General features: G+C 44.2%; 47 protein-coding genes and 1 other RNA gene (1 of these 48 running past the window's edge). 24 read left to right on the top strand and 24 right to left on the bottom strand.

From position 1 onward, the window contains the following. Positions 1–815, bottom strand: partial view of an NCS2 family permease gene (locus tag R7Q11_RS20015; RefSeq protein WP_225466671.1) — the 5' portion only. It extends 475 nt beyond the left edge of the window; 815 of the gene's 1,290 nt are visible here — the first part of the coding sequence; its start codon is at positions 813–815; the stop codon falls past the left edge of the window. A 1,023-nt stretch (positions 816–1,838) separates the two neighbouring features. On the opposite strand from R7Q11_RS20015, the gene R7Q11_RS20010 reads away from it, so the two are divergent. Continuing rightward, entirely contained in the window at positions 1,839–3,311 is a 1,473-nt protein-coding gene (locus R7Q11_RS20010) for an aminoacyl-histidine dipeptidase (RefSeq protein ID WP_033905832.1), read from the top strand. Between the two features lie 65 nt (positions 3,312–3,376). Here the strand turns inward: R7Q11_RS20010 and R7Q11_RS20005 are convergent, their stop codons facing one another. After that, positions 3,377–3,916 carry a DUF3332 domain-containing protein gene (locus R7Q11_RS20005; protein ID WP_225466670.1) on the bottom strand — a complete coding sequence of 180 codons (540 nt, stop codon included), beginning with the start codon at positions 3,914–3,916 and terminating at the stop codon, positions 3,377–3,379. Positions 3,917–4,246: 330 nt separating this feature from the next. On the opposite strand from R7Q11_RS20005, the gene R7Q11_RS20000 reads away from it, so the two are divergent. The 3 genes from R7Q11_RS20000 (at position 4,247) to R7Q11_RS19990 (ending at position 8,323) form a co-directional block, all read left to right on the top strand. After that, entirely contained in the window at positions 4,247–5,314 is a 1,068-nt protein-coding gene (locus R7Q11_RS20000) for a succinylglutamate desuccinylase/aspartoacylase family protein (protein ID WP_017820600.1), read from the top strand. Positions 5,315–5,577: 263 nt separating this feature from the next. Further along, positions 5,578–7,764: a TonB-dependent receptor domain-containing protein gene (locus tag R7Q11_RS19995; protein WP_213961966.1), complete on the top strand. Its 2,187-nt coding sequence runs from the start codon at positions 5,578–5,580 to the stop codon at positions 7,762–7,764. Between the two features lie 118 nt (positions 7,765–7,882). Then, positions 7,883–8,323: a hypothetical protein gene (locus R7Q11_RS19990; protein WP_005381599.1), complete on the top strand. Its 441-nt coding sequence runs from the start codon at positions 7,883–7,885 to the stop codon at positions 8,321–8,323. A 90-nt stretch (positions 8,324–8,413) separates the two neighbouring features. On the opposite strand, the gene R7Q11_RS19985 is transcribed toward R7Q11_RS19990, so the two are convergent. Together R7Q11_RS19985 and purL are read right to left on the bottom strand one after the other, a co-directional pair. After that, complete coding sequence (locus R7Q11_RS19985) at positions 8,414–8,722, bottom strand: DUF3622 domain-containing protein (protein WP_025998700.1); 309 nt, start codon at positions 8,720–8,722, stop codon at positions 8,414–8,416. A gap of 295 nt (positions 8,723–9,017) precedes the next feature. Then, the gene (purL, locus tag R7Q11_RS19980; protein WP_017820595.1) at positions 9,018–12,911 is read right to left on the bottom strand and encodes a phosphoribosylformylglycinamidine synthase; all 3,894 of its coding nucleotides are present in this window, start codon (positions 12,909–12,911) and stop codon (positions 9,018–9,020) included. Positions 12,912–13,210: 299 nt separating this feature from the next. On the opposite strand from purL, the gene mltF reads away from it, so the two are divergent. Continuing rightward, positions 13,211–14,788, top strand: a complete 1,578-nt coding sequence (gene mltF / locus R7Q11_RS19975) for a membrane-bound lytic murein transglycosylase MltF (protein WP_025998701.1) — start codon at positions 13,211–13,213, stop codon at positions 14,786–14,788. 588 nt (positions 14,789–15,376) lie between these two features. Here the strand turns inward: mltF and tadA are convergent. From tadA to R7Q11_RS19945, 6 genes are all read right to left on the bottom strand, one after another. Then, the gene (tadA, locus tag R7Q11_RS19970) at positions 15,377–15,925 is read right to left on the bottom strand and encodes a tRNA adenosine(34) deaminase TadA (RefSeq protein ID WP_136976140.1); all 549 of its coding nucleotides are present in this window, start codon (positions 15,923–15,925) and stop codon (positions 15,377–15,379) included. Positions 15,926–16,137: 212 nt separating this feature from the next. Continuing rightward, positions 16,138–17,697, bottom strand: coding sequence for an AbgT family transporter (locus R7Q11_RS19965; protein ID WP_017635695.1), 1,560 nt, complete (start codon positions 17,695–17,697; stop codon positions 16,138–16,140). Between the two features lie 288 nt (positions 17,698–17,985). Continuing rightward, positions 17,986–18,396 carry a prepilin-type N-terminal cleavage/methylation domain-containing protein gene (locus R7Q11_RS19960; RefSeq protein ID WP_206970860.1) on the bottom strand — a complete coding sequence of 137 codons (411 nt, stop codon included), beginning with the start codon at positions 18,394–18,396 and terminating at the stop codon, positions 17,986–17,988. Continuing rightward, positions 18,386–19,696: a hypothetical protein gene (locus R7Q11_RS19955; RefSeq protein WP_225466669.1), complete on the bottom strand. Its 1,311-nt coding sequence runs from the start codon at positions 19,694–19,696 to the stop codon at positions 18,386–18,388. The genes R7Q11_RS19960 and R7Q11_RS19955 overlap by 11 nt, the downstream gene beginning before the upstream one ends. Then, the gene (locus R7Q11_RS19950) at positions 19,693–20,310 is read right to left on the bottom strand and encodes a PilW family protein (protein WP_005383755.1); all 618 of its coding nucleotides are present in this window, start codon (positions 20,308–20,310) and stop codon (positions 19,693–19,695) included. The genes R7Q11_RS19955 and R7Q11_RS19950 overlap by 4 nt, the downstream gene beginning before the upstream one ends. Next, positions 20,291–20,800, bottom strand: a complete 510-nt coding sequence (locus tag R7Q11_RS19945; RefSeq protein ID WP_031780847.1) for a GspH/FimT family pseudopilin — start codon at positions 20,798–20,800, stop codon at positions 20,291–20,293. Before R7Q11_RS19945 ends, R7Q11_RS19950 begins: the two co-directional genes overlap by 20 nt. 103 nt (positions 20,801–20,903) lie before the next feature. On the opposite strand from R7Q11_RS19945, the gene R7Q11_RS19940 reads away from it, so the two are divergent. Continuing rightward, entirely contained in the window at positions 20,904–21,335 is a 432-nt protein-coding gene (locus R7Q11_RS19940; RefSeq protein WP_054579037.1) for a type IV pilin protein, read from the top strand. A 69-nt stretch (positions 21,336–21,404) separates the two neighbouring features. On the opposite strand, the gene dnaJ is transcribed toward R7Q11_RS19940, so the two are convergent. From dnaJ to grpE, 4 genes are all read right to left on the bottom strand, one after another. Continuing rightward, positions 21,405–22,553 carry a molecular chaperone DnaJ gene (gene dnaJ / locus R7Q11_RS19935; RefSeq protein WP_005381620.1) on the bottom strand — a complete coding sequence of 383 codons (1,149 nt, stop codon included), beginning with the start codon at positions 22,551–22,553 and terminating at the stop codon, positions 21,405–21,407. A gap of 204 nt (positions 22,554–22,757) precedes the next feature. After that, a complete protein-coding gene (gene dnaK, locus R7Q11_RS19930; RefSeq protein ID WP_005381623.1) occupies positions 22,758–24,671 on the bottom strand; it encodes a molecular chaperone DnaK in 1,914 nt (637 codons plus the stop codon). Between the two features lie 347 nt (positions 24,672–25,018). After that, on the bottom strand, positions 25,019–26,293 hold the full coding sequence (locus R7Q11_RS19925; protein WP_005381625.1) for a dicarboxylate/amino acid:cation symporter: 1,275 nt from the start codon (positions 26,291–26,293) through the stop codon (positions 25,019–25,021). A 417-nt stretch (positions 26,294–26,710) separates the two neighbouring features. Next, positions 26,711–27,307, bottom strand: a complete 597-nt coding sequence (gene grpE, locus R7Q11_RS19920) for a nucleotide exchange factor GrpE (protein ID WP_021034134.1) — start codon at positions 27,305–27,307, stop codon at positions 26,711–26,713. 146 nt (positions 27,308–27,453) lie between these two features. Between grpE and nadK the strand changes: the two genes are divergently transcribed. The 5 genes from nadK (at position 27,454) to bamE (ending at position 32,731) form a co-directional block, all read left to right on the top strand. Then, a complete protein-coding gene (nadK, locus tag R7Q11_RS19915) occupies positions 27,454–28,338 on the top strand; it encodes an NAD(+) kinase (RefSeq protein WP_225466668.1) in 885 nt (294 codons plus the stop codon). A 265-nt stretch (positions 28,339–28,603) separates the two neighbouring features. Next, positions 28,604–29,794 carry a DUF3103 domain-containing protein gene (locus R7Q11_RS19910; protein WP_005383752.1) on the top strand — a complete coding sequence of 397 codons (1,191 nt, stop codon included), beginning with the start codon at positions 28,604–28,606 and terminating at the stop codon, positions 29,792–29,794. A 166-nt stretch (positions 29,795–29,960) separates the two neighbouring features. Further along, the gene (gene recN / locus R7Q11_RS19905; protein ID WP_005383750.1) at positions 29,961–31,625 is read left to right on the top strand and encodes a DNA repair protein RecN; all 1,665 of its coding nucleotides are present in this window, start codon (positions 29,961–29,963) and stop codon (positions 31,623–31,625) included. A 21-nt stretch (positions 31,626–31,646) separates the two neighbouring features. Continuing rightward, complete coding sequence (locus R7Q11_RS19900) at positions 31,647–32,129, top strand: GNAT family N-acetyltransferase (protein ID WP_086046555.1); 483 nt, start codon at positions 31,647–31,649, stop codon at positions 32,127–32,129. A 242-nt stretch (positions 32,130–32,371) separates the two neighbouring features. Further along, positions 32,372–32,731, top strand: coding sequence for an outer membrane protein assembly factor BamE (bamE, locus tag R7Q11_RS19895; RefSeq protein WP_017820585.1), 360 nt, complete (start codon positions 32,372–32,374; stop codon positions 32,729–32,731). A gap of 101 nt (positions 32,732–32,832) precedes the next feature. Here bamE and R7Q11_RS19890 read toward each other — a convergent pair whose 3' ends face one another. Beyond that, positions 32,833–33,192 (bottom strand): RnfH family protein, encoded by a 360-nt coding sequence (locus tag R7Q11_RS19890; protein ID WP_064376794.1) that lies wholly within the window; start codon positions 33,190–33,192, stop codon positions 32,833–32,835. After that, on the bottom strand, positions 33,182–33,625 hold the full coding sequence (locus R7Q11_RS19885) for an SRPBCC family protein (RefSeq protein ID WP_005381641.1): 444 nt from the start codon (positions 33,623–33,625) through the stop codon (positions 33,182–33,184). The genes R7Q11_RS19890 and R7Q11_RS19885 overlap by 11 nt, the downstream gene beginning before the upstream one ends. 119 nt (positions 33,626–33,744) lie before the next feature. Between R7Q11_RS19885 and smpB the strand changes: the two genes are divergently transcribed. The 4 genes from smpB (at position 33,745) to R7Q11_RS19865 (ending at position 37,205) form a co-directional block, all read left to right on the top strand. Next, positions 33,745–34,230: an SsrA-binding protein SmpB gene (gene smpB / locus R7Q11_RS19880; RefSeq protein WP_005381642.1), complete on the top strand. Its 486-nt coding sequence runs from the start codon at positions 33,745–33,747 to the stop codon at positions 34,228–34,230. Positions 34,231–34,296: 66 nt separating this feature from the next. Further along, positions 34,297–34,664: a transfer-messenger RNA gene (gene ssrA, locus R7Q11_RS19875) on the top strand. An 846-nt stretch (positions 34,665–35,510) separates the two neighbouring features. After that, positions 35,511–36,062, top strand: a complete 552-nt coding sequence (locus R7Q11_RS19870; protein ID WP_225466667.1) for a DUF6795 domain-containing protein — start codon at positions 35,511–35,513, stop codon at positions 36,060–36,062. Positions 36,063–36,065: 3 nt separating this feature from the next. Continuing rightward, the gene (locus tag R7Q11_RS19865) at positions 36,066–37,205 is read left to right on the top strand and encodes a lipase family protein (RefSeq protein ID WP_025768873.1); all 1,140 of its coding nucleotides are present in this window, start codon (positions 36,066–36,068) and stop codon (positions 37,203–37,205) included. 121 nt (positions 37,206–37,326) lie between these two features. Here R7Q11_RS19865 and R7Q11_RS19860 read toward each other — a convergent pair whose 3' ends face one another. After that, positions 37,327–37,890, bottom strand: a complete 564-nt coding sequence (locus R7Q11_RS19860; RefSeq protein WP_225466666.1) for a porin family protein — start codon at positions 37,888–37,890, stop codon at positions 37,327–37,329. A gap of 397 nt (positions 37,891–38,287) precedes the next feature. On the opposite strand from R7Q11_RS19860, the gene R7Q11_RS19855 reads away from it, so the two are divergent. The 4 genes from R7Q11_RS19855 to R7Q11_RS19840 all read left to right on the top strand — a co-directional run bounded on the left by R7Q11_RS19855 (position 38,288) and on the right by R7Q11_RS19840 (position 43,165). Further along, positions 38,288–39,169 (top strand): LysR family transcriptional regulator, encoded by an 882-nt coding sequence (locus R7Q11_RS19855; RefSeq protein WP_054575079.1) that lies wholly within the window; start codon positions 38,288–38,290, stop codon positions 39,167–39,169. Between the two features lie 120 nt (positions 39,170–39,289). Further along, complete coding sequence (locus R7Q11_RS19850; RefSeq protein WP_005381670.1) at positions 39,290–40,825, top strand: bifunctional GNAT family N-acetyltransferase/carbon-nitrogen hydrolase family protein; 1,536 nt, start codon at positions 39,290–39,292, stop codon at positions 40,823–40,825. A gap of 204 nt (positions 40,826–41,029) precedes the next feature. Continuing rightward, positions 41,030–41,617, top strand: a complete 588-nt coding sequence (locus R7Q11_RS19845; RefSeq protein ID WP_225466665.1) for a DedA family protein — start codon at positions 41,030–41,032, stop codon at positions 41,615–41,617. Positions 41,618–41,797: 180 nt separating this feature from the next. Beyond that, a complete protein-coding gene (locus R7Q11_RS19840) occupies positions 41,798–43,165 on the top strand; it encodes a Na+/H+ antiporter NhaC family protein (RefSeq protein WP_017635705.1) in 1,368 nt (455 codons plus the stop codon). Between the two features lie 74 nt (positions 43,166–43,239). Here R7Q11_RS19840 and R7Q11_RS19835 read toward each other — a convergent pair whose 3' ends face one another. From R7Q11_RS19835 to R7Q11_RS19820, 4 genes are all read right to left on the bottom strand, one after another. Further along, positions 43,240–44,079 carry a 3-keto-5-aminohexanoate cleavage protein gene (locus tag R7Q11_RS19835; RefSeq protein ID WP_225466664.1) on the bottom strand — a complete coding sequence of 280 codons (840 nt, stop codon included), beginning with the start codon at positions 44,077–44,079 and terminating at the stop codon, positions 43,240–43,242. After that, a complete protein-coding gene (locus R7Q11_RS19830) occupies positions 44,070–45,401 on the bottom strand; it encodes an aspartate aminotransferase family protein (protein WP_017635707.1) in 1,332 nt (443 codons plus the stop codon). The genes R7Q11_RS19835 and R7Q11_RS19830 overlap by 10 nt, the downstream gene beginning before the upstream one ends. A gap of 207 nt (positions 45,402–45,608) precedes the next feature. Then, on the bottom strand, positions 45,609–46,877 hold the full coding sequence (locus tag R7Q11_RS19825; protein WP_005381677.1) for an O-acetylhomoserine aminocarboxypropyltransferase/cysteine synthase family protein: 1,269 nt from the start codon (positions 46,875–46,877) through the stop codon (positions 45,609–45,611). Positions 46,878–46,996: 119 nt separating this feature from the next. Beyond that, entirely contained in the window at positions 46,997–47,908 is a 912-nt protein-coding gene (locus R7Q11_RS19820) for a LysR substrate-binding domain-containing protein (protein WP_017635708.1), read from the bottom strand. A 106-nt stretch (positions 47,909–48,014) separates the two neighbouring features. On the opposite strand from R7Q11_RS19820, the gene R7Q11_RS19815 reads away from it, so the two are divergent. Together R7Q11_RS19815 and R7Q11_RS19810 are read left to right on the top strand one after the other, a co-directional pair. Then, positions 48,015–49,271 (top strand): D-amino acid dehydrogenase, encoded by a 1,257-nt coding sequence (locus R7Q11_RS19815; protein ID WP_225466663.1) that lies wholly within the window; start codon positions 48,015–48,017, stop codon positions 49,269–49,271. A gap of 308 nt (positions 49,272–49,579) precedes the next feature. After that, the gene (locus tag R7Q11_RS19810) at positions 49,580–51,127 is read left to right on the top strand and encodes an alanine/glycine:cation symporter family protein (RefSeq protein WP_005381681.1); all 1,548 of its coding nucleotides are present in this window, start codon (positions 49,580–49,582) and stop codon (positions 51,125–51,127) included. 100 nt (positions 51,128–51,227) lie between these two features. Here the strand turns inward: R7Q11_RS19810 and R7Q11_RS19805 are convergent, their stop codons facing one another. The 3 genes from R7Q11_RS19805 to R7Q11_RS19795 all read right to left on the bottom strand — a co-directional run bounded on the left by R7Q11_RS19805 (position 51,228) and on the right by R7Q11_RS19795 (position 55,440). Further along, positions 51,228–51,818 carry an acetate uptake transporter gene (locus R7Q11_RS19805; RefSeq protein WP_005381682.1) on the bottom strand — a complete coding sequence of 197 codons (591 nt, stop codon included), beginning with the start codon at positions 51,816–51,818 and terminating at the stop codon, positions 51,228–51,230. Between the two features lie 182 nt (positions 51,819–52,000). Beyond that, on the bottom strand, positions 52,001–53,704 hold the full coding sequence (locus tag R7Q11_RS19800; protein WP_225466662.1) for a chitinase: 1,704 nt from the start codon (positions 53,702–53,704) through the stop codon (positions 52,001–52,003). A gap of 212 nt (positions 53,705–53,916) precedes the next feature. Then, positions 53,917–55,440, bottom strand: a complete 1,524-nt coding sequence (locus R7Q11_RS19795) for a Na+/H+ antiporter NhaC family protein (RefSeq protein WP_054730033.1) — start codon at positions 55,438–55,440, stop codon at positions 53,917–53,919. 472 nt (positions 55,441–55,912) lie between these two features. On the opposite strand from R7Q11_RS19795, the gene sul2 reads away from it, so the two are divergent. The 3 genes from sul2 to R7Q11_RS19780 all read left to right on the top strand — a co-directional run. Next, entirely contained in the window at positions 55,913–56,728 is an 816-nt protein-coding gene (gene sul2, locus R7Q11_RS19790) for a sulfonamide-resistant dihydropteroate synthase Sul2 (protein ID WP_001043260.1), read from the top strand. Between the two features lie 60 nt (positions 56,729–56,788). Then, positions 56,789–57,592 carry an aminoglycoside O-phosphotransferase APH(3'')-Ib gene (gene aph(3'')-Ib, locus R7Q11_RS19785; RefSeq protein WP_001082319.1) on the top strand — a complete coding sequence of 268 codons (804 nt, stop codon included), beginning with the start codon at positions 56,789–56,791 and terminating at the stop codon, positions 57,590–57,592. Further along, on the top strand, positions 57,592–57,671 hold an 80-nt coding region (locus R7Q11_RS19780), incomplete at its 3' end, for an aminoglycoside phosphotransferase family protein (RefSeq protein WP_219564665.1). The genes aph(3'')-Ib and R7Q11_RS19780, both read left to right, overlap by 1 nt.

The following is a 57,671-nucleotide window of genomic DNA, read 5'->3' as shown; positions in this document are numbered from 1 at the left end:
TTCTCATCCGTTAGACCTGCTTTTTGAGAAACGCCAACGAGCGTACCTGCGGTGTCAAATAAATCGACAAATAGGAAAGCAAATACGACGGAAATCATGCCTACTTCAAACAAACCAGAGAAATCCAGTTGCATGAAAGTTGGCGCAATGCTTGGTGGCGTTGACATAATACCGCCCCACTTCACATCACCAAATAGAAGACCGAGCGCTGTAACGCCAAGAATGGCGATCATCACCGCACCTTTCACACCACGATGAACCAATGCAATCGTAAGAAAGAAGCCAATCGCGGCCAATACAGATGGCAATGATGTGATCTCTCCCATAGAAACTAATGTCGCTGGGTTATCAACGACGATACCTGCATTTTTTAATGCGATAAACGCTAAGAAAAGACCAATACCAGCTGAAATACCTGTTCGTAGAGAATGCGGGATCGAGTTAATAATCCACTCACGGATCTTAAATACGCTTAAAAGAATGAACAGAAGGCCAGAAACAAATACAGCCGCTAACGCAACTTGCCACGTATAACCCATTCCCAATACAACAGAGTAAGTGAAAAATGCGTTCAGGCCCATTCCTGGTGCCTGTGCGATTGGGTAATTGGCAACAAATCCCATAATAAAACAGCCGATTGCGGCAGCAAGACAAGTCGCAACAAAAATGGCGCCACGGTCCATACCGGTATCCGACAGGATCGCTGGGTTTACAAAAATAATGTAAGCCATAGTTAGGAAGGTCGTAACACCTGCAATGATCTCAGTGCGCACATTTGTGCCATTTTCACTGAGTTTAAAAAGCCTCTCGAGCATGATCGAATCCTGTAAAGGTAAAAAGTAAACGGTTGCGTAATCGATTGGCGGGAATTATAAAGTTATCAAATAGCAAATTCTAGATAGAATCTTCACTCTAATGCGTTTTTTTTCTTTGGATATGAAACACATTCTCTAATCTATCAAAGCAAGCAAAGAAATATATTCTTATAAAACAATAGGTAACCCAGATAACACAGTTCTCTAAAAGAGAATAAAAACTGAGCAATGTACTAAACTTTCAGATGAAAAAGGCCCATTTTAAACATGGTATCTAACAGATTTGATGGAAAAGTCGATAAAACCGAAGAATGGGGAATAGAAGAAGGCTTTGATGGCAATAAGTGAGTCAGGAAGAGAAAATAGAGATAAAAAAACGCCACCCAATTTGGGTGGCGGTGAATCATGTCAGCACTATCACTGAAAAAAAATTCCAATTTATAGGGGTGAACAAACTGTTCGAGTCACATGCGTTGACTTCACTTAGTAGCCAAAGCTTGTTGGGTATACAAAGTTACCGGTGTAAACAGACTTGCTATTCCAGAACATTGTACTTGGTAAACCTTTCATAACTATCACCTTTTAAATCAATTAAACATTCGTTGATTTCTCGGTTCCTTGGAGGCGATAAAACGGACTCATCCTTTGAGCATTTCATTCTTCTCTCAGAAGCTGGTTACAAATATACCACCAAGAAATTTAATTACAAGCATTTTAGTGATTGAAATCACAAAAAATGCATAAATTGACCTTTATCAAAGTTTATGTGTAATTAAATTACAATTTTATGAATTAAAAAATAAAGCCACTTTCAGAATGTATGATAGAGAACACATAGTGCTTGTTATTGTATTCACAAACTGTGACAGTTCTGAGAGAAATCCTTGTGATCGCGACTACTCGTACTCCTTATCTGGTGGTATGCTAACGGCAATTTGAAGGCCAAATCGTCTAGCATTTAATGCTACCTTGACAATATTTTTACGGTATATATTTGGCAAAGCACATCAAAAGGAGTCCTCCGTGTCTGAGTTCCATTCTGAGATCAGTACCTTATCACCTGCTCCACTTTGGCAGTTTTTCGATAAGATTTGTTCAATCCCTCATCCATCGAAACATGAAGAAGCATTAGCACAGTACATTATCAACTGGGCAACAGAGCAAGGCTTTGACGTTCGCCGTGATCCAACCGGTAACGTGTTCATCAAAAAGCCCGCGACACCAGGAATGGAAAATAAGAAGGCTGTTGTACTTCAAGCACACATCGACATGGTGCCGCAGAAAAACGAAGACACTGAACACGACTTCACCAAAGATCCAATCCAACCTTACATCAATGGCGAATGGGTAACTGCGAAAGGCACGACGCTTGGTGCAGATAACGGTATTGGTATGGCTTCTTGCCTTGCTGTATTGGCATCTAAAGATATTAAGCACGGTCCACTCGAAGTTCTGCTGACGATTGATGAAGAAGCAGGCATGACTGGCGCATTTGGCCTTGAAGCTGGTTGGTTAGAGGGTGAGATTCTTCTAAATACAGACTCTGAACAAGAAGGCGAAGTCTACATGGGTTGTGCAGGTGGCGTTGATGGCACCATGACTTTCGATATTTCTCGAGAATCAACGCCTGCAGGTTTTGTAACACGCCAACTGACGCTGAAAGGCCTAAAAGGTGGTCACTCAGGTTGTGACATTCACACAGGTCGCGGTAATGCCAACAAATTACTTGGTCGTTTCCTTGCCGGTCATGCTCAAGAGCTTGATTTACGTTTAGTCGAATTCCGTGGTGGTAGCTTACGTAATGCAATCCCTCGCGAAGCGTTTGTTACTGTCGCGCTTCCTGTCGAAAACCAAGACAAGCTTGCTGAGCTGTTCAACCACTACACTGAGCTGCTTAAAACTGAATTGGGTAAAATCGAAACAGGTATCGTAACCTTTAATGAAGTGATCACGACTGACGCGCAAGTATTTTCAATCGCCGATCAGCAACGATTCATTGCGGCACTTAACGCTTGTCCAAACGGCGTAATCCGTATGAGTGATGAGGTGGAAGGCGTTGTTGAAACTTCTCTAAACGTTGGTGTGATCAGCACAGAAGAAAATAAAGTCACCGTGCTTTGCTTGATTCGTTCTCTCATTGACTCTGGCCGTAGCCAAGTGGAAAGCATGCTGCGCTCGATTACTGAGCTAGCAGGCGCGCAAATTCAGTTCTCAGGCGCTTACCCTGGCTGGAAGCCAGATGCAGATTCCGAGATCATGGCAATTTTCCGTGATATGTATGAAGGCATTTACGGTCATAAGCCGAACATCATGGTCATCCATGCTGGTCTTGAGTGTGGCCTATTTAAAGAACCATACCCACACATGGATATGGTTTCTTTCGGTCCAACAATAAAATTCCCTCACTCTCCAGATGAGAAAGTGAAGATTGATACTGTTCAGTTGTACTGGGATCAGATGGTCGCGCTTTTAGAAGCGATTCCAGAGAAAGCATAATTCAATCACGAAAAACGACAAAGGGTGCCATACGGCACCCTTTTTTTTGGTTTAGTTGAACCCAACTACACACGGTTTTGCGCGTAAGCGGCTAATTCATCCATTGAGGTTTGTGCAACAACTTCACCTTCAATGTAGTAAGTAACAAACTCACCATCGCGTACACCCATGAGTGTCGCCTTTTCACCGTTACTGTAAGTAATGTCCATTTGAACAGTGTTCTCATCGATTTGCTGCATTCGCCCCTGCTCAATGACACGGTTATCCGCTAATGGTGCGATTGGTGCCGTCGTTAACGACTTATCTAACTGGTGATTGACATCAATGTAAGTATCTACCTTTGTATCGAAGATATGTGGCTTACCATTTAACGGGTTCTTACCCGTCCAAAATTCTAGAGAGTTAAACACGATATAATCCGCTGCGATCGCGACACCATAAACAGGCGCTAAAAGCATATTTAGGCCACCTCGAGCGTAACGGTTGTCAACAGCTTTCAAGTTAAACCCCATGACATAACCTGTCACGGCATTACTACCTACGCAACCTGAAAGTGAAACTGCTACCGCAGTCAATGCACCAATTTTAGCAATTGCCTTTTTCATCAAAACCTCTAGTTAGAAAGTGTGAAACCTCAAATTCGACGCGGATATTATCGGATAAAAAGTAGGGTTAAAAGTCCGTTTTTTTGTCCTCCATGAACAGTATTATTTTTAATACTGTCACATTTTTTAAGGCTATTATTGCGCTCTCTTCTCTATGTCTTGTTATGTATTAAACTGATAGAAAAGATCATATTGAAAACAAAAACTTCACACATAACAAAATTTCACGCATGACGATTAAAGTAATTTGTCGTGTCCTTAATGAGAATGATTAGTGCGATTTTGCAGCAATTGTTACATTGCTGATGACGCATTTGACAGAGATGGTTTATGGCCAGAAGTAAAAAAAGCAAAGTGTTTGAGCTCTTAGGACATCAAATACAACCAGGACAACGATTAGAGATCGAATTTGAAGCAGCGAAGCTATATACACATTCGCCTTTATCTATTCCTGTGGAAATCATCCATGGGAAACAAGAAGGACCAGTGTTAATGGTGAATGCGGCTATCCATGGAGATGAGCTTAATGGCGTAGAAATCGTTCGTCAGATCATTAACCAACTGGATCCACAAAAACTGAAAGGCACTGTCATTGCAGTACCTATCGTTAACGTTTTTGGTTTCATCCATAAATCTCGTTACTTGCCCGACCGACGAGATCTCAACCGTTGCTTTCCTGGCAGTGAAAAAGGCGCACTTGCATCTCGTATGGCACACGGGTTCTTTAACAACATTGCCAAGCGTTGTGACTACATTTTGGATCTACACACAGGGGCCATTCATCGCACGAACTTGCCACAGATCCGCGCAAACTTAAGCAACCCAGAAACTCTACGTATTGCTCAAGCATTTGCGACGCCAGTGATTGTTGATTCAGCATTGCGTGATGGCTCTTTACGCAGTGAAGCAGAAAAATGTGATATCCCCGTGCTAACCTACGAAGCTGGCGAAGCATTGCGTTTTGATCCACTTTCGATCAGCGCTGGTGTACTCGGGGTTCGGCGCGTAATGCAAGCCATTGGTATGTTGCGTGCGAGCAGGAAAAAGCTGCCTGAGCCTATCATAGCGAAGTCCACCAGCTGGGTTCGCGCGTCAGGTAACGGCATTTTGCGTACTGTCGTTAATCTGGGAGACAAAGTAGAACAGGGGGAAACGCTCGCTTATATTAGCTCTCCTCTTGGTCATGATGAGATAGAACTAAAAGCCCCGAAGCGTGGTTTGGTTATCGGTCAACAAACATTACCATTGGTGAACGAAGGCGATGCAATTTTCCACCTTGCCTATTTTAACCAAGGTGATAATGCTTTAGAGCAAGCAGTCGAAAGCTATATTGAAGGCCTCACTGAATTCGATGCCGAGCCGCTGACAACCGGACAGATACCGTTAGAAACTCAGTAATTCCTACCAAGTAGGCGCCTGATTAGCTCAAAAGGAGCAACAGTGCTCGCACTATCTTGTTTAAAGCCAATAAGCTCAGCGTCCATGATGCTGGGCTTTTTGTTTTATGTAAGCTAACGATACTCATCGCAGTTTCCACGAATGGATAAAAAACTTTACAATCCGTCGCAAAAACACATTTGATAATTAATATCATTATCATTTATTAATCGTAATAATGTTCTTATAATCCGAGCTTCATAAAAACACTATAAATCATCAATATGAAACGATTAATAAGTCATCCATTCAAAGTAAATCTCATTTCACTGGCTTTGCTCTTCCCTCTTTATTCATATGCTGAGACAGCGCCAAATGAAGAGCTTGAAGTCATAGGCGTTCGTTATGCCAAACCTATTACCATTGCTGAGCCTGCGCAAACCACCATTAATTGGTCAGAGATTGAAGAGCAACAGTACTCTAATTTTGCCTCAATGATCGATGCCGTTCCCGGTGCATCAATAGATGGTGGCGGTCGTTCTGGTGGCGAACGTATTAACATTCGTGGTTTTGATGATCCAAGCGATATCGCCGTCTTTGTCGATGGCGCTCCAATTGGCTTTCAACAATACCGCTACGGTACCTTCTTTTTTGATCCGTTCTTAATTGGCGAAGCAGAAATTATCAAGGGCGCGCACGACTATCGAGCACTCAACGGGAAGTTTGGTGGCTCCATTCGCATTAAAACCAAAAGTGTCGATGATCTCCTGTACGGCGAAAGAAACTTTGGTGCCCGCATCTCAAGTGCATACAACACCAACGGCGATGAGAACGCCTACACGCTAACACTCTATGGTAAAAACGATACTGGTTTTTATTTTCTAGCGAATGGCTCGGTAAAAGATTCTGATGACATTAAAGTCGGAGGTGGTGAAACGCTGGATTACTCAGGTTATGAGCAAGAAAACATGCTCGTAAAGGTCGGCTATGAAAACAACGATCACGAGTTTGAAATTAGCCACACTCGCTACAAAGATGAAGGTCGTAAACCTTGGGCTAACCGCCGCGGAAAAATGCCTAACATCACCGAATACAATATCAAGAAATACGGCTCATTAGAAAAAGCCCAATACGCTTACACCGTCGATAACAAATACACGGACAACACCACGACCATCTCTTACCACTACATGCCGACTAACCCGTATATTGATTTCAATATCAAAATGGCACGTTCCGAAAACGATCGTCATTGGGTTCGCCCTGACGTAGCATTCGAGAAAATGTTCGTTTCTGTTGGCAGTTACGGTCATGAGTCATGGCTGAGTTACGAGCGTGATTACGTTGATGTGTTTAACCAAGCGCAATTCGGAGATCACACTCTAGTCACTGGGCTTCAATATCAAAAAACCGATAGAGACTCGTTAGTATTCAACGCATCATACGACAGTAATGAAGCGAAAAACTACGGTTGGTACACCCCTTACTACGAACCATCTGGCACGCAGTCAATTTATGCCGCTTACATTGCTGATCACTATCAAGCAACAGACCGCCTAACAATCACACCTTCTCTGCGTTACGAATACATCAAGAGTGAAGGAAAAGGGAACGCAGCGCCGGATTATAATGATCCAGCTGCCGGACATAACTACGGTGAAACGACGCATAAAGGCTTTAGCCCACGTTTGGATATCGACTTTGATGCGAGCAATAATACGCGTTTAAACGCCTCCTACGCCTACGCTTTAAAAGCACCAACCGTTGATAACATCTACTCAGTGCAATATGCGCGAGCTACCGCTACGGCTACTGCTTTGAATCTGGACGTGTCTCGTATCCATGCTTATCAAGCAAGCGTTATCAACTTAACGGAAGGGCTGGTGAACTCTCGCGATAACCTCGCAACAGAGTTAACTATGTTCTATAACGATGTTAGCGACACAGTTGATATACGAACGGGCGAAAACCTCGACAAAAATACTACTGAGTTACAAAGCTGGAATACAAACTTAGATGGCTTTAAAAACTATGGCTTTGAGCTAATTTCACAATACCGGATTGAAGATTTCTACAGTAATTTCTCAGCAAGTTACATTCGCGGCAAAAACAAAGGTAGCCTATCTGACTCTACAGGTTCAGATGATGATCATCCTGATGTACCGCCATTAAACATTAATCTGGGTTTAGGTTACGAATGGATTCCTGGTTTACGTACGGGCTGGGAAGTCCGTTGGTATGATGCGCAAACCAAAACCAAGGCAAGCGGTAACAATTTAAAAGTGAAATCGCCAAGTGAGCAATACACGCTACAAAACGCTTACGTGGTTTGGGAAATACAACAAGTCGAAGGCTTGAGCGTTGGCGCGGTTGTGAAAAACTTAACCGATCGTTACTACGAAGCATACCTATCTAATGGCGTGCCTTCGCCTGGTCGCGAAGTCAAACTGCACCTCACTTATCAATACTAACCATACCTAAAAGATGCAGGGCAGACATTAACTGCCCTGTTATATCGTATCCAATGGCCATAATTGCACGCCGTTTTATTTATCAGTATTATCATTTCCTTTTGCTTGCATACACATTATGAACAATCTAAAAACACGGCTTCTTCTGATTTGCTTCTTCCCTGTAGGTAGCCTAGCGCAAGCTTCTGAGAACATTGCAGACTACTTACAAGAACAAAGCAAGCACCAAGTTTCAGAAGATTTTTACGCACAGCCAACAGCAAATAACCTGAATCTAGATGCAAAAACTAACTCTTTAACTTGGCACGAAGATGGTAAGCCGGATCACTGTCGTTACGCCAAGCAGCCCAAAGACGTCGCAACACATTTCGACTACGGTGAAGCAAACGATCTATCTGACGGCTTACAACACTTTGATTTACCGGAAAGACATTCTGCAAAGGTCAAATCGACACATCGCACTTATGCTAATAACCCTCACCTTCTTCCTGGCAATAAACAATTTGCAGCCCCTGAAGACGGCACGTTTAGCCTGTCCGTATCATCGGATTGTTTTTAGCCGATATAAATAAAAAATGCCCTGAGACAAAACTCAGGGCATTTTCACTATTTGTTTGATGGGTAACGTCACCATCTCACCGATTTAAACTTATTCTTCGTCAGTGTCTACTTCGGTTTCACGTGCTTTGCGGGCTTCTTCTTTACGAACTTTTGCCGCTAGTTGTTCTGCTTCACGCTCTTGACGTTGCGCTGCTTTACGCTCGTTACGAACCACTTGGTTTTGGATAAATCCAGCCAGTTCTTGTTCAGCCCAAGCTTGTGCTTTCTCTTCGCTGTCAAAGCCTGTTTCACGCTTTGATACTACAGTCTTACGAGATGTCACTTGGCGAGTGATTTCTGCGCTCCAGCCGTTACGTTTTTCAGTGACGCGGATAGCAAATTTTGGATTCTTAGACATTTCTTTCATTTCCTAAGGGATTTAGGGATCAATCAGGGATTCGGTCAACTTGATAACTCCATCTAAGCTGAGCTGTTTAACACCATCCCTTGGTAAGCGCGGTATTAGAGCATAAAAGTAATCTAAACGCTGCAAGTTTTTTACGCTAGATAATAGATGACAAAGAAGAGGCAGAACAAAGCAACGTTTCGCCAAGTCACTAGAAAGAGCGACGAAGAAAAAAGAGTGATAAGAAAAAAGAAAGCGCTGGTCTCTCAACCAACGCTTTACTTAAGCTAGATTAACCTTTGGTTAATTAACCGATATTCTTACGGGCATTTTGGAACATACGCATCCAAGCGCCATTTTCACCCCAACCTTCCGGAGCCCAAGAATTTGCAACTGTGCGGAATACGCGCTCTGGGTGAGGCATCATGATAGTTACGCGACCGTCTGCTGTTGTTAAACCGGTAATCGCGTTTGGCGAACCATTCGGGTTGTTCGGGTATTGTTGTGTTGGGTTACCGAGGTTATCCACGTAACGAACCGCAACCGTACCTGATGCTTCAATCGCTGCTAGGTGCTCTGCATCACGTACTTCTACACGCCCTTCTCCGTGGGAAACCGCGATTGGCATACGCGAACCAGCCATGCCGTCGAAGAATACAGAATCAGATTTCTGAACTTCAACTAGACTAAAGCGCGCTTCAAAACGCTCAGATTCGTTGCGCACAAAACGTGGCCACAAGTCTGCACCTGGGATCAGCTCTTTCAGGTTTGATAGCATCTGACAACCGTTACATACACCTAAAGAGAACGTCTCTTCACGGTTGAAGAAGGCTTGGAACTGTTCACGAGCTTGTGCGTTAAACAGGATAGACTTAGCCCAACCTTCACCCGCACCTAGTACGTCGCCGTAAGAGAAGCCACCACAAGCTACTAGGCCATGGTATTCATCCAGTACCGCTTGGCCTGTTAGGATATCGCTCATATGGATGTCGGTTGCTTCAAAACCAGCTCGGTCAAACGCTGCTGCCATTTCGACGTGGGAGTTAACGCCCTGCTCACGTAGAATTGCCATCTTAGGTTTAGCACCTTTCGCAATGTACGGTGCTGCAACGTCTTCATTTACGTCGAAGCTGAGCTTAACGTTTAGACCCGGGTCAGAGTTGTCTTTCTTAGCTTCGTGCTCTTGGTCTGCACACGCTGGGTTATCACGTAGGCTTTGCATCTTATGCGTTGTTTCAGCCCAGATAACGCGTAGTTCGGTACGTGAACGTTCAAGCACAACTGCATCACCAGAAGTGATAACAAAGTCGTCTGAAGCTTCAACAGAACCAATCACATGTGAGCATGCCTCTAAGCCGTTTGCCGCCAGAGTAGATAGAACTGAATCTAGATCATCATTCTTAACTTGAACAACCGCACCTAGCTCTTCGTTAAATAGAACGGCTAGCGCATCATCACCCAGCTCTGCGATGTTCGCTTTTACGCCACAGTGGCCCGCGAATGCCATCTCAGCCAGTGTAACAAACAGACCGCCGTCGCCTTTATCGTGGTAAGCCACTAGCTTGTCATCACGTACTAACGCTTGCATTGCATCAAAGAAGCCTTTTAGCTGCTCTGCATTATCTACGTCAGCAGGTTTGTCACCCAGCTGTTTGTATACTTGTGCCAATGCTGTCGCACCTAAGCGGTTTTTGCCGTTACCCAAGTCAACAAGAACTAGAGAAGTATTTCCTTTGTCAGTGCGTAGTTGTGGAGTCACGGTCTTACGTACGTCTTCCACACGACCAAATGCCGTGATAACTAGCGACAGTGGAGATGTGACTTCTTTGCTCTCGCCGTTTTCTTCCCACTTGGTTTTCATCGACATGGAGTCTTTACCAACTGGGATAGTCAAACCTAACGCAGGACACAATTCTTCACCAACCGCTTTCACTGCTTCGTAAAGACCCGCATCTTCACCTGGGTGACCCGCTGGAGACATCCAGTTCGCAGACAGTTTAATGTGTTTAATATCACCGATGTCTGTTGCCGCAATGTTCGTTAGTGACTCACCAACGGCTAGGCGAGCCGATGCTCCAAAGTCTAGTAATGCCACTGGCGTGCGCTCACCCATCGACATTGCTTCGCCATGGTAAGTGTCGTAGCTTGCCGCTGTTACTGCGCAGTTTGCTACTGGTACCTGCCAAGGGCCAACCATTTGATCACGAGCAACCAGACCCGTTACTGTTCGGTCACCGATAGTAATTAGGAATGTTTTTTCTGCAACAGCAGGAAGACGAAGTACGCGATCCACCGCTTCATTAAGCTCAATACCATCACGAACAATGGCAGGGCTTTCCACTTTTAGTGTGGTTGCGTCACGGTGCATCTTCGGTGGCTTACCAAGCAGGATATCCATTGGCATATCGATTGGCGTATTGTCGAAGTGAGAATCTTCTAACGTTAGATGACGCTCTTCTGTCGCCACACCCACCACTGCATACGGTGCGCGTTCACGCTTACAGATGGCGTCGAATGCTTCCATGTTTTCTGGCGCTACCGCTAGAACGTAACGTTCCTGTGATTCGTTACACCAAATTTCCAGTGGGCTCATGCCCGGCTCATCGTTTGGTACATCGCGTAATTGGAACTTACCGCCACGCTCACCGTCGTCGACAAGTTCAGGCAATGCGTTAGAGATACCGCCTGCACCCACATCGTGGATAAATGCGATTGGGTTATCGTCGCCTAACTGCCAACAACGGTCGATCACTTCCTGACAGCGACGTTCCATCTCTGGGTTTTCACGCTGTACCGAAGCGAAGTCCAGATCTTCTGCTGACTGACCAGATGCCATGGAAGATGCCGCACCACCACCAAGACCGATGTTCATTGCCGGACCACCAAGTACGATTAGGCTCGCACCTACAGGGATCTCTTTCTTCTGTACGTGTTCATCGCGGATGTTACCCATACCACCAGCAATCATGATTGGTTTGTGGTAACCACGAATTTCTTCACCCGCATGAGAAGTGACTTTTTCTTCGTAAGTACGGAAGTAACCCAATAGATTTGGACGACCAAATTCGTTGTTGAATGCCGCGCCGCCAAGAGGGCCTTCAAGCATGATGTCTAACGCATTCACAATACGACCCGGCTTGCCGAAGTCGGTTTCCCATGGCTGTTCAAAACCAGGAATACGTAAGTTAGAGGTTGTAAAACCAACCAGACCCGCTTTTGGCTTACCGCCGATACCCGTCGCGCCTTCGTCACGAATTTCACCGCCTGAGCCAGTCGATGCGCCCGGCCACGGAGAGATTGCCGTTGGGTGGTTGTGCGTTTCTACCTTCATCAAGATGTGCGTATCTTCATGGTGGTACGTGTATTGACGAGATTTAGGGTCAGGGAAGAAACGCCCCGCTTTAGAACCTGTCATAACGGCTGCGTTGTCTTTGTATGCAGACAGCACATAGTCAGGTGTCGTTTCAAAAGTGTTTTTGATCATTTTGAACAAAGACTTAGGTTGATCTACCCCGTCGATAGTCCAATCTGCGTTAAAAATTTTGTGGCGACAATGCTCTGAGTTCGCCTGAGCAAACATCATCAATTCAATGTCGTTTGGGTTACGCCCAAGCTTAGTAAAGTTCTCTACCAAGTAATCAATTTCATCTTCTGCGAGTGCCAAGCCAAGGGAAACGTTTGCCTCTTCAAGCGCAAGACGACCGCCAGCTAAGATATCAACATGTGCGACAGGCTTAGGCTCTGCAACAGTAAATAATGCTGATGCGGCTTCAAATTCTGTGAATACTGTTTCCATCATGCGGTCGTGAATTAACGCTTTAACAGCGTCAGCTTGAGCTTCTGATAGAACAACTGAAGATTCGACATAATAAGCCGTACCACGCTCTAGACGTTTCACTTTATCCAGACCACAGTTAACAGCGATATCGGTAGATTTAGAAGACCAAGGCGAGATAGTGCCAGGACGAGGCGTGACAAGAAGTAGAAGACCTTCAGGCTCATGCTCTTCGATGGTTGGGCCGTAAGTTAGTAACTTTTCAAGTTTTTCTAACTCTTGGTCATCAAGGTCTGACTTTAGATCGGCAAAGTGCATAAACTCGGCATAAATGCCAGTTACAGGCAGATCTTGTTCACGACAAAGTTCCAGTAGTTTATTAACACGAAACTCAGAAAGAGCTGGGGAGCCACGCAAAATTCTCATGTGCTTAGGTCTCTTATGCAATTGATTAAGGTGATATTGGAATAAATTCAGACACTTAAAATAAGCCCTGTCGAACCTATGCCGATTCCACCTCGTCATTGCGAGCGCATTATATAGTAATTGTTTTTGTGATGTAACACCAAAAGCAACCGTTTGCGTCATTTTTTTTGTCAAATTTGAATTACAACTAAAATGTCGATAAAACACACAATGTCACGTTATAAGTGTGTGATTCACTTTGCCCCATGAGCTCGCTTTGATATAAAGGCAAATAGAAATTTTCCAAGATGTACCTATTAATGCAAATAAGTCACTTCAACCGGCTCAAGCGCAGTGCTCTAATTTTAGTTTCTGTTCTTTTACTCTCTGCTTGCCAGATTGAGTCGGAGCCCAAAAGTGAATTTGAAAAAATTCAAGAACGTGGTGTGCTTCGTGTTGGCACGCTAAACAATCAGCTTTCCTACTACATAGGTCCCGATGGTCCCGCAGGGTTGGATTACGAATTGGCGCGTCAGTTTGCGGAGCAGCTCGGCGTCAAACTCGAGATTAAACCAGCCTTTCGCCAAGCTGAGCTTTTTCCTGCTCTTAAGAAAGGAGATATCGATATCATCGCTACGGGTTTAAATCAAACGTCACAAGCAGTCAAACGATTTAGACCAGGCCCTGCCTATTATTATGTAAGCCAACAAGTGGTATATAAAAAAGGGCAACTTCGACCACGTGATATCGAACAACTCATTGAATACCAAGCCTCGAAAGACGACGAGTCCGACGAAGATACAAATGCAGGCGCTCAAACATTAAAGATCGTTGAACAATCGCAATATGTTCCGACCCTAACAGCGTTAAAGAAGCAGTATCCAGAACTTCAGTTTGAAATTGTTGGTGATGCTGACACGAGAGACTTACTCAAATACGTATCGAAGGGTGAGTTACGTTTTACTGTGACTGATTCGGTGGAACTTTCCCTAGCTCAACGCCTTTACCCCGATCTTGCGCTCGCGTTCGAACTTACAGAAGATCAACCTGTGTCTTGGTTTACTCGACGTTCTGAAGACGAAAGCTTGTATGCAATGCTGATAGAGTTTTTCGGTAACATCAAACAATCAGGAGAACTGTCCACCCTCGAAGAAAAGTACATTGGTCATATTGAAGCATTTGACTACGTTGATACTCGCGCATTCATTCGAGCTCTGGATGACAAATTGCCTAAATGGGCACCTTTATTCCAAAAATACAGCGAAGAGTTCGACTGGCGATTAATTGCAGCATTGGCTTATCAAGAGTCACATTGGAAACCAACAGCAAAATCGCCAACGGGTGTTAGGGGGATGATGATGCTTACTCTGCCAACAGCGAAAAGCGTCGGGGTAACAAACCGTTTAGACCCTGAGCAATCTGTTCGTGGTGGTGTCGAGTACTTACGTCGCATTGTAGGTCGCGTGCCTGATAGCATCAACGAGCATGAAAAAATATGGTTTGCGTTAGCTTCATACAATATTGGTTACGGCCACATGATGGACGCACGACGGCTCACCAAAGCACAAGGTGGCGATCCGAACGCTTGGGCCGATGTAAAAGATAGGCTGCCTTTACTGCGTCAGAAGCGCTATTACAGCCAAACTCGCTATGGGTACGCCAGAGGCGATGAAGCGCGTAATTACGTAGAAAATATTCGACGTTACTACCAATCCATCATTGGTCATGTCAGCCAACAGCCAGCGATTGATGAGAATAGCGATGACTTGCAAGTGATTCCGCCGCTCAACCCCGACATTTTGATATCGGGCGCAGTAGAGACCGTCGTAGAACAAGTCTCTGGCGCTTCTGACGTCACTGTTGAAGAAGACACCGAACAAGAAAGCATTGAAGAATAAACCCGCGGTAAACTAAAAAATGACGAGCCTATGAAGCTCGTCATTTTTGTTGAGTCCTAACGAAAACTTATCTAGACTCCAATATTCTGAGTGACACCAACCACATTCAACCATTCCTTTGGTTGGTCGCCTTTTCTTCATCGTTAGTAAAACTGATTGCTTTGTAACAGATTACTTTACAACCACATGGTTTAGCTCACTTGATGAAGCGGCACTTTCGGCTACACTCTGCCGAAATAACGTCACTCCTATTATTAAGCATCGTATTGAAATTGTTTGCTGGCTCTGTGCAATGCAGAAGTCAAATGAAGAACGTTTAAACCATACAATGTTTAGTGCGATTATCGAGCCTATTGCCAAGCATCGATGAGCCGCGCTTTACTGGTATAAGTCTTGTCTGCAGGAGGTTTTGAATATGAGAAGACGTAGAGTGCAGTCAAAGCGTTTAAATAACACAGTAGCTGCTATCCGACGTAAACGTAAACTTACATGTATGAAAAAGAAAGTAAGTTCACGTAATCGTGTTTTTGTACATTTAGTCAATCACTAGTGCGTCCAAGCAAACATCTACCACGTTGTAGGTGTTTGCTAGCCCTCACTACTCCCACTACCTTGCTCGCTCTCTCGATTTTCTAATGCTTTTTGTGCTTGCTTCTTCGCTTTAATTTCCTTTCGGCGACGCTTAAAAAACGCTTGTAGCTGAGTGCGGCACTCATCTTCTAGCAGCCCCTTTTCAACTAAGGCGTAATGGTAAGCGGCTTGGCTTTCAAACAAATTAAGCACTGTTCCTGCAGCTCCAGCTTTTAAATCTGGCGCTCCAAAAACAACCCGCTTAACGCGGCTATGCAATAAGGCTCCGGCACACATTGGGCATGGCTCAAGTGTTACATATAACGTCGTATCCAGAAGGCGGTAATTTTCTAGCTTTTGGCCTGCTTTACGCAGTGTTTGGATCTCAGCATGTGCGGTAGCGTCATGGGTGCCAATAGAGCGGTTCCAGCCCTCAGCGATAATTTCACCATCTTTGACAAGCACTGCGCCGACAGGTACTTCCCCCTCAGCTTCTGCTTGCTCAGCAAGCTCCATCGCTCTGCGCATAAACAATTCATCTTGAGGGGAAAACGGATGGTTAGACAAAGGAGGCTCCAAAGAAACAAAAAACGATTGAAGTCAGGAATTTTATCACCAACTTCGGTTTCACTACAGCAACACATCACGGGACAAAGTCTGCAACTCTAAAAAACTAGTTACAAGACCTATCGATGTTCGTTTTACGAGAACAAAAAAGCGCAGATCGAAGACCTGCGCTTTTTGGCTGCCAATTAGCGGCTTTCACACCCTACACGTTTTTACATTGTGTAAGTGTAAGGAGCTTGAATGCCTAGCGGGATACCTACCATCCAATAAGCAACTAGGAAGATAGACCAACCGATCAGCATTGCGATCGAGAATGGCATCATTAGTGACGCAAGCGTACCGATACCAGCCGACTTCACATAACGCTGACAGTAAACCACTACAAGAGGGAAAAATACCATTAGAGGCGAAATGATGTTCGATACAGAGTCCCCCACACGGTAAGCCGCCTGAGACAGCTCAGGCGAGATACCAACCGCCATTAGCATTGGCACTAGGATTGGACCAATTAAAGCCCATTTTGCAGATGCCGAACCAATAAGTAGGTTTACAGACGCGGTTAGAAGTATCATACCGATGATGGTCACTTCACCTGGTAGGTTCATCGCTTTTAAGCCTTCTGCGCCATACAACGCTAGCATCGTACCGATGTTTGACTGAGCAAATGCAGATAGGAACTGAGCACAGAAGAACGACATAACAATGTATGCGCCCATGGTTGACATAGTATCAGCCATCGCTTTGATAATGTCGTTGCTGGTCTTGAACGTTCCAGACACTTTACCGTAAACGTAACCAGGAATGATAAACAGAATAAAGATCAACGGCACGATAGACTTCATTATCGGTGCTGAGAAGGCAGTAATTTCACCTTCAGGCGAGCGAAGTGCTGATGTTTCTGGAATTAACGCTGCAACAAGTAAAGCAATACCCGCCATCATTGCCCAACCTGCATAACGGAATGCTTTTGATTCCAGTTCAGTAAATGAACCTAGGTTTGGCGCGGTTTCCGCATCATCATCAATTGGCATTTTTGATAAACGAGGCTCGATGATTTTCTCTGTCACGTACCAACCAATCCCCACAATAATGATAGAGGATAGGCCAGTGAAGAAGATGTTCGCTAATGGGTTAACCACATATTCAGGATCAAGAACCTGCGCCGCAGTTTGCGTAAAGCCAGCCAATAGCGGATCGATACCTGAAGGGATAAAGTTTGCAGAGAAGCCACCAGATACACCTGCAAATGCTGCCGCAATACCTGCTAAAGGGTGACGACCTGCCGCATGGAAGATAATACCGCCAAGAGGAATAACCAGAACATAGCCTGCATCTGCCGCAGTATGCGATACAATGGCAACCAAAATAAGCATTGGAGTAAGAAGCTTAGCTGGCGTGAAGTTCAGCATCTTCTTAAGACCCGTCGTAATAAAGCCCGAAGAATCTGCAACACCCACACCTAGCATTGCGACAAGTACGATACCCAGTGGCGCAAAGCCAGTAAACGTCGTCACCATGTTAGCAAGGAAACTTGCTAGCGCTTCGCCCGTAAGTAAGTTGGTGATAGTAAGAGCTTCGCCCGTTCGAGGGTTTGGAAGATCGAATGATACATTCGACAAAAGTGCTGACGCCGCCCAAGTAATGATCAATGCCCAGAAGAACAAAATCGCAGGATCAGGAATTTTGTTACCTGTCCTCTCGATAAAGTTTAAAAAGCGCTCCATCCCGCTCGGCTTCGATGATGGTGCCTTATTTACAGCTTGGTTACTCATGGTAACTCCATAGTGAATGATGTTGGTGCCAAGGCCTATTTGAATAATTATAACGACCTACTATCCAACGAGTATTCTAGTAAACACTAATGGAGAAAGCACAAGGTTCTAGATTTTTTTTCATAATTGGAGACATATTTTGCAAAAACACCACTTCAATTAAACATAATAAAAACAGTAGCACATCAACTCAATTAACAGTTCAAAAACCATTTATTAACCGTGACAAATCCGGTATCAAACAGGAATTACACCCGCATTTGTCTCAGCCCATGTATGCAATTGAACTTAGTTTTCGAATTCACTGTACTGTGAAGTCATAGTTTTCAGCTGAACGGATTGCGTCTGCCCCATTCTATCTTCCCAACTTGTTGTGATGATGATCGTCTTTAGTGAACCTGATACAGTAGCAGGTGGCACATCCCACTCCACCGTGTACGCTCCAGTGGCGGAAGATCCTGTCACGATAGAGGCAAAACTGGCAGTAGAAATCGTAGAAAGCGCATCCGAAGCACCACGCGTTCGGAACCATTCGAGTTGGTTTTCTGCTAGACGAAGTGCTTCAATACTTTTTATGGCATATTCAGATTCACGTTCTAGATACACGTTTAGCTTAGTTAAACCTAGAGCCCCAACACCGATAAGCAGAAAAGAAATTAGAACTTCAAGAAGGTTAAAACCTTTTTGTTTAGAGATCATTCCAGGAGCCTCGCTGCCACTTTAGTTTCTCAATGTACTTGCCGCTCTTTCCACCATTGTAGGCAGGTATCAAAGATCCATTTAATTTTATAGTTCTATCTTCTGCATCTAACCCTATCCCGCCATCAAGCTTCAATGAACCATCTAGCAAAAAAGCATATTTATTAAAGTCATTATTAATATCATGCTTGTGAAAAGAAGTAGGGGTTACACCTATATCATTTTTAGAATCAAAAAGATCAATCCATATTTCTTTAACATCCAACACAGTTGGCTTTGAAAGGTATTGGTAAAGAAGTCCATCAAAATAACTCATACTTTGACTGTAGAGAACACCATCATAAATAATAAGCTGAATAGCATTATCTACAGGCTGAGTAGTAGAACCAAAAATATTTCCTGATATTGCGCAACTGCCATCGACCCAAAACCTTCGTTTTCCAGCAGCGTAAGCATTAGCTAACTTAGTATGGCATGACTTAACCCAACCTTTAGGTGTCTTACCGCTAGCAATTACAACGCCAACAGGATCCGCTTTAATCTCGTTTTTGAGTTTTGCTACGTTAACTGCGTTGAAATCCATAGTGAATAAGTCTTTGAAAACCGAAATATTTGCAACATTTTCTTTGATATCTTCATTTTTATTCGAAGTGCTAGTAGTAGCTAGGTAGGTTGGACGTTTGGTTTCTTCAAATAAATTGGATTTGTGCGAATTCTTACAAGTAAAGCTAGGAGCCCCTAAAATCCCAGTAGCATGACTACTGACTGAACTGTCCACCGTCAGAAAGTGCTCATCAGAACCACTTACACTTGCTACATAACTCACGGTTCCACCAGCAATAATAGATGTACACTCACTGTCAGACGACAAACCTTTTGCTTTAGGGACAAAGTGCATTGAGCCAGTAAGCTCTACCGACGCACTCGTTTTTAGTACAGCACCAAGGCCGTTCCCTGTCGAAATTATCACTTTACTTAAATTTGTATTTCCCTCTTTAGATGTAACCAAATATTCATAATTGCTGAGTTTTTTTATCGTAGTAGATACTGTACAGCCTAGTAAAGTAATTGTTCCGGAAGGAGGAAGAACTAACATCTTCTCCTTTATTTGTGCAAAAGCACATTCCAGTCCTCCTTCAGCCTTCCAATGTTCTTGTCGAGCTTTTAGTTCATTCTGAGCCACTTTTAATTGAAAAAATACTCCCTTTGATGATGCGAGAGATGTAATCAAAGCAAACAATAATAGTATGGATGTTACTAACAACGTCGTGTACCCAGAACATCCAAATTTAGATCTCATTGCCAATTCCTTTGCTTAATTGAAAACTCTGCAACTTGATTAATTACGCCATCTACAGTTTGTAAAGCCAAAGTAACATCCGTTACAGCGCTAATATTTGTGCCATTCGTTACGACATCAGAATTTACTGTAAAACTCGTCACTTGAAAAATATCTTCATCAAATAAAGAACGACAAAAATCCACACCATCAAAAGACAGTATTTTGGCTTGGGATACTACGCCATTTTCACAGATTACAAGTTTGCTATCTCGCTTCTCATACTTAATATTTCTATAGTTTTTATTTAGCGGAGAGTCATCTCTAAAATAAACAAAACCAATAGAAGATGCACCACTGATTGTAATTGTTTCCAAGGCTCCGGATAATTTAAGAGACATACCATGACCACCATCATAACCAGCCCTTTGAATATCTTCTTTCATAACAGATAAAGTGATATTAAGACTTTGCAATAAATTTAGCTCTAAGCTTTTTTCTTTTGCTGTTTTTTGTAAACTCAAGAATATAGAGCCCACTACACTAAGAACAATTAACCCAATTAAAGAACTAATCATTAATTCAATTAAAGAGCTACCTATTTGATAGCGTTTGTTAGCACTGACGGTAATCATATAACTTCGCTCCAGAATTACTACAAATCTTAATCCTCCCAGGAGGGTTTGAGATCTTTGCTTGTAGTTTTATGTTTTGAGCATTGGTTGGGAAAAACTCTATATTTCCTCCTTGGGGCCGTCCACGGACCTCATCGAAGCTTATTTTTTGATTATCGTAACTGTGCTTCAAAGATAATTCAGAGTATGCGGAGCCGGAAAGGTTTAAGATTACTCCCCCTGAGCCGCTAGATGAGTCAGTTAACTGTAGAGACCATGCCCCTTGACTGACAACAACGTTTTTAGCCATGGAGAAATGTATATATAACTTTTGATTTCTCATTACCGCCTCGGACTTACTTTGGCTTAGAAAACCAGCTAATTCAGTTGCCAATCGCTGCATTTGCACAGTTTGTGAAACACGGCTAAAGCTTGGAGCTGCAAACGCCAATATAATACTCAGTACAGCAACAGTAATAAGAAGCTCCAACAACGTAAACCCGCGAGGCATTTCCCAAATTCCTATGTAAACGGCAAAAGGGCCGTAATTCATCTTGCACAGATGCTATCACCTGCCAAAAATAGGCGGAAAAGTGAAAAGGAAACTACTCGTGATGATTCGAATTTCTCGTTGTAACGGCTACAAAAAAGGATTGAGAGGGATGACATTGATCGAATTACTGGTAGCTGTAGTGATTGTCGGGATCATTGCTGCAGTCGCATACCCCTCTTACACTAATCATGTAATCAAGTCTCATAGGACGGTTGCCTTGAGCGATCTTAGTCGAATTCAGCTAGAGCTAGAGACATCTTATGATGGTGGGTACGACTGGAGTCATATTCTCTCTGGAGGCACATGCACTCTATGTGACTCAGACACAAATAGATTTTCTTTCGATATTGCGAGCTCTGCAAGTACGGCCTATACCATTACAGCAACAGCAAAATCGTCTCTGGGACAAGACGACGACGAGTGCTTGACTGGTTCTAAAACGATTACTTTAACGTCAACAAATGTCGAAGAACCAAGTGATTGCTGGAATTAGGAAGAACACCGAGATGCAAAAAGGCCTGCATTTTAGCAGGCCTTTGTATGTGTGCTTTTCGCTAACGTCTTAGCTGGTTAAATCATCAAAGAACTTTTTCACACCGTTGAAAAAGCCTTCTGATTTAGGCTTGTGCTTTGTCGCCGCTTCACCACCACAAGACTCTTCAAACTCTTTGAGCAGTTCTTTTTGGCGTGAGCTTAGATTTACTGGTGTTTCGACAACCAACTTCACAATAAGATCACCAACACCGCCACCACGAACGCCTTTCACACCTTTACCACGCATACGGAACATACGACCTGTTTGCGTTTCTGAAGGCACTTTTAGGCTTACGCGACCATCTAGGGTTGGTACTTCAACTTCACCACCTAGAGCTGCCATCGCAAAGCTTACTGGCACTTCACAGTATAGGTTGTTGCCATCACGCTCGAAGATATGGTGCTCTTTCACGTGCACTTGTACATACAAGTCGCCAGCAGGCGCCCCCATTTCTCCCGCTTCACCTTCGCCAGATAGGCGAATACGATCGCCAGTATCAACACCTGCCGGGATCTTAACGTTAAGTGTTTTTGTTTTCTGCTTACGACCTTGACCATGACACTCATTACAAGGGTCTTTAATGATTTTACCTTTGCCGTGACAGGTAGGACAGGTTTGTTGCACTGCGAAGAAGCCCTGGCGCATCTGTACTTGACCATGACCATGACAGGTACCACATGTTTCAGCAGATGAACCTTTCTTCGCGCCACTACCATCACAGGTATCACAGTGTACTAGTGTCGGTACTTCGATCTCCTTCGTTACACCACGAACCGCTTCTTCTAGCGTCAATTCCATGTTGTAACGTAGGTCAGCACCTCGCTGGGCACGGTGGCCACCACCGCCACGACGACCACCACCAAAGATGTCACCGAATACATCGCCAAAGATGTCGCCGAAATCAGCACCGCCGCCGCCAAAGCCGCCGCCACCGAAACCACCGCCGCCTTGTTCAAAAGCAGCATGACCGTATTGGTCGTACGCCGCTTTCTTTTGAGGGTCGGTCAGAACTTCGTACGCTTCTTTTACTTCTTTAAACTTGTCCGCCGCAGAATCATCACCCTGGTTTCGGTCTGGGTGGAATTTCATCGCTAGACGCTTATACGCCTTTTTGATATCGCGCTCTGAGGCATCACGGCTTACGCCTAATACTTCGTAAAAATCACGTTTTGACATGTTCTTCGTCACCAGTTAATTACTACAAACGGCATCGATTCACCGCTTGGTGTTTGTATCGTTCTAGGTAAGTGCACTTGTCTGCAACATACTTAACTAGAAAGACAGCGTTTACAAACAGACGGGCGTAAGAGTTGCCCCAAACGCCCGCACACGAAGTCTTATCGACCCCAGATGGCTATGCAACCATCTGGTTAAGAAATATTATTTCTTGTCGTCTTTAACTTCTTCGAACTCAGCATCTACAACGTCGTCTTCTTTAGACTGTGCACCTGCGTCAGCACCTTGTGCTTGCTGCGCTTGAGCTTGTTGTTGAGCGATTTCCATCAGCTTTTGAGAAGCAGTCATTAGTGCTTGAACTTTAGCATCGATAGCTTCTTTGTCTTCGCCTTTACGTGCTGTTTCTAGCTCAGAAATTGCTGCTTCAATCTTCTCTTTCTCTTCTGCAGGTAGCGCTTCACCAGCTTCTTCTACTTGCTTACGAGTACCGTGAATCATTTGGTCAGCTTGGTTACGTGCAGTCGCTAGCTCTTCGAACTTCTTGTCCGCTTCTTTGTTAGCTTCTGCTTCTTGAACCATTTTCTCGATGTCTTCATCGCTTAGACCGCCAGAAGCTTGGATAGTGATCTTCTGCTCTTTACCAGTCTGCTTGTCTTTCGCAGACACGTGTAGGATACCATCCGCATCAAGGTCAAAAGTAACCTCGATTTGTGGCATACCACGTGGTGCAGGCTGGATGCCTTCTAGGTTAAATTGGCCTAGAGACTTGTTGTACATCGCTTGCTTACGCTCACCTTGTAGAACGTGGATAGTTACCGCGCTCTGGTTGTCTTCCGCTGTAGAGAAAACTTGGTTCGCTTTAGTTGGGATAGTTGTGTTCTTCTCAACTAACTTAGTCATCACGCCACCCATTGTCTCGATACCTAGAGACAGTGGAGTTACGTCTAGTAGTAGTACGTCTTTAACGTCACCAGCAAGTACACCACCTTGAACTGCAGCACCCATTGCTACTGCTTCGTCAGGGTTTACGTCACGGCGCGCTTCTTTACCAAAGAACTCAGCAACTTTCGCTTGAACCATTGGCATACGAGTCTGACCACCAACTAGGATTACGTCAGTGATGTCGTTTACTGATAGGTCAGCGTCAGCTAGAGCTACTTTTAATGGCTCAAGAGAGCGTTGTACTAGGTCTTCAACTAGAGATTCTAGTTTTGCACGAGTCACTTTAATGTTCATGTGCTTAGGACCAGTTGCATCTGCAGTAACGTAAGGTAGGTTTACGTCTGTTTGAGAAGTAGAAGAAAGCTCGATTTTCGCTTTCTCTGCTGCTTCTTTAACACGCTGCATTGCTAGTGGGTCGTTTTTAAGGTTGATGCCTTGCTCTTTGTTGAACTCATCAACCAAGTAGTTGATTAGACGGTTATCAAAGTCTTCACCACCTAGGTGAGTATCACCGTTAGTTGCTAGAACTTCGAATGTTTTCTCGCCTTCAACTTCATCGATTTCGATGATTGAAATATCGAATGTACCACCACCAAGGTCGTATACCGCGATAGTGCGATCGCCGCCTTTCTTATCAAGACCGTAAGCTAGCGCAGCTGCTGTTGGTTCGTTGATGATACGTTTAACTTCTAGACCTGCGATACGGCCAGCATCTTTTGTCGCTTGACGCTGAGCATCGTTAAAGTAAGCAGGTACTGTGATAACTGCGCCAGTTACTTCCTCACCAAGGAAGTCTTCAGCAGTTTTCTTCATTTTCTTAAGAACTTCAGCAGAAACCTGAGGAGCTGCCATTTTTTGGCCTTTCGCTTCTACCCAAGCATCACCGTTGTCAGCCTTAACGATTTTGTAAGGCATGATTTCGATGTCACGCTGAACTTCTTCGTCTTCAAAACGACGACCGATTAGACGCTTAATTGCAAATAGCGTGTTTTCTGGGTTAGTTACTGCTTGACGTTTCGCTGGTTGACCTACTAGCGTCTCACCGTCAGTGTAAGCAATAACCGATGCAGTAGTACGTTCGCCCTCTGCGTTTTCAATTACACGTGGTTTGTCGCCGTCTAATACAGCAACACATGAGTTAGTAGTACCTAAGTCAATACCAATGATTTTACCCATCTGGCTATCTCCGAATAAATTCTATTTTCGTTTGGTTATAACCCCAATGTGGGGGGAGGAGAATCGGGTTTCAACCCTTGCTCACAAACAAAAATAATCAATGTTTGCTTCTCTATGCCACATAGATAAGGGCGGCAAAATGCTTTTCAAGGGCAGAATTAAAAAAAAGCGTCTTTTTTCGAAATTTATGTGTTTCTTTCTGATTAGTTGGGAACTCGTCACACTGCTGTAGCGCAACAAAACGTCATTTCCCAGATAAATTTATTTATGTCCGACTCTTCCTAAATAAAAAACGAGCTCATAAGAGCTCGCTTCAATATTAGGGTTAAAATAAATTATTCAAGGTATTAGGCGTTCGCTTGAGCAGGCTCAGCATCAACACCTTCTTCTTTACCGATCTCACCTTCTGTTTTTGCAACAATGGTGTTCACTGCCGTGTCGCCGACAACGTTAGATGATGTACAGAACATATCATTAATACGGTCGACCGCTGCAATGATTGCTAAACCTTCAGGTGGTAAACCTAGTTGGTGAAGCAAAACGCCTACCATTACCACGCCGCCCCCAGGAACACCGCCAGCACCAATAGATAACAGAAGAATAGTTAAGCCAAGTGTGAAGATGTCTGCGGTGTTAATTGGCTGGCCAAAAGCGTTCGCAACAAACATCGTTGCTAGAGCAATATAGATAGAAACACCAGACATATTCATCGTTGCGCCCAGTGGTACACCGAAGCCAGCAACCGATTTAGAGACCTGAAGCTTTTCTGTCAGTGTGCGCATCGTTACCGGGATAGTCGCGTTTGAGCTCGCGGTAGATAGAGAGAAAAGAATCTGCTCACGAGTTGCACGTAGGAAAGTCTTTGGAGAAGTTCCTGTCGCAATACTCACTGCCATTGGGTAGAAGAAGAAGATCCAGAACACCAACATCGCAACCACCAAAGCCACGTAACCGGCAACGGACATTAATGTATTGGCGTTTAGCGTTGCACCTAGTTGAATCATTAGTGCGAACACACCATATGGTGCAAGACTCATCACTAATCCAACCAATTTCATCATGATTTCATTTGCCATTTTGAATGTGCGAATAGCTGGGCCACCACGAGAATCCAAAGCTTGAATTGCAAGCCCCGTCAAAATTGCCATAAAGATGATTTGCAGCATGTCGCCGCTAGCAAACGCTTGTACAGGATTGCTAGGAACAATGTTAACAACTAAAGAGAAAATGTCCGGCGTCTCTGTCGTTGTCAGCTGTACAGCCTCAGATACCGTTCCTGCTAGATTAGCGCCCGCTCCTGGCTGGAAGATCAAGCCGACAGTCAAAGCCGCCGTAATCGCAATGATGGTGTTAAGAATGTAAAGGGTAAAAGTTTTTCCACCAAGACGACCAAATGCACTGATGTCTTTCAAGTCAACAATGCCGCATACGATTGAAACGTAAACTAAAGGAACAACAAGCAATTTGATCAGTGAGACGAACATGCCGCCAACACCTTCTGCTGCTCCAAGTAGGTATGTATCAAAAATCGCAATACCGCTAAATAAGTACTGAATTGCTGTCCCCAGCACAAGGCCGGCAAACAAGCCTATAAAAATCTTACTAGAAAGCGATTTATCCATTATAAATCTCCGATATGTTGTGTTTACTATTTACATTTTTGTAGTTATATATGCTTACTTTTAAAGCATTAGTCGCAAATCATACACACCGAAGTTACAAAATAAAGTGACAATTTACATTTTTGTTAACGACATTGTTTTAGAAAAAATGACTATATTTACATTCCTATGCAGAACAAATATTCACACAACGAATGATTACAATCACTTATAGCCCTTTCCGTTAATAAACACGCAGCGAGATGAGAGAAAATCTCCTATAGGAAAATAATTAACCAATAGGAAAAAATATGAAGGGGATCAAATTTTCATTTATCGATATACAACGAAGTTCGATGCAGTCATTTATGTTTAAAACAAAAAAGCGCCCATCAAAAATGATGGGCGCTTTTATATTTAAAAAACAGGTAGTTAAAGTTACTTAGCAACCATTACCATTGCCGGACGAATCACACGGCCGTTTAGTTCGTAACCTTTTTGCATAACAAACATAACAGTGTTTGATTCATGATCAGGGCTCTCCTGAATCGACATCGCTTGATGGAACTCTGGATTGAATGCTTCACCTTCAGGGTTGATTGCTTTCAAGCCAAATTTCGCTACAACGTCTACAAACGTTTTATGTGTTAGTTCAACGCCTTCTAGGAACGGCTTCACAGTTTCATTCTCTGTATCTGCCGCTTGAATTGCACGCTCTAGGTTATCAATAACAGGAAGCAGCTCTTCTGCAAACTTGTTCAACGCAAACTTACGTGCTTTATCGATCTCTTGCTCAGTGCGACGACGCATGTTTTCTACTTCAGCTTTAGAACGCAACACCGCATCTTGTTGCTCTTTTACTTTTGCCTCGCTAGACAATAGTGCCGCTTCTAGTTGAGCAATCTTAGCGTCTGTCTCATCACCAAGCTCTTCAAGCTCAGCTTCAACTTCTTGTGCTTCAGCTTCTACTTTTTCAGCCTCTTCGATGATTTGATCAAGCTCTTCTTCTGTAACTTTGTTTTCTTCGTTGCTCATGATATCTCCAGAATTCAACATAATGCCCTTAAAGCCATGCGCGTTTTTGCGGGCTTTAACCACATAAAAATTCGCATATTTAGGTGACTTGCCATTATTATGGGGATGAAGATTCCTGATTCAAGCCTCTTTAATGCGGAAATGCTATGAAAAATCCATGTAACGTGATCGCGATTATCGGAAAACCAAGAGATCAACAAGCAATTCAAACTCATAAAGAGTTGTACCAATGGTTGACCTCTGAGGGCTATAAAGTATTCATTGACGATCGCCTTGCCGCAATACTGGATGATATCCCACAGAGTCAGTTTGCTAGCTTAGTTGAACTAGGAAAAAATGCCGATCTAGCCATTGTGGTTGGTGGCGATGGCAACATGTTAGGTGCGGCAAGAATTTTATCCCGATTTGATGTGCCAGTTATAGGCGTGAACCGTGGAAATTTGGGCTTCTTAACTGACTTGAACCCAGACGACTTCCAAGCGTCTCTGCAAGCGGTACTCGACGGTGATTATATTGAAGAGGAACGTTTTCTTTTAGAGGCGGAAGTACACCGCCACGGACAAATAAAGAGCCATAACGCTGCGCTAAACGAAGCCGTACTTCACCCAGGGCAAATTGCTCATATGATTGAATTTGAAGTGTACATAGATGAAAGCTTCGCCTTCTCTTTACGGGCCGACGGTTTGATTGTCTCCACTCCGACTGGCTCGACGGCATATTCACTTTCTGGCGGCGGCCCAATTCTTTCTCCTAGCTTGAATGCCATTTCACTCGTGCCAATGTTCCCTCATACATTGTCGAGTCGACCTTTGGTGGTTGATGGAAAACGTCGAATTAAATTGGTGGTATCACCAGAAAACCGTGGAACACAAGAAGTTAGCTGTGATGGACAAGTCTCACTTCCAGTTACCCCTGGCGACGAAATTCACATCTATCAAAGTCCAAATGTACTAAAGCTCATCCATCCAAAAGACTACAGCTACTATCACGTCTTACGGAATAAGCTTGGCTGGTCTAGTAAATTGTTCTAACACTTGTTACTCAGGGCAATAACTTCAATAAAAAAGCCAGCAGCTTAATTGCTACTGGCTTTTGGCTTTCTTAGACAAGAAATAGACACAAAGTAGTGAGGCGACACGATATTTGTCATCATTAAAGAGAAGCTTATAAATTTTGATCCTGTGGGCAAACTTTACACAAAAGATAGAAAAGCAAATTCAATGATCTATGTCCGGTGATATTCTCACCATGAATAGAGTATTAACTCTATTTCATACAATCAATAAAGGACATATTATGAAGAAAACCATCATTCTGTCTGTTCTCAGTACATTAGCACTTATTGGCTGCCAATCAGAGGAAACGCAAGTCAACAGTGTGTCCAATGCAAAAGCGGAAGATATCACTAAGACGAAACGGGCCCTAGCTCAACAATTGAGTGAGAATTATGCTGCCATTGAACCCATGCTGAGAAGAGATATTACTCCGCAACAGACTAACGTGTCTGTATCAGCATTTGTTAAGCAAAACCCTAACTCAGAGTTCAGCCGCCAGCTTGTACAAGCTGACACTCAAATTCGTAGCTGGAAAGGTATTTCTGAATACTCTGATCAGTTGTTAGAAGTTCGCTTGGCAAATGAAGCCATGATAACAGCATGGCAAAGTGGCGAGGTCGAGCCATTATTTGCATTTGAACCAAGTGGTGATGATGAGAATTGGCAATACATCGAAGCATTTGATGTGTATGGCAACATCCATCAACTCGATGTTTACCAGCTCCCTGAGGTACCTGTACTTGTCGTTGATAACAATAGCTCTGCAGAGCTAAAAGCAGGCTTGCAAGCTATGCAAGCTGAGATGAAAAAACTCGGTCAACCAGCTTTAGTTCAACCATATATTGCTGATGAACAACGCCAAAATACACCGCTATTGTCAAGTAGCGCAGTGGGCGAAGCGGCTCCAATTCAAACCACGCAGTTGAAAAAGATCCGTCTAGCCGATGACAAAGAACCTTGGATCTCTGGCAAGGCAGAAATCTACGCTATCGTAACGGGCGTCAATCCAAGTCGTGATGAACCTACTCTCGATTTGGTGGAGCTTCCATACTTAGACTACGATAACCAAGATTACTATCCAAATCAGATCATTATTCACTGGTCTCGTTACCGCTGGGGTGCGGCAGACATTGTGCTCATGGAGCAAGATGACGGCACAGACTATAAACAATTGGCAAAACTCCTTGTTCAAGTTGCCGAAGAAGTATTGAAAGCGATTCCAGATCCAGAAGTTCAGGCTTACGCGATTATTCCGCAAATCACGAACAAGATCATCGACACTATCCCCGATGGTGTACTCACGAATGATGATGACTTCGTCGACGTTTACTACACTCTAATGCAAGACACTTCATACGTGGATCACCCAGGTGCAGGTGTGAATGCAGTCGTCACACTAGAACCACTAACGATTAACCCAACTCGTCCGTAACCTGTTCAACTTTAATGAGTCGTTGTAATCACATCGGCTCATTTTTCCCACTTCATCACAAAAAAACAGCCTACAAAGAAAATTTTCCTTACCCGACTTTACTGTATAAAGAAACAGTATATACTGTTCTCTTATACAGTATTGTTCAGTTATACAGGTAAATAAAATGCTGGCTCATCTAAGTGTTAATAATTTTGCGATTGTTAAGTCTTTACAACTCGAGCTTTCTAAGGGCATGACCACCATTACAGGTGAAACAGGCGCGGGTAAATCCATTGCTATCGATGCTTTAGGGCTCTGCTTAGGCGGACGAGCCGATGCCGGCATGGTGCGACAAGGTGAAGAGAAAACCGAAGTTAGCGCCGCTTTTTTATTGGACAACAACTTACATGCAACACGTTGGTTAGAAGATAACGATCTGCTAGATGGCAGTGAGTGTATTTTGCGTCGTATTATCACAAAAGAAGGCCGCTCAAGAGCCTTCATTAATGGCAGCCCTGTTCCACTATCACAGCTCAAATCTCTAGGGCAGCTACTTATCAATATCCATGGGCAGCACGCTCATCATCAATTGATGAAAAGTGAGCACCAAATGGCCATGCTCGACCAATATGCTGGGCATTTAAACCTACTAAAAAGCACACGAAGTGCTTACCAGCATTGGCGTCAGGCGGATAATAACCTCAAGCAGCTAAAAGAAAATAGCCAGCAAAACCAGGCGCAAAAACAGTTGCTTGAATACCAAATCAAAGAACTGAATGAGTTATCGCTAGGTGAAGAAGAATTTGCAGAGCTCGAGCAAGAGCACAAACGACTATCCAACAGTGGTGAACTCGCCACTACCTGTCAGCAAGCCATCGAACTTATTTACGAAGGTGAAGAAGTCAATGCGCTTGGTATTTTGCAATCGGCCAATCACTCCCTAATTCAATTAGCCGAATTAGATGAAAAGCTATCTGAGCTACCTAACATGCTGTCAGAAGCAATGATTCAACTTGAAGAAACGAAGAATGAATTACGCAGCTACTTAGATGGCATCGATGTTGATCCAGCTCGTATGGCTTATGTAGAAGAACGTTTTTCTAAAGTGATGTCTGTAGCTCGTAAACACCACGTAATGCCAGAAGAACTCTACCAGCATCATCAAGATCTTCTGGCCCAAGTAGAAGCGTTAGATTGCTCCGATGAACGTTTAGATGAACTTGCTCAAGAAGTAGAACACAAGTACCAAAGCTTTCTAACACAAGCAGAAAAACTGCACAAATCACGCAGCCGTTACGCAAAAGAACTGAACAAACTGATCACACAAAGCATGCACGAATTGAGCATGGAGAAAGCAGTATTCAGTATCGAAGTTAGCAATGACAACACGCACCCATCGCCGCTTGGCATGGACAGCGTGTGCTTCTTAGTATCGACCAACCCGGGACAACCATTACAACCTATAGCAAAAGTTGCGTCAGGCGGTGAGCTATCACGCATCTCTCTAGCGATCCAAGTGATCACCGCTCAGAAAGTAGATACACCAAGTTTAATCTTCGATGAAGTGGACGTAGGTATTAGTGGCCCAACAGCTGCCGTAGTGGGCAAAATGCTACGCAAGCTTGGCGAATCTACTCAGGTATTGTGTGTCACTCACCTCCCTCAAGTTGCCGGATGCGGCCATCAACAAATGTTTGTAGCTAAGCAAACCAAAGCAGGCCAAACCGAAACCCAAATGCACGCATTAGATGAACAACAACGTGTGGCAGAATTAGCTCGCTTACTTGGGGGTAGTCAAATAACCGACTCAACGTTGGCAAACGCAAAAGAACTGCTTATCGCCGCTTAATAAATCGACAAGGGATGAGAAATGGATATCAGAGCAATACACAAAACCAACTGCTTAGATCTCATCCCTATTTTTATTGAGTTAGAACATTACTACTTCAAAGAAAAAGCTTCATCAAAACACGATCTGGTCCATTATCTAAAGAACCAAGTTTTCTCTGAACATTCTGGCGTTCATATCATTGCGGTTTACGATAATGATGACGTCGTAGGCTTTGCATCTTATACCATCATGTTCCCTGCCCCAAAACTCTCAGGGCAGATGTACTTAAAAGATCTGTTCGTATCTTCGAAGGTTCGAGGAAAAGGGGTTGGTCTCAAGTTAATGAAGTATCTGGCATCTTTGGCGATCAAGTGTAGATGCCAAAGGTTGGACTGGACAGCTGAAAGTAGTAACCCTACCGCAGGTCAGTTTTACCGCTCAATTGGTGCAACACTAATTCATGAAAAAGAGTATTATCGTTTTTCAGGTGATGCATTACGCGAATTCGCCAAAACCGACTAACGAGTCACTAGGCTTTGCTCACCGCTGAAAGCGTCCATCACCCTACTTCCGATTGAAATTTGCTCTTCGTCACCTAACTAATACGTCATGTGGTGACATTTACCGCCTAATATCGGTGAATAAATGCAACTCAACTCAAAATTCGTTGTCAGATTGTCTACCATACGACGCATAGCTTTTTACATCTGCGTCGAGCTTGTTTATTATCAGCGCAGTATTTTAAAGGTTACTAAGAAATTATTATGCAATTAAAGAAGTGGTTAGTTGCCGTACCATTAGCAATGACATTGCTGACAGGATGTTCGGTATTGGAAAGACTGGTTTATCGTATTGATATCAACCAAGGCAACTATGTAGAACAAAGTGCGGTTGATAAATTAAAGTTTGGGATGACTAAAGCACAGGTTCGCTTCGTATTAGGGTCGCCAATGCTTATTGAAAACGGCTATCCAAACACTTGGTATTACATCTATCATCATACTCCTGGCCATGGCGAGCCAGTACAGAAAGATCTGATTGTAAACTTTAATGACCAAGGCACACTCGCAGACATCAGTGGTGACTTTCCAAAAAGTGACGCATTTTACGAGCAAATTCAGTAAACTGACTTTTGCAAAAAAACCTCCCGTTTGGGAGGTTTTTTATTATATAGAAATCACGTTAGTCAAACTTTGAGTAACTCACATGAGCTATTGGGTTTATATTAATCCTGCTTATTTTTACGTACAGTACTAGGCTTGCCACCGGTGACTGGGTCTGCACTTCCCTCGGCTTTAGCCTGCTCCGCCCTTTTACGGCGAATCTCTTTCGGATCGGCGAGTAACGGACGATAAATCTCTATTCGGTCTCGATCTCGAACGGTCGCATCCAACTTCACGTTACGACTAAACACACCCACTTTGTTCTTGGACAAATCAATTTCAGGGTACAACTCCAATACACCGGATTGTCGAATGATCTCTTCTACCGTTGCGTGATTATTTACCACTAAGTTAAATACACGCTGTTCATGAGGAAGAGCATAGACAACCTCAACGTGAATCATATCTGACTCAATACTCATAACACTCGTAGACCTGTTTTGCGCGTTTAGTAAATGCATTTACCATATTACTAGTAAGCTCGTTAAAAATCTTACCGAAGGCCATCTCAATCATTTTACTTGAGAATTCAAACTCAAGCTTTAGTTCAACCTTGCAAGCTTGCTCATCTAGCGCGGTAAAAATCCAACCACCACGCAACGTCTTAAACGGGCCATCCACCAAGTTCATCATAATTGCCTGACCGGGGATCAACTCATTTGAAGTCGTAAACGTTTTGCTGATTCCAGCCTTCGCCACATCGACAGAAGCCACCATACCATTCCCCGAAGACTCAATGATTCTAGAGCCCGAGCAACCAGGCAGAAATTCAGGGTATTTAGCAACATCATTAACCAGATTGAACATCTGTTCGGCGCTAAAAGACACAAGCGCAGAACGGCTGACTTGCTTCATACATACTCCTATCGATACATGTACAGATTTAAAGCTACTCGCCAATTTTACTTTTATTCCACGATTGCGCAAATAAAAGGATTTCCTATCCGATATCCAACCCGTATAATGACGCTATTATGGCAAAGAAAAAAACGAAACAAAAAGCGGGTAGCAATACTATCGCGCTGAATAAAAAAGCTCGCCACGAGTATTTCATCGATGATGAAATCGAAGCTGGCTTGGAGCTCCAAGGTTGGGAAGTGAAAGCCCTTCGCCAAGGTAAAGCCAATATTTCTGAAAGTTACGTATTTATGCGTGACGGTGAAGCCTTTGTGAGTGGCATGACAATCACTCCTTTAAATCAGGCATCGACACACGTTGTGGCGAATCCTACACGTGTGCGTAAACTACTAATGAGTCGTCGTGAGCTGGATAATCTATTCGGACGTGTAAACCGTGAAGGTATGACATTAACGGCCCTCTCACTGTACTGGTCTCGCTCTTGGGTGAAACTAAAAATTGGCGTAGCAAAAGGTAAAAAGCTGCACGATAAACGTACGGATCTAAAAGAAAAAGACTGGGCAAGAGAAAAAGCACGCGTAATGAAGAGCGCGCTGCGTTAATCTTGACCACTTAAACGCATAGTACTGGACAGCCAATGCTTTTCTGTTACTATGCGAATATTACCTGGGGCTGATTTAGGATTCGACGGGAATTCAGAAGTCTGAGGTGCATGCCGAGGTGCGGTAGGCCTCGTTAACAAACCGCAAAAAAATAGTCGCAAACGACGAAAACTACGCACTAGCAGCTTAATAACCTGCTAAGAGCTCTCTCGCCCTAGCTTCCGCACGTAAGACGGGGAATAACGAGGGATCAAACCCAAACGCGCTAGCCCGGATTCTCCCGCCTGAGAGATGAACGGCGAATTTTAATTCAGGCTAGTCATTCATTAGCGTGTCGGTTCGCAGGTGGGTGGCGAAATTAAAGATCGACTAAGCATGTAGTACCAATGATGAACGGTTTTCGGACGCGGGTTCAACTCCCGCCAGCTCCACCAAACGTTTGGAAAAGGCCACCCTCGGGTGGCCTTTTTTGTATCAACAACCCACTATCCACTATCCACTATCCACTATCCACTATCCACATTGTCTTCTTTTCTCACGCACTCATGCTACCTGATAACTTTTCACGAGCATTACTGCATAACTCTGAACGTACACCGATTTAAAAACTCGTTGAGTATTAAGTAACAGGCGATACGCTCATAAATACACCACCAAAAACACATGGAAGTTCAGAAGAACTCATTCAAGGACAAAAAGTGTGTACTATATGCTCTTCGATTTAAAGTGTTCTAAGTTTTTGGGGTATCAACAACTACGAGTGCTAAATCTAAGTTATAGAATTATGATGGGTTAAAGTTGAACAATTTGGGTTTATCACTAACCATCAAAAGATACTCAATAAGCCTTTTCTTTTGTTCTTGGTTATCACAATTGGCGGAAAAATAAATTATCAAGTCAATCTAGCATTACGATGTAAAGTAATAAAAACACCTCTTGAGCAAGCGACTAATTAACTATTTTCAATACGATTTCATTGTCTGAAACCTAGTATTTATAGAGCTCTTTCCCATTCGATAGCTCTCGTTTATTTTGCTTCCACATTACCTGATGAAAGCCTAAAAAATCCAATACAATATAACTACCTAAGGTTAGCGTAGACTGAGTATTCCAGATTTAAACTTTATTAATGCTAATAAAAATCGGTCAAGTAGATAAACATAAATCTAAAAATGTAATTTTCAAATTCACAAGTTACAAGGGCAATGCAGTACGAATCACATAGTTAGCATTAAATATTGTAAAAACACACAATACATATACATTTATAGATTTTTAAAATGAAAAAAGTCGATGTGAGAAATTACTTAGTTGGATTTATTACAATCATATTGTTGAGCATTAATATGAGTTTTGGAGAGAGTATATTGAATAGCGATAAAGTTAACCAATACACACCACAAATCAATGGTGTGCTAACAAAAAAAGGGAAGCCGATTGATAACCAAAAGGTTAGTCTTAGTATTGGTTTAAGCGCTTCAGGAAAATCAATAGACTTATCAACATTTACTGACAGCAATGGTCGGTTTGAATTTTCTCCTGTGTATGAGAACAAAGAGAGCGTTAAGATCCCGCTTATTGAACATTATGTAACTATTGTTTTAACCACAGAACTAGATATTGATGAAAGCGTTATTATTTGGGAAGGTTCGTTCGATGGCTATGAAATAGAGGATTACGTAAAAAACAATATGGCTAATCTAGTCTGTGATGCAGCAAACCCTCTTAAGTACTTTGCTTTTTCAATTGATGATGACGAAAACGATGACTACTACGTAAATAGTCAATGTGATTTATTTGGATATATTGACTCTGATTTATATGGAAATTAAAGAATGCAATCACTCTCACCAAAGCTATCATCTAGAATCGCAGAAATCCCTTATTCTGTATTCGCAACTAATGTTCGTAACGTTAGTGGTTATATAGCAAAGTTTTTTACATTTGATCTAAGGAATGATGTCAAAAAAGGAACGACAAGTGGCTTTATGGGATTTGGTGGAATGACATCAGATTTTGTAGCGATAGGTCGAGGTAAGGGCGAGTTTACCGATACTTTAGTATTTTCCTTTCGTGGCACTCAAGCAAACATCGGCGACATTATGACCGATGGAAACATTGGGATATCAGGCACCTCATCAGGTTACAGGGTACATGCAGGTTTTGTAAATCTCTTCAATACGATAAAGCCACAACTTGCAGCATACATCGCTGGTTATTCGAAAAAGAACATGAAAGCACCGAAGGCAATACACTGTGTAGGTCATAGTTTAGGTGGTGCTCTTGCTTCATTAGCGGCAGATTGGGTGAAGAGTCAGTACGGCTATAGCGTACACCTATATACTTTTGGCGCACCAAAAGTTGGCTTTAAACCATACGCAAGAAGGGAGTTAGATTCTTCATATCGCTGCACTCATGGTGCAGATCCAGTTCCTATGTCTCCTCTTTGGCCATTTACTCACGGTGGTATTGAGTATCGGCTAGATGGAAGTTCTGGCATCTACTTCTGCGCTCATGGACTAGGAAAAAAATCTGTTCCGGGTTATGTCAATACCGCTACAAGTAATGAGTGGTCGGCACTACAACCCAAATCTCAAACTTACCTAGAACGCAACGTATTTCTTGACTTCAACAATAGATATAATGCTCGAATGACTGATGGTTGGGTAAGTAAAATAGTCTCTTCAATTTTGACCTTACTAAGAATTTCAGGTCTGGGTCATATAATACAACAAATAGCAACCGTAGGCCTTACTGCTTGGGATCAACTAGCTAAAGCTATGGCGTACATTTCAAAACTAAAAAACGAGTATACAGAACACGTCCGCGGTATTTTAGGTCACATGAATGTAATGTCAGGTAGCGCAGCGATCGACCTATCGAGTATTACTTATAGAGTGATAAAACTTTGTTTTTCGAGACTAGTAAGAAGGTTAGACAGTCATGTTAGAAATGCTCTAAATATAGTAGCGTAACAGTAAAAGACACTAACAATTATTCTAAAAACCGCTCAATTATCCTCAACTAGATTGAGTTCAGAAAAAGCGAAGCTATTTAGGCTTCGCTTTTTATTAGGGCTTAGAGTTGTTAACAATATTAAAATCTATATTCCACACCTAGTGATGCTTGGTTAAAGTCTGTTTCCGTGTTTGCACCGTTCGCGACATTCTCCGCATTGATTTCTACGTCGTACCACATATATTCTGCGTTAACTAAGAAGTTATCAGTAACTTTAAAACCAACACCGGCACCAGCGAATACACCTTCATCATCTTTGTTGCCTTGGAAGCCCGCAACGTTGTAATCCGTCGAGTACCACATTTGACCGCCTTTTGCGTAAAGGTCGACACGATCAGCAATGGGAGCAGTAACTTTTAGAGCCGCTGTATAGCCGTCCGTTTCGGCATTTGCTAAGTTATTACCATAGCTACCGAAATCAATGTAACCACCTTCCAACGCTAAGTAAGGATTAAAACGGTAACCAACTAAACCTTGAATAACATCGCTGTCATCATCAAAGTCATCTTGTCCATCAACTTTTAAGTAACCGTAGTTGGCGCCAACATATACACCATGATCGTTGGAGTCCGCAGCATGTGATAAAGTACTAAACGTTGCTAAAGAAAAAAGGCTAATCAAAGTAACAACATTGCTTTTCATTTCGTTCTCCTAATATAAGTTCCATTGAAGGTTCGAATAGTAAAGAGCAAATGCAATGCCAACTTTAAATTAATGAAAAATATATTTAATTTTATAGAATACTGACAATCCTCTAAAGATCGCCGAACAAAAATAGAAAAAAGAGCTGTCTGTTTACTTTATATAAACAATACTAAATTGAGGTTAATCTCTGATGTGAAAAAGATTCTTGTTAATTTGTAGATTTTTCAAAGAAATTAAATAAACATCTAAAATACTCTTGTAGATTAATCCGTCAAAAAACGCTTAGCTAGTTTTTATAAGAAAGGAAGCTAATCACACATACGTTGCATCTTACTTTGCTTCAAGCCGTGAGTACTCTACTCTTTGCCTAAGCAGAGTTTAATGGAACTAAAGTATGTTAAAAGGCAGTGAATACCCTTCTATTCGAGCATTAAGGACGTTTGTCGCGGTCTCTAATTACCTCAGTTTCTCTAAAGCAGCGGATGCCCTATGTATTACGCAAAGCGCAGTAAGCAAACAAATCGCATCGCTGGAGCAATTGGTGGGTTTACCTTTAATACAAAGAGGGACGAGTGGTATTGAGTTAACCGAAGAAGGCAAGCGTTATCTGCCGCAAGTCACAGAAGCTTTGGAGCTTATTCAGCATGCAACTGCCAACTTAATCCAGTCAGATTCAAAGCAAGAATTACTCACCGTGGACGTAACCCCTTCTTTTGCCAGTCTTTGGTTGATACCTAATATTGATGACTTCCACCAGCAACATCCTAACATCCGAGTAAGAGTCTGTACCGGGGATGGGAACGTCAAAGATTCGAGCAACGAAAGTGACTTACATATTCGCTGCCTTCCATTATCCACACATTATGAATACAGCCACTTACTGTGCGAAGAAACATTGTTATTAGTCGGTTGCACAAATGCTCCTGCAATTGAGAGTGTGCACGCTGTTAGTAATTATCCGTTTATACCTCAAATCACTCGCCCTCAGCTATGGGAGCAATTTAAAACTGTCTACACTGTAGAATCTCCCGTTACCTATCAACCTGTAGGCGTCGAACATTTTTACCTAGCTTGCGAAGCTGTCAGAATGGGAAAAGGGCTCGCCTTGCTTCCCGATTTTATGGCGCAGTATTCGATTTTAAGAGGGGACATTCAGCATGTTCTCAACCTTTCTTTACAGAGCGGTTATGGTTATTACGTGATGATTCCAAATTATCGACTTTCGGCTAAAAAAGTAGCGGTGTTTCACGAATGGCTGAAGAGCAAACTAAGTTAATGTTGTTTCTTTAAGCTCGTTTAGGTAAACCAAAACAACTCAAAGACTTCGGTATCTGTCTGCTCAAATTTATGGCATTCTCATCCATACTATTTAAAAAGGATAAATGGATAGTAGGATATGGACAGCAACACGCCAAGACTCTCTTTACGCACCATTGAGCCGACCGATTACCCAGAGCTCGCGGAATTAATGGACCTTGTTTTTCCTGATGTTGGTGGCTCATGGCCACGCCTGACCATCATGGATCTCATTCATCAGTTTCCTGATGGACAAATCTGTATTGAGGATAACGGAAAAATTGTCGGCGCAGCGCTAACAATCAAAGTGGACTACAACCGATTTTCACTTCCTCACCTATACACCGACATCATCACCGAGAACAACGTCATCCAAAACCAAGTGACCGGTGACGCCATGTATGGTCTCGATGTATTTGTTCACCCGGACTACCGTGGACTGCGTTTAGGTCGCCGTCTGTATGATGCGCGTAAAGAACTTTGCCGGAGTAAAAACTTCAAAGCAATTTTAGCCGGTGGTCGCATCCCGAATTACCACAAATATGCTGACGAATTGAGCGTGGCTGAATACATCGACAAAATAAAGCGCCGTGAGCTTCACGATCCTATTTTGTCTTTTCAGCTTGCAAACGACTTCGATGTCAAACGTATTATGCGTGGTTACTTGCCAGAGGACAGTGCTTCTAAAGGCTACGCAACTCTGCTGGAGTGGGATAACTTTTTCTACGAAGAGGATATTCAATCCGTACACGATGTAGAAAAAACACTGATTCGGATTGGTGTTGTGCAATGGCAAATGCGCGCCATGAATGACTTAGAGGACTTGCTCGATCAGGCTGAGTTCTTCATCTCTTCTCTTGCGAACTACAAAGCCGATTTCGCCCTATTTCCTGAATTCTTTAACGCGCCGCTGATGGGCTTGCAAAACGACCAAAATTCCGTCGAAGCAATTCGCTTTTTGGCTAGCTTTACAGAAGAGATCAAAAACCGCTTCTCGCAGATGGCCGTCACCTACAACATCAACATTATTGCAGGCAGTATGCCCGTCATCGAGGATGGCAAGTTGTATAATGTGGCCTACTTGCTGCAACGAGATGGTGAAATAAACGCTCAATATAAGATCCACATCACGCCCCATGAGCAAAAAGACTGGGTGATCGACGGTGGTGACAATGTTCAAGTGTTCGAAACCGATGCGGGCAAAGTCGGCATACTGATTTGTTATGACAGCGAATTCCCTGAATTGGGAAGAATGCTCGCCGAGCAAGGCGCACAAATTGTGTTCGTTCCTTTCTGGACAGACACAAAAAATGGCTACCAACGAGTACGAATCTGTTCCCAATCACGAGCCATCGAAAACGAATGCTACGTTGCAATTGGGGGCAGTGTCGGCAACTTACCTCGTGTTGATAATGTCGATATCCAGTACGCACAATCTGCCGTATTCTCACCGTCGGATATCTATTTCCCACACGATGCGACCTTGACAGAAGCAAGCGCCAACACCGAAATGATAATCTTCGCTGATGTTGATTTGACTAAGTTGAAACAGCTTAATACCGAAGGCTCTGTCACCAACTTACGTCATCGCCGCCTTGATTTGTATGGCGCATTCACCAAAGCCAAAGAGTCATAAGGATCTCCCTAGTTCGCCGCTACCAAAGAGCGTGGCGGCGAGTAAAGCCAGCTGCAGGTTGATTCTGCGCAATTATCAGAGGCATGTCAGTTTTTCTCAACGGTGAGAAACAAGAATTGACCCAATAGGACATTCGGAGTATCACTCCAACTTCGTTCCGCTTTTATTAGGGGAAAGCTTTTGGAACATATTAACGAACTTCTCATGTCAATGAAGCCTTTGCTCGAGCAATATGGCTACGTTGCGCTGATTGTCAGTATATTTCTAGAAGGGATAGGTATCCCGATGCCTGGTCAATCACTGATGATCGCGGCATCTTTGCTCTCGTCAGAACAAGTCATGAACCTAAGTATGGTAATGATGGTATCGTGGCTGAGCTGCTTTTTTGGTAATACCTGTGGCTACTTAATCGGTTATTACTTTGAGGGGTGGTTAGATAAAAAAGGCTACATTTCCGGCCCGAAGATGCAAAAGCTTCAATTGACTATCCAGAAATACGGCCCTACGTGCTTGGTCGTCAGCCGCTTTATTGAAGGAATGAAGCAATTTATGCCTCTTGCATGCGGTATCGCGAAAATGCCACGTAAAGAGTTTTTGCTCGGTAACGCCCTCGCGGCGACGGTTTGGGTATTGGTATTCAGCTTGTTAACTCACTTTGCATTTGAACATTTAAGCGTGTTGAGCAACCTGTACACCGAATACAAATATCTGGTATGGGCATTTGCTGCTGTCTTATTTACGTGGATGGTTTTAGGTATTGTTAAACGCAAAAAAGCCAAATCAATGCAATAACGACAGTCTCTTCATTAGCGCATAACTAAAGCTCGTGGTATCAATGAGATACGCAACACGAGCTTTTATCTTTTTCTTTACGTGTAAAATTTAAACAGCCATTTAGACGTCTAGACGTTGACAATGTAGAAATGTGATATTAGTCTGCTCTTCTCTCTTATCATTAACATTGTCGTTTACATGTCCGGTTCCCAACAAACTACTAAAACAGTTGCACCGTCTGCGGTCGCACTGATCCCATTAATTGTATTCCTTGCGCTATTTATAGGCGTAGGCACTTACTTATCTTTGCAAGGCGTGGAATTTGCCTTCTACCAGCTGCCTGCACCCATCGCGGTATTACCAGCCATCATCATTGCGTTTCTTTTAAGTAAAGAGAAACTTAACCGCTCAATCGAACACTTCATGCGTGGTGTTGGCCACCCAGACATCATCGCAATGTGTATGATCTATCTGCTTGCAGGTGCCTTTGCTGCGGTAGCAAAAGCCTCTGGCGGTGTTGATGCAACAGTGAACCTTGGTTTATCCGCTATTCCAACCAGCATGATTTTACCAGGCATTTTTCTGATTTCTGCTTTTATCGCAACAGCAATGGGGACTTCGATGGGTACCATCGCAGCCGTTGCCCCCGTAGCGTTGGGGATTGCTGAATCAGCAGGAATGAGCTTACCGTTAACCGCAGGCGTTGTACTGAGCGGCGCTATGTTTGGTGATAACCTTTCTATCATCTCTGACACCACGATCGCGGCGACACGCTCTCAAGGTTGTGAGATGAAAGACAAGTTTAAAGAGAACATTCGTATTGCTTTACCTGCGGCGTTGATCGCGATTGCAGTGTTCGCTTTCAACAGTACCGCGACTCAAGTGCCTGAAACTGGCGATATTGAGTGGCTAAAAGTCTTGCCGTACATCACTATTTTGATCCTAGCGGTATCTGGTGTGAATGTGTTTGTGGTTCTGTCGATTGGCATTCTTTTGGCTGGCGGCGTGAGCTTGGCATCGATTGACAATTACGGACTAACTAATCTAGCCCAAGACGTATACAAAGGCTTTGGTAACATGCAAGAGATCTTCTTGTTATCCATGCTGATTGGTGGTTTGAGTGAACTGATGCGTCGCCAAGGTGGTCTTGCTTTTCTAACAAATTTCGTTAGTAGCCTTATCCACGCGTTTGGCTCTAGTCACTCTAAGCATGCGAACAGTCGTGCAAGCGAGCTAGGTATTGCAGGTTTGGTATCAATGGTCAATGGCTGTACGGCAAACAACACCGTAGCCATCATTGTATCGGGCAGCGTTGCTCGCCAACTGGCGGAAGAGAATAATGTCTCTCCTCGCCGCTCAGCAAGCTTGTTAGACATTTTCTCATGCGTGGTGCAAGGCGTGTTGCCTTACGGTGCTCAAGTACTGCTGCTAGGTTCCGTATTCAACCTATCGCCACTTGAAGTAGTTGCCAATTCTTACTACTGTTTTGCATTAGCGATAGCGGCTGTTGTCGCGGTGTTTATCAAACATCCTGCTCGTCAACCTGTAGCGCAAACTGAGAACTAACGACAAATACCGAAAAGGCTCCGATGGAGCCTTTTTACTTTCCTTTCTTCTTTTTTTCTTTTCCGCGAGCAGATTTACTTCAAAGCTGAACGCAAACTTTGCGCACTGTGTAAAGGAATAGCAAAGCGATGCGCCACATCGCGTAGAGCTTCCACCTGAGCCGCGTTACTGATTGCTAATTCGCCTGCCACATCGACGTGGTTATTCTCAAACCCCACTCTCACATCGAATCCAAGTAACATCGCACTCGCTAAACAGTCTTGCTCTCGCGCGCCAAAAGCACAAATGGCACATCGAATTTCTTCCTCGACAAAATGCGCCAAATTCAAACCTCGTAAATCCCATGGCGAAGACTGTTGAGCTTGGTGATAACGCCCTAACACCACTAATGCATGCTGATACGTTTTAGGTAACACGCCCGCATCACGCAGTTGGAAATAACGTTCAATGTCGGTTACATCGTAGAGAATAATTTGGCTCACGATGTTGTTTTCTGCCACCCAATGGAAAAAGGTATGCCCTTCTTTCTCACTTGCTCGATCAGGGATTAACTCCCTCAATGCGAAAGAAGCCGCTTCTGGTTTCACAGCTTTAACTAATGCCATCTGTTGTGGCGGAGAATACAAGCCCACCGCCTCTGTGGTGAGCTGTACCATCATGTTTTGTCCCACCGCTTCTTTCACGGCATGGTAAATTGCCATGTTGTCGTCGATGTCTAATGAATGACGTCCGTTGGCGTCTCTAGCATGCAAATGGATCATGGCAGCCCCTGCCGTTTGACAAGCGATAGCCTCTGCAACCAGTTCGTCTGTTGTCATGGGTAAGCTGGCGTGATCGTACTTAGTTTTTCTTGCACCGTTTGGAGCCACGATAATAGCGATAGGCTCTCGTATAGATCGATTTTCTAATTCCATTCCTTCGCTACCTCTTTTAGCGTTAATGAGAGTTTATCAACTAGCTCATCAATATGGTGAGGCTGAATAATGAATGGCGGTGCAAGCAAGATATGGTGCCCATTAACGCCATCAATCGTTCCGCCCATTGGGTAGCACATTAAGCCATTTTCCATTGCTCGCTGTTTGATGCGTTTGTCTGCCAATGTGGCTTTACTCAGAGGCGCCTTGCTTTCTTTATCCGCCACCAGCTCAATGCCAAAAAACAAACCTTTACCACGAATGTCGCCAATGTACGGTAAATGGGCCAATGCAGAAGTAAGCTCATTACGCAGCAAAGCACTTTGCCGATTCACCGCCGTTAACAAATTATCTTGGAAGATGGTTTGAATGGTCGCCACGGCAGCAGCGCACGCCACAGGGTGCGCCATAAAAGTATGACCATGTTGGAAAAAACCGCTTCCATCAGCAATAGCTTGATAGACTCGATCATTCGCAACCACCGCGCCAATAGGTTGATAACCCGCACCAAGCCCTTTAGCCATACACACCAGATCGGGTTCTGCCTCTTCTTGCTCAAACGCAAAAAAACTGCCACTGCGTCCAACGCCACACATGACTTCATCCAAGATCAATAACACATCGTATTGGTCGCATATTTCGCGAATACGCTTGAAGTAACCTTGTGTGGCAGGCACAGCTCCAGCGGTGGCTCCCACAATGGGCTCAGCGACAAAAGCCATGACATTATCAGCCCCCAACTCAAGAATTTTTGCCTCTAGCTCATTCGCCGCTCGCAATGAGTAATCCAATTCCGACTCATGACTCTGCTGATAACGATAAGCATAGCAAGGGGCGATATGATGGCTCGGGTGTAAGATGGGTTTGAACGGTTCACGTCGCCATTCATTACCTCCGACAGCCAGAGCCCCCAAGGTATTACCGTGATAACTTTGCTGACGCGCGATGAATTGCTTTTTCTCTGGCTTACCTGATTCCACGAAATACTGCCGCGCCATTTTTAGTGCCGACTCCACCGCTTCTGATCCGCCACTGACTAAATACACATGGTTGAACTGATCAGGCATGTGCTGACAAATCAATTCTGCTAGGCGCTCACTGTTGTCACTAGTAAAAAATCCAGTATGAGCAAATGGCACTCGCTCGATCTGTTCTAACATGGCTTTTTTAACGGCGTGATGACTGTGGCCAAGGTTTGATACCGCAGCCCCACCACAAGCATCGAGATACTGCTTTCCATGCTTATCGAATAGATAAACACCTTCACCTCTATCGATGATTGGCAGCGTGGCATGGCAGTGACGGTGAAATACGTAAGACATTTGAGTCCCTTCCAATGTGTAATACATGCACACATCATCAGGAACAAACCCAAACGTGACAAGAGAATAAATCTCACCCTCTATGAGCTTTTGGAATACCACAAACCAAAAACACAAAAACCCTTGATATTTAAACAATAAAATAAAAATAGGCCAGCTTTTTTAAAGGCTGACCTATGGGTAACCCAAAGCTAAAAACAGAATCGTTTACGCGTTTAGTGCCTGTTCTAAATCGGCTAGAATATCGTCAATATGTTCAATACCCACCGATAAACGAATCATCTCTGGAGACACACCAGCTTGTTTTTGTTCTGCTTCGCTCAATTGACGATGAGTCGTCGATGCAGGATGACAAGCCAATGATTTTGCATCGCCAATGTTCACCAAACGCTTAAAGATTTTCAAAGCATCATAAAAACGCACACCAGCGTCATAACCATCTTTTAAACCAAACGACAAAATCGCAGAAGGCTTACCTTTCATGTATTTTTCGGCGAGATGGAAGTGTTCAGAACTTGGCAATCCGGCATAACTTACCCAACTGACTTTGTCATTCTGTTCCAAGAATTCAGCCACTTTGAGTGTGTTCTCGGTATGGCGCTCCATACGCAGCGGTAACGTTTCTAGCCCTTGCATAAGCATAAATGCATTCATCGGTGATAATGCGGCTCCGGTATTACGCAGTGGTACGGTACGCGCACGCCCGATAAATGCCGCCTCACCAAACGCTTCGGTATACACCACGCCGTGGTAAGAAGGTTCTGGTTGGTTGAAAACAGGAAAGCGGTCTTTGTGCTGCGCCCAAGGGAATTTACCTGAATCCACAATCACGCCACCCAATGTGGTGCCATGCCCACCAACGTATTTAGTGAGAGAGTGAACTACGATATCCGCACCGAACTCGATGGGTTTGCACAGCACTGGCGTCGCGACGGTGTTATCCACAATCACAGGCACGCCTTGTGCGTGAGCAAGCTCCGCCACACGTTCTAAATCGATGATATTACCTGCAGGGTTACCAATGCTCTCGCAGTACACCGCTTTGGTATTTTCATCAATTAACTCGGCCAAACTTTCTGGCTTGTCATCTTTAGCAAACTTCACCTGAATACCCTGATTTGGCAGCATGTGCGCAAACAAGGTATAAGTACCGCCATAAAGTTGCGGCGTAGAAACGATGTTATCGCCCGCTTGCGCTAAGGTCAGAATCGCATAGTTAATCGCTGCACTCCCCGCACTCACGACCAATCCAGCAATGCCGCCTTCTAACGCCGCCATGCGTTTTTCCAGAACATCGTTAGTCGGATTCATGATGCGAGTGTAGATATTCCCCGGCACTTCCAAGTTAAACAGATCAGCGCCGTGCTGCGCGTTGTCAAACTCGTACGCGACTGTTTGATAAATCGGTGTCGCGACAGATTTGGTGGTCGGGTCAGTTTCGTAACCAAAATGGATGGATAGCGTTTCGTCTTTCATGTTCTTCCCTGTCTTTCATCACTCAAATAGCGGCAAGCAAAGCACTTACCTTGCTTATAAAACTTATATTGCCCAATTTTTCAACAAATAACGTAGGGATGAATCACAGAGATAAAACGCTAATTCAACTGTCCAAGTAACCAGTGACGAAACGTTTCTGTCGCATTCGTACGTGTGTTCATGATCAAGTAATACCCTGCATTGGCAGGAATCGGTTTGAATGGAGAAACCAAACGCTCTGTCGTCAATTCATCCTCAATCAGTGCCATTCGTGCCATCGCAATCCCAACGCCAGCTTCGGCTGCAGACATCGCCATATCCGTTCGATTAAAAAAGTGTCCGATATCGGTTTTAAAATCCAACCCCATCGCTGACGCCCAATATAGCCACTCATAGTCACGCGTCGCTTTTTCCCATGGCATCGCATCGTGTAGTAGCGTCGCCTCTTGCCATTGCTTCACTGGCATTGAGTTTTTTTGCTCACCAAACAACGTTTTTAGCCAGCCATGATCCTCAAGGTATTTTGGACTCATCACCGGTAGCAGATGCTCATCCAAAATCAGCTCCGCGTTAGCATTTCTATAAGGATGAAGACCATAGTCAATTGCGACGTCATAGTCTTTTATCTCACTATTTACCAGCGCACCTTCCGCAAAGATTTGTACTTGGATATCCGGATTATCATGATGGAAGCTTTCGAGCTTTGGGACTAACCATTTGAAAGCAAAAGAAGGCGTCAACTTCAAACGAATTTCATTGGTTTGCTTTTCTACTTTGAGCTCATCAAGCAATTTGCTCAGTTCCGAAAAGTGAAACTGCGTCGCTTGGTGTAACTGAGTGCCTTTTACGGTTAAACGAATACCGCGAGAGTGGCGTTCAAATAAAGTAAAACCTAATAACGCTTCCAAATGAATAATTTGTTGGCTTATGGCACCAGTGGTGAGGTGTAAATGTCTTGCAGCACCAGTAAAGCTGTTGTACTCCGCGACTTGGCTAAATAGACACAAGCCACTTATCAGATTACTTTTCATCCTTGAGCCTATAGTTTTTCTAAACGCTGTGTGTAATTTATATCGATTGTTAACAAAAGGTAAAGAAAAGAAACTGAGCACTCTGATAAATGTGTGGAGTGCATCAATGGAAGTCATCGTATTAGGCAGCGGCGTTATCGGCTTAACCTCTGCTTGGTATTTATCTCAAGCAGGCTATCAAGTTACCGTCATTGACCGCCAACCAAGCAGTGCCATGGAAACGAGCTTCGCCAATGCCGGGCAGATCTCGTATGGCTATTCTTCGCCTTGGGCTGCGCCTGGTGTTCCTGTTAAAGCCATTAAGTGGTTAATGGAGGAGCATGCTCCACTTAAAATCAAACCCACTCTGAATGCCGACATGATCCGCTGGGCGAGTAAAATGGTCGCGAACTGCACCCTACCTCGCTATCAAGTTAACAAGGCTCGCATGCTTTCGATCGCTAACCACAGCCGTATTTGCTTAGAACAGTTACGCCAAGAACACGCCATTGAGTATCAAGGGCGTCAGTTTGGTACCTTGCAAGTATTCCGAACACATCAACAGCTGCAAACTATTGAAAAGGACATGCAGCTCCTTGAACAAAGCGGAACCCGATTTAAGCTAATGGACGTCGAACAATGTATTGAACAAGAGCCAGGGCTTGCACTTGTGAAAGACAAACTGGTTGGTGGCTTGCATCTACCTGATGACGAAACGGGCGATTGCCATCAATTTTGCCAACAACTAACGGAGCTTGCTAAGGCACACGGTGTCCGATTTGAGTTCGATACTGAAGTAAGCAATTGGGTTACAGTAGGCAAAAAGATCATAGGTGTCCAAACGAACCGAGGACAATTTAAAGCAGACCAATATGTAGTGGCCTCTGGCAGCTACTCTACAGCGCTACTCAAGCAACTCGATATTGATATTCCGGTCTACCCTGTCAAAGGCTATTCACTCACCATCCCGATGGAAGATGAACACTTCTCTCCTCGATCTACTGTGATGGATGAAACCTATAAAGTCGCTATGACTCGATTTGATGACAGAATTCGCGTAGCTGGCACCGCAGAATTAGCAGGGTTTGATACTTCCCTTCCACAAAAGCGCAAAAACACTATCGAAATGGTCATCCGTGATCTTTTTCCTCGTTGTGGTGACTTCAGCCAAGCTGAGTTTTGGAGAGGCTTTAGGCCAATGACGCCTGATGGCACACCAATTATCGGTGCAACTAAATACGATAACCTTTTTACTAACACCGGACACGGAACTCTGGGCTGGACGATGGCTTGTGGTTCAGGTCAATTGCTAGCAAGCGTAATGAAAGGTGAAAAAGCAAAAGTGATGGATAATGCGGAGCTTAACCTTTGTCGTTACGCCTGAGGACATGACTGAACAAAAAAACAGGCAGACACTTACTCCACAAAATGCATAACCACTGGCATTTTTAACTCATCAAAATCGCAGCACATTTAAATGACAATGTGCTGCATAATTAATCATCAGGCAAATCTTCTACCTAAAAGGAGCAAATAAGCAACAAGAACCAAATTTTAACAACTACTCTCCATTCTGTGTTCATCATCACGCTACAAAGGATTTTTAGCTAAAAAAGTTAACAATTGCATTACATAAAGGGTAATGTATTGTGTGAAAAACAACCACAAACACAACTAACAGGGAAAATACTCATGCAGTCATTAGTTGATTTTCTGAATGGAATTATTTGGAGCCCGGTACTGATCTATTTGTGCCTTGGCGCAGGTTTGTTCTATTCAATCATGACGCGTTTTGTACAAATTCGTCACTTCTTTGAGATGTGGCGCTTATTACTTTCAGGGAAGAGTTCAACAAAAGGGATATCATCATTTCAGGCACTTGCCGTTTCACTATCTGGCCGTGTAGGTACAGGTAACATTGCTGGTGTTGCTGCTGCTATCGGTTTCGGTGGCCCAGGCGCAGTATTCTGGATGTGGGTCGTTGCCTTCTTTGGCGCTGCAACCGCATACGCAGAATCAACACTTGCACAAATTTATAAAGAAGAAGACGAAGGCGAGTTCCGTGGTGGCCCTGCTTACTATATTGAGAAAGCAATGGGACAAAAATGGTACGCTTGGATCTTTGCTATCGCGACCATCTTTGCTTGTGGTGTTCTACTTCCTGGCGTTCAATCGAACAGTATCGGTAACGCAGTAGAAGCCGCATTTGGCTCAGGTGACATGATTGAAACCGCTATTGGTACCTTCAGTTTTGCTAAAATTTTCACTGGTACGGTTGTTTGTGTCATTTTGGCTTTCATCATTTTTGGTGGCGTAAAGCGTATCGCGAACTTTACCCAAGTCGTTGTGCCATTTATGGCGTTAGCTTACATCATTACTGCGTTTGTCATCATCCTTCTAAACATTGGTGAGGTTCCACGCATTTTCGGCATGATCATTGGTGACGCGTTCACACCAATGGCAGGCGTTGGTGCAGCAATCGGCTGGGGTGTAAAACGTGGTGTCTACTCCAACGAAGCAGGTCAAGGTACTGGTCCTCACGCAGCAGCAGCAGCGAGTGTTGATCACCCAGCTCAGCAAGGTCTTGTTCAATCTTTCTCTATTTACATCGATACACTACTTGTGTGTTCAGCAACCGCGTTCATGATTCTTATCACTGGCGCGTACAACGTAAATGGTGCGATTGAAGGTACATTCCTGGTTCAAAACCTACCAGCGGATATTGGTGCAAATGGTCCTGTGTTTACACAGATGGCGATCGAAAGCGCACTACCTGGCGTGGGTAAACCATTCATCGCAATCGCTCTATTCTTCTTCGCGTTTACGACCATTCTGGCTTACTACTACATTGCAGAAACGAACATTGCTTACATTCGTCGTACGTTCAAAGTAAATGGACTGATGTTTATTCTGAAAGTCATCATTATTTCATCCGTGTTCTACGGAACCGTGAAAACCGCCAACTTAGCATGGGCGATGGGTGATGTAGGCGTAGGACTGATGGCGTGGCTAAACATCATCGGTATTTTGATCATCTTCTTTATGTCGAAGCCTGCACTCAAAGCACTGAACGACTACGAAGAGCAACAAAAACGTGGTGTGACCGATTTTACATTTAACCCTGTTGCACTGGGCATTAAAGGCGCAGATTACTGGGAAGATAAGTACCGACGTAAAACGGGTAAAGCACCAACGGCAGACAGCAATAGCGCAGAAACTGTTGAGCAACCATCAACATAGCGTTATCACATAAATAAGAAAAAGCAGTGGTCCGATTTAGGACATAAAAAAGGGGGATTAACCAATGGTTAATCCCCCTTTCTTCATTATGAGTAGCAGCTTAGGCGATAACCGCTTCAACTTTACGAGCGATTTTTGCTTTACCTACAGGTAACACTTCACGACCAAATTCGTTGTTCAGTACTTGTGCCATTGCGAAGTAAATTGCACTTGCGCCACAGAAGATACCCTCGAAGCCAGCGATAGCACCGATCACTTCGCTACCAGTGAAATCACGAGCAGCAAGCAAGAAGAACAGGATAGTTAGAGAGCCAAATACCACTTGCTTCGCTGTTGGGTAACATAGAGAACCAATGAACATGAAACCAGTGAAGATGCCCCAAAGCGCTAGGTACCAACCCATAAAGCTTGCAGGGCTTGCAGGAAGACCCATGTGAGGCATTACGATTAGACCAACCAATGTTAGCCAAAATAGACCGTAAGAAGTAAACGCAGTTGTGCCGAACGTATCACCGCGTTTAAAACACATGATGCCAACGATTACTTGGCTAAGGCCACCGTAAAAGATGCCCATCGCTAGAATCATAGAGTCAATTGGGAAAAATCCTGCATTATGAATATTGAGCAGAATAGTGGTCATACCGAAACCCATTAGACCTAGCGGTGCTGGGTTAGCCAGTTTTGTCGACATGTACAAATACCTTTTTTCAAAAATGTTGATAAAAAATGCGCGCGAATTTTAATGGGCTCCAGAACAAAAGAGAAAAGCTGTTATTGAAAACTTAGATTCCATAAATAAACCACTACATATATAAAAAAAGACCCTGCAAAAAAGCAGAGTCTTTATAGATGGTTAGGTTGTTTTTTACTCGATCACTGACAAGAAATCTCGTCCCAGAACCAGTTGCTTTGCGTTGGGCTTTCCCACACTCCTGGGCCATTTTTCGCAACAAAACATTTGTTTTGGTACGTCACTTTATCCCCGTTAGCGACTTGCGTTACACCCGGCTCCCACTGAATAAAATTGCCTGTCACTGGTGGTTCTGGCTCGGTTACTGGCGGCTCAGGTTCTGTGACGGGCGGCTCTGGCTCAGTCACCGGTGGTTCAGGTTCCGTTGTAGGCGGCTCCGTAGGAGTGCCTGAAACCAGCTTCCACGGGTCTCCTTTCGTTGGCTCATTACCTTGTGACCACCATTTCGCTTCGTAAACAGCACCTTGGTAAGAGACTTGTTCCCCCGTGTTATATACTTTGCCAGAATCCCAAGCTGCCACACCACCTACAGGCGGCTCAACCGGATCCACTGGGTCTAACTTGTCAACTACACGAACTTCTGGCCAACCCGCATGAGATTGGTAGAAGTTAGTTACACATTTCTCATAATCACCCGCAACTAGCGCAGAGTAAGCCGTTTGGAAACCAACAAGCTCACATTCAAATGAGTGACCTCCAGGACGATCTGAGTAGTATTTCCAGTTACCATCCCAGTTGGTGTAAAGCACGTCTGTCGCACCATTTAGATTTAAGCTGCCGTAAGGCGTCTGCTGCCAACAGGTATTGGTCTCATCGGCTTCAATTGGAATTTGATAATGAGCGGCAAGTCCTTCCCAATAGCGAATACGGTTAACAGGTTGACCTTTATCCTTGTTTTGCTCACCACACTCAATACCACCATTGATCACGTTGATGGTGGTACCAAAGCCGTAACCAATGCCAGCATCAAGCTCACGCTGTGAAGGCACCCAAGTACGGTCAATCACATGTAGCATTGCAGGTTTCGGTGCTTGTGGGGTTAGGAAGAACCAGATAGCCGATGCCAAGTTCAGCCATGAATCCGCAACCAAGCCTGGATTTTTAAGCAATACAGATGCATCACCATCAAACATCACTTCAGAGAACGCGCCATAGTTAAAATGGTAAGAAAGCTGTTTAGCACCACGTCCAAAATAACCTTGTCCTGGTTCACATGGCCAACGCTTATTTTGCCAGTCATTTTGACCACAACCTGTTGTGTAACCTTCTTGCCCTTCAGACCATCCCATTTCTCGCACATGAACCAAAGCTTGCTGCCACTCTTCCAACCCTAGCGGATTATCCGATACGTTATCAATCGAAATATGGCCACCGGTTTCTTGTGCAAAGTGAGCAAACGCTGTCACGATCGATTTTTTACAAATTGCATCCGAATCACGACCGTCTGTGTACTCACCACAGAATGCAGGGAACTTACCAATTGCACGTAGGAAACGCGTGTAAGTGTATTCAGGTGCCGCCATTTGAGTCAGGAAGTCCCACTCACTTTCGGGGAATACACGCTCTACACGCTTCACGTTTTCTGGGTTGGTTGTCGCCCCTGGAACAATCGCTTCAACCACTGAGTTCGGGCGTGTCTCTAATGCTTGCGACCAAATGGCATACATAGGATCAGAAGTTTTGCTTTGCTCTACGGCTTGAACGTCACCACGAGCAATAACATAACCATTCGGATTTTGCGGATCGGGCTGAATATTCATACTCGCATTCACTTGTGCTGCTAAGACACAACTCAATGCAAGAGGAAGATGTTTGAGTGCAAACATGTCTAGTCTCCGGATTTCAACAATACAATATACGAGGAATAACTAGACATATAGTGGATCATATATACGAAACACCGAGCCAAGTACGTTGATTCTGCGAGACAAAATGAATAAATAGGTCCTCACACACATTTTGTCACAAGAAAAATGTTACCTTGACTCAAAAGAAAAGCGGAGACCCTGTGAGCCTCCGCTTTGTGATGTTTCTCTCTTTATTGTTCTGCCGAAACCACCTCTAGCTTCGCGGTTGACTTTTGTTTAGACAGCACAAAATAAACCACACACTGAGAAATAATTGCGGCAAGCACAATCACTGGTGAGGCGTTGATTCCAGCTAAAAGAAAACACCCCAATGCGATCATTCCATTGAGTAATGCGTAAGGTAATTGTGTACGGAAGTGCTCATACTGTTCACACCCCGCTCCTGTCGACGACAAAATCGTAGTTTCAGAGATGGGAGAACAGTGATCGCCAAACAAGCCACCAGATAATACCGCACCAATACAAACCAACAATGGTGCATCAATCGCAACGGCAGTTGGGATTACTAATGGCATCATGATGGCGAACGTCCCCCAAGATGATCCCGTAGCGAATGAGATAACACCAGCAAGCAAAAACGCAACCGCTGGCAATAACCAGTAAGGGAAACCGGCTTGAGCTTGTTCAGCAATGTATGCAGCTGCACCTAATTCTTTCCCAACCGAGCTAAGCGCCCAAGCCAATACCAGAATCACCGCCACTGACATCATGTTTGACATCCCTTTCAGATAAACCTGAATACCATCCGAAAGCTTTCTTACGCCATAAAACGCCATCAGCGCAATTAAAGTGAAGGCCGCGAAGAAATATGCAGAAGAAAGTGCAGCCCTAAACGTTGATCCTGCCACTTTTTGAAATGGAAAACCGTGTGGCACGAGGATGGTACATAGAACCACCAGCATAACGAGCAAAGGTGCCCATACAAAACTAGATTTTGCATTTTTATGCGTAAACACATTCATAGACTCCTGCACTTTCCCAAAGTCGGAGCCCTGCTCTGCTAGTTGTTCAGCCTTCGCCATCGGTCCGAAATCTAATTTGAAGAAAGAGACAATCGGCACAATCGCGATCGCAAGAAAGGCGTAAAACTGATACGGGATCGCACCAATGAAAGCATCCCAATCACTCATACTGACATTCAGGGCAGTAAACTCTTTTTGAATCAATCCCATGATGTAAACGCCCCATCCGATAAAAGGGATCAAGATTGCGACGGGAGAGGAAGTCGAATCGATAATAAAAGCTAATTTTTGGCGTGATACTTTTAACTTATCAAATAAAGGGCGAAAAACAGGGCCAACAATCAGTGGTGTACCAAGGTCTGAGAAGAAAATAACCACACCACCGAACCATGCGGACAGTTGAGCTTGGCATTTACTCGCAACCCATTGAGTAACCTTTTTAGCAAACGCCACACCACCGCCAGATTTCTCCATCAAGGCGACAAAGCCACCAATAAAGACCAAGAGCAAAATGACGCCCGCATTGTAGCTGTCAGTTAATTGCGGCAGTAGATAGCTTTTCATCAATGCACTAAACGAGTCTAGTGGCCCTTTTTCGACAAATGTCCCTTCGAGCATAGCGACACCACTCACCACACCCGCGAATAAACCAACAACGACATTTCTTGTAGTCAGCGCAAGGAAAAGAGTAATAAGGATGGGAATGAGAGAGGTAACGTCAGCCTGTTCCATAGCAATACCATTTATGATAATTAAACAATTAAAATGAATATATATTTAATTTAACCGCATGTATATATCTCTCACAAAAAAGTTGAGCCACCTCTTCACAAACTTGAAGTACAAAAAAACCAGCCCGAAGGCTGGTTCTTATAAACTCAACTGTCTAGAGGAAAATTATTCCCACTCTATTGTAAACAAGACATTTTTATCTTTTATATTCAATGGCTTATTTTCCTGCTAATTGGTAATACCATGAAAAATACCATGCTCAGAAAAGGCTTAACAATATTTTGAAAAATTGCCTACTGAGCGCTGCCGCACAGCTCCATAGGCCGCTTTCCTGGCTTTGCTTCCAGATGTATGCTATTCTGCTCCTGCAGCTAATGGATCACCGCAAACAGGTTACTCGCCTGGGGATTCCCTTTCGACCCGAGCATCCGTATGAGACTCATGCTCGATTATTATTATTATAGAAGCCCCCATGAATAAATCGCTCATCATTTTCGGCATCGTCAACATAACCTCGGACAGTTTCTCCGATGGAGGCCGGTATCTGGCGCCAGACGCAGCCATTGCGCAGGCGCGTAAGCTGATGGCCGAGGGGGCAGATGTGATCGACCTCGGTCCGGCATCCAGCAATCCCGACGCCGCGCCTGTTTCGTCCGACACAGAAATCGCGCGTATCGCGCCGGTGCTGGACGCGCTCAAGGCAGATGGCATTCCCGTCTCGCTCGACAGTTATCAACCCGCGACGCAAGCCTATGCCTTGTCGCGTGGTGTAGCCTATCTCAATGATATTCGCGGTTTTCCAGACGCTGCGTTCTATCCGCAATTGGCGAAATCATCTGCCAAACTCGTCGTTATGCATTCGGTGCAAGACGGGCAGGCAGATCGGCGCGAGGCACCCGCTGGCGACATCATGGATCACATTGCGGCGTTCTTTGACGCGCGCATCGCGGCGCTGACGGGTGCCGGTATCAAACGCAACCGCCTTGTCCTTGATCCCGGCATGGGGTTTTTTCTGGGGGCTGCTCCCGAAACCTCGCTCTCGGTGCTGGCGCGGTTCGATGAATTGCGGCTGCGCTTCGATTTGCCGGTGCTTCTGTCTGTTTCGCGCAAATCCTTTCTGCGCGCGCTCACAGGCCGTGGTCCGGGGGATGTCGGGGCCGCGACACTCGCTGCAGAGCTTGCCGCCGCCGCAGGTGGAGCTGACTTCATCCGCACACACGAGCCGCGCCCCTTGCGCGACGGGCTGGCGGTATTGGCGGCGCTGAAAGAAACCGCAAGAATTCGTTAACTGCACATTCGGGATATTTCTCTATATTCGCGCTTCATCAGAAAACTGAAGGAACCTCCATTGAATCGAACTAATATTTTTTTTGGTGAATCGCATTCTGACTGGTTGCCTGTCAGAGGCGGAGAATCTGGTGATTTTGTTTTTCGACGTGGTGACGGGCATGCCTTCGCGAAAATCGCACCTGCTTCCCGCCGCGGTGAGCTCGCTGGAGAGCGTGACCGCCTCATTTGGCTCAAAGGTCGAGGTGTGGCTTGCCCCGAGGTGATCAACTGGCAGGAGGAACAGGAGGGTGCATGCTTGGTGATAACGGCAATTCCGGGAGTACCGGCGGCTGATCTGTCTGGAGCGGATTTGCTCAAAGCGTGGCCGTCAATGGGGCAGCAACTTGGCGCTGTTCACAGCCTATCGGTTGATCAATGTCCGTTTGAGCGCAGGCTGTCGCGAATGTTCGGACGCGCCGTTGATGTGGTGTCCCGCAATGCCGTCAATCCCGACTTCTTACCGGACGAGGACAAGAGTACGCCGCAGCTCGATCTTTTGGCTCGTGTCGAACGAGAGCTACCGGTGCGGCTCGACCAAGAGCGCACCGATATGGTTGTTTGCCATGGTGATCCCTGCATGCCGAACTTCATGGTGGACCCTAAAACTCTTCAATGCACGGGTCTGATCGACCTTGGGCGGCTCGGAACAGCAGATCGCTATGCCGATTTGGCACTCATGATTGCTAACGCCGAAGAGAACTGGGCAGCGCCAGATGAAGCAGAGCGCGCCTTCGCTGTCCTATTCAATGTATTGGGGATCGAAGCCCCCGACCGCGAACGCCTTGCCTTCTATCTGCGATTGGACCCTCTGACTTGGGGTTGATGTTCATGCCGCCTGTTTTTCCTGCTCATTGGCACGTTTCGCAACCTGTTCTCATTGCGGACACCTTTTCCAGCCTCGT

It is taken from the genome of Vibrio sp. 970 (assembly GCF_033339075.1).
The sequence above is the reverse complement of the archived record's forward strand: the minus strand, read 5'-3'. Positions and strand labels throughout refer to the sequence as shown.

Bases quoted from the DNA above. Each gene is read 5' to 3' on its own strand.
- R7Q11_RS19795 (WP_054730033.1), bottom strand. From the start codon at position 55,440: ATGGAACAGGCTGACGTTACCTCTCTCATTCCCATCCTTATTACTCTT.
- R7Q11_RS20000 (WP_017820600.1), top strand. From the start codon at position 4,247: ATGGCCAGAAGTAAAAAAAGCAAAGTGTTTGAGCTCTTAGGACATCAA.
- R7Q11_RS19945 (WP_031780847.1), bottom strand. From the start codon at position 20,800: ATGCCTCGCGGGTTTACGTTGTTGGAGCTTCTTATTACTGTTGCTGTA.
- R7Q11_RS19990 (WP_005381599.1), top strand. From the start codon at position 7,883: ATGAACAATCTAAAAACACGGCTTCTTCTGATTTGCTTCTTCCCTGTA.
- R7Q11_RS19830 (WP_017635707.1), bottom strand. From the start codon at position 45,401: ATGTCTTACGTATTTCACCGTCACTGCCATGCCACGCTGCCAATCATC.
- R7Q11_RS20005 (WP_225466670.1), bottom strand. From the start codon at position 3,916: ATGAAAAAGGCAATTGCTAAAATTGGTGCATTGACTGCGGTAGCAGTT.
- R7Q11_RS19865 (WP_025768873.1), top strand. From the start codon at position 36,066: ATGCAATCACTCTCACCAAAGCTATCATCTAGAATCGCAGAAATCCCT.
- R7Q11_RS19965 (WP_017635695.1), bottom strand. From the start codon at position 17,697: ATGAGTAACCAAGCTGTAAATAAGGCACCATCATCGAAGCCGAGCGGG.
- bamE (WP_017820585.1), top strand. From the start codon at position 32,372: ATGCAATTAAAGAAGTGGTTAGTTGCCGTACCATTAGCAATGACATTG.
- grpE (WP_021034134.1), bottom strand. From the start codon at position 27,307: ATGAGCAACGAAGAAAACAAAGTTACAGAAGAAGAGCTTGATCAAATC.
- R7Q11_RS19840 (WP_017635705.1), top strand. From the start codon at position 41,798: ATGTCCGGTTCCCAACAAACTACTAAAACAGTTGCACCGTCTGCGGTC.
- R7Q11_RS19820 (WP_017635708.1), bottom strand. From the start codon at position 47,908: ATGAAAAGTAATCTGATAAGTGGCTTGTGTCTATTTAGCCAAGTCGCG.
- R7Q11_RS19860 (WP_225466666.1), bottom strand. From the start codon at position 37,890: ATGAAAAGCAATGTTGTTACTTTGATTAGCCTTTTTTCTTTAGCAACG.
- R7Q11_RS19825 (WP_005381677.1), bottom strand. From the start codon at position 46,877: ATGAAAGACGAAACGCTATCCATCCATTTTGGTTACGAAACTGACCCG.
- R7Q11_RS19995 (WP_213961966.1), top strand. From the start codon at position 5,578: ATGAAACGATTAATAAGTCATCCATTCAAAGTAAATCTCATTTCACTG.
- recN (WP_005383750.1), top strand. From the start codon at position 29,961: ATGCTGGCTCATCTAAGTGTTAATAATTTTGCGATTGTTAAGTCTTTA.
- dnaJ (WP_005381620.1), bottom strand. From the start codon at position 22,553: ATGTCAAAACGTGATTTTTACGAAGTATTAGGCGTAAGCCGTGATGCC.
- sul2 (WP_001043260.1), top strand. From the start codon at position 55,913: ATGAATAAATCGCTCATCATTTTCGGCATCGTCAACATAACCTCGGAC.
- R7Q11_RS19870 (WP_225466667.1), top strand. From the start codon at position 35,511: ATGAAAAAAGTCGATGTGAGAAATTACTTAGTTGGATTTATTACAATC.
- R7Q11_RS19810 (WP_005381681.1), top strand. From the start codon at position 49,580: ATGCAGTCATTAGTTGATTTTCTGAATGGAATTATTTGGAGCCCGGTA.
- R7Q11_RS19925 (WP_005381625.1), bottom strand. From the start codon at position 26,293: ATGGATAAATCGCTTTCTAGTAAGATTTTTATAGGCTTGTTTGCCGGC.
- dnaK (WP_005381623.1), bottom strand. From the start codon at position 24,671: ATGGGTAAAATCATTGGTATTGACTTAGGTACTACTAACTCATGTGTT.
- R7Q11_RS19850 (WP_005381670.1), top strand. From the start codon at position 39,290: ATGGACAGCAACACGCCAAGACTCTCTTTACGCACCATTGAGCCGACC.
- nadK (WP_225466668.1), top strand. From the start codon at position 27,454: ATGAAAAATCCATGTAACGTGATCGCGATTATCGGAAAACCAAGAGAT.
- R7Q11_RS19950 (WP_005383755.1), bottom strand. From the start codon at position 20,310: ATGATTACCGTCAGTGCTAACAAACGCTATCAAATAGGTAGCTCTTTA.
- R7Q11_RS19815 (WP_225466663.1), top strand. From the start codon at position 48,015: ATGGAAGTCATCGTATTAGGCAGCGGCGTTATCGGCTTAACCTCTGCT.
- mltF (WP_025998701.1), top strand. From the start codon at position 13,211: ATGCAAATAAGTCACTTCAACCGGCTCAAGCGCAGTGCTCTAATTTTA.
- R7Q11_RS19910 (WP_005383752.1), top strand. From the start codon at position 28,604: ATGAAGAAAACCATCATTCTGTCTGTTCTCAGTACATTAGCACTTATT.
- R7Q11_RS19985 (WP_025998700.1), bottom strand. From the start codon at position 8,722: ATGTCTAAGAATCCAAAATTTGCTATCCGCGTCACTGAAAAACGTAAC.
- purL (WP_017820595.1), bottom strand. From the start codon at position 12,911: ATGAGAATTTTGCGTGGCTCCCCAGCTCTTTCTGAGTTTCGTGTTAAT.
- R7Q11_RS19845 (WP_225466665.1), top strand. From the start codon at position 41,030: ATGTCAATGAAGCCTTTGCTCGAGCAATATGGCTACGTTGCGCTGATT.
- smpB (WP_005381642.1), top strand. From the start codon at position 33,745: ATGGCAAAGAAAAAAACGAAACAAAAAGCGGGTAGCAATACTATCGCG.
- R7Q11_RS19900 (WP_086046555.1), top strand. From the start codon at position 31,647: ATGGATATCAGAGCAATACACAAAACCAACTGCTTAGATCTCATCCCT.
- R7Q11_RS19940 (WP_054579037.1), top strand. From the start codon at position 20,904: ATGATTCGAATTTCTCGTTGTAACGGCTACAAAAAAGGATTGAGAGGG.
- R7Q11_RS19805 (WP_005381682.1), bottom strand. From the start codon at position 51,818: ATGTCGACAAAACTGGCTAACCCAGCACCGCTAGGTCTAATGGGTTTC.
- R7Q11_RS19835 (WP_225466664.1), bottom strand. From the start codon at position 44,079: ATGGAATTAGAAAATCGATCTATACGAGAGCCTATCGCTATTATCGTG.
- R7Q11_RS19955 (WP_225466669.1), bottom strand. From the start codon at position 19,696: ATGAGATCTAAATTTGGATGTTCTGGGTACACGACGTTGTTAGTAACA.
- R7Q11_RS19855 (WP_054575079.1), top strand. From the start codon at position 38,288: ATGTTAAAAGGCAGTGAATACCCTTCTATTCGAGCATTAAGGACGTTT.
- R7Q11_RS19885 (WP_005381641.1), bottom strand. From the start codon at position 33,625: ATGAAGCAAGTCAGCCGTTCTGCGCTTGTGTCTTTTAGCGCCGAACAG.
- R7Q11_RS19800 (WP_225466662.1), bottom strand. From the start codon at position 53,704: ATGTTTGCACTCAAACATCTTCCTCTTGCATTGAGTTGTGTCTTAGCA.
- R7Q11_RS19960 (WP_206970860.1), bottom strand. From the start codon at position 18,396: ATGATCTCTAAACAAAAAGGTTTTAACCTTCTTGAAGTTCTAATTTCT.
- R7Q11_RS19890 (WP_064376794.1), bottom strand. From the start codon at position 33,192: ATGAGTATTGAGTCAGATATGATTCACGTTGAGGTTGTCTATGCTCTT.